Annotated in this window: 50 protein-coding genes (1 of these 50 running past the window's edge); 22 read left to right on the top strand and 28 right to left on the bottom strand. The window is 42.3% G+C overall.

Annotated elements, in window-relative coordinates:
• Nucleotides 1-4236, bottom strand: partial view of an ATP-binding sensor histidine kinase gene (locus V7K42_RS15595; protein WP_334917550.1) — the 5' portion only. 1446 nt of this gene lie to the left of the window's left edge; 4236 of the gene's 5682 nt are visible here — the first part of the coding sequence; the start codon lies at nucleotides 4234-4236; its stop codon lies beyond the left edge, outside the window.
• Nucleotides 4237-4837: 601 nt separating this feature from the next.
• Nucleotides 4838-5524 (bottom strand): response regulator, encoded by a 687-nt coding sequence (locus V7K42_RS15590; RefSeq protein ID WP_334917548.1) that lies wholly within the window; start codon nucleotides 5522-5524, stop codon nucleotides 4838-4840.
• 342 nt (nucleotides 5525-5866) lie between these two features.
• Here V7K42_RS15590 and lipA point away from each other — a divergent pair, with 342 nt between their 5' ends.
• The 3 genes from lipA to psaX all read left to right on the top strand — a co-directional run bounded on the left by lipA (nucleotide 5867) and on the right by psaX (nucleotide 7314).
• Nucleotides 5867-6787: a lipoyl synthase gene (lipA, locus tag V7K42_RS15585; RefSeq protein ID WP_334917546.1), complete on the top strand. Its 921-nt coding sequence runs from the start codon at nucleotides 5867-5869 to the stop codon at nucleotides 6785-6787.
• A gap of 229 nt (nucleotides 6788-7016) precedes the next feature.
• Nucleotides 7017-7166 carry a photosystem I protein PsaX gene (locus tag V7K42_RS15580; RefSeq protein WP_292704887.1) on the top strand — a complete coding sequence of 50 codons (150 nt, stop codon included), beginning with the start codon at nucleotides 7017-7019 and terminating at the stop codon, nucleotides 7164-7166.
• A 73-nt stretch (nucleotides 7167-7239) separates the two neighbouring features.
• The gene (gene psaX / locus V7K42_RS28955) at nucleotides 7240-7314 is read left to right on the top strand and encodes a photosystem I protein PsaX (RefSeq protein ID WP_442938579.1); all 75 of its coding nucleotides are present in this window, start codon (nucleotides 7240-7242) and stop codon (nucleotides 7312-7314) included.
• A 21-nt stretch (nucleotides 7315-7335) separates the two neighbouring features.
• Here psaX and V7K42_RS15575 read toward each other — a convergent pair whose 3' ends face one another.
• Entirely contained in the window at nucleotides 7336-8202 is an 867-nt protein-coding gene (locus tag V7K42_RS15575) for a branched-chain amino acid ABC transporter permease (protein ID WP_334917542.1), read from the bottom strand.
• Nucleotides 8203-8409: 207 nt separating this feature from the next.
• On the opposite strand from V7K42_RS15575, the gene hrmK reads away from it, so the two are divergent.
• Together hrmK and larE are read left to right on the top strand one after the other, a co-directional pair.
• A complete protein-coding gene (gene hrmK, locus V7K42_RS15570; RefSeq protein ID WP_334917540.1) occupies nucleotides 8410-10239 on the top strand; it encodes a hybrid histidine kinase/response regulator HrmK in 1830 nt (609 codons plus the stop codon).
• Between the two features lie 258 nt (nucleotides 10240-10497).
• Complete coding sequence (larE, locus tag V7K42_RS15565; RefSeq protein WP_334917538.1) at nucleotides 10498-11328, top strand: ATP-dependent sacrificial sulfur transferase LarE; 831 nt, start codon at nucleotides 10498-10500, stop codon at nucleotides 11326-11328.
• A 25-nt stretch (nucleotides 11329-11353) separates the two neighbouring features.
• Here the strand turns inward: larE and V7K42_RS15560 are convergent, their stop codons facing one another.
• Both V7K42_RS15560 and V7K42_RS15555 read right to left on the bottom strand, forming a co-directional pair.
• The gene (locus V7K42_RS15560) at nucleotides 11354-11716 is read right to left on the bottom strand and encodes a DUF4864 domain-containing protein (protein WP_334917536.1); all 363 of its coding nucleotides are present in this window, start codon (nucleotides 11714-11716) and stop codon (nucleotides 11354-11356) included.
• A gap of 62 nt (nucleotides 11717-11778) precedes the next feature.
• Complete coding sequence (locus V7K42_RS15555) at nucleotides 11779-12834, bottom strand: SGNH/GDSL hydrolase family protein (protein ID WP_334917534.1); 1056 nt, start codon at nucleotides 12832-12834, stop codon at nucleotides 11779-11781.
• Between the two features lie 386 nt (nucleotides 12835-13220).
• Here V7K42_RS15555 and V7K42_RS15550 point away from each other — a divergent pair, with 386 nt between their 5' ends.
• Nucleotides 13221-13514 carry a tetratricopeptide repeat protein gene (locus tag V7K42_RS15550; protein ID WP_334917564.1) on the top strand — a complete coding sequence of 98 codons (294 nt, stop codon included), beginning with the start codon at nucleotides 13221-13223 and terminating at the stop codon, nucleotides 13512-13514.
• A gap of 84 nt (nucleotides 13515-13598) precedes the next feature.
• On the opposite strand, the gene V7K42_RS15545 is transcribed toward V7K42_RS15550, so the two are convergent.
• The 3 genes from V7K42_RS15545 to psaA form a co-directional block, all read right to left on the bottom strand.
• Nucleotides 13599-14069, bottom strand: a complete 471-nt coding sequence (locus V7K42_RS15545; RefSeq protein ID WP_334917532.1) for an REP-associated tyrosine transposase — start codon at nucleotides 14067-14069, stop codon at nucleotides 13599-13601.
• A 156-nt stretch (nucleotides 14070-14225) separates the two neighbouring features.
• A complete protein-coding gene (gene psaB, locus V7K42_RS15540; protein ID WP_334917530.1) occupies nucleotides 14226-16451 on the bottom strand; it encodes a photosystem I core protein PsaB in 2226 nt (741 codons plus the stop codon).
• 120 nt (nucleotides 16452-16571) lie between these two features.
• Nucleotides 16572-18830, bottom strand: a complete 2259-nt coding sequence (psaA, locus tag V7K42_RS15535; RefSeq protein ID WP_334917528.1) for a photosystem I core protein PsaA — start codon at nucleotides 18828-18830, stop codon at nucleotides 16572-16574.
• Nucleotides 18831-19357: 527 nt separating this feature from the next.
• Between psaA and V7K42_RS15530 the strand changes: the two genes are divergently transcribed.
• On the top strand, nucleotides 19358-21010 hold the full coding sequence (locus V7K42_RS15530; RefSeq protein WP_334917526.1) for a hypothetical protein: 1653 nt from the start codon (nucleotides 19358-19360) through the stop codon (nucleotides 21008-21010).
• Here V7K42_RS15530 and glsA read toward each other — a convergent pair.
• Nucleotides 20975-21889 (bottom strand): glutaminase A, encoded by a 915-nt coding sequence (gene glsA / locus V7K42_RS15525; protein WP_334917524.1) that lies wholly within the window; start codon nucleotides 21887-21889, stop codon nucleotides 20975-20977. The genes V7K42_RS15530 and glsA overlap by 36 nt on opposite strands.
• Nucleotides 21890-21929: 40 nt before the next feature.
• Here glsA and V7K42_RS15520 point away from each other — a divergent pair, with 40 nt between their 5' ends.
• A complete protein-coding gene (locus tag V7K42_RS15520; protein ID WP_334917522.1) occupies nucleotides 21930-23471 on the top strand; it encodes a thioredoxin-like domain-containing protein in 1542 nt (513 codons plus the stop codon).
• A 208-nt stretch (nucleotides 23472-23679) separates the two neighbouring features.
• On the opposite strand, the gene V7K42_RS15515 is transcribed toward V7K42_RS15520, so the two are convergent.
• Nucleotides 23680-23973, bottom strand: a complete 294-nt coding sequence (locus tag V7K42_RS15515; RefSeq protein WP_334917520.1) for a hypothetical protein — start codon at nucleotides 23971-23973, stop codon at nucleotides 23680-23682.
• Between the two features lie 280 nt (nucleotides 23974-24253).
• Here V7K42_RS15515 and V7K42_RS15510 point away from each other — a divergent pair, with 280 nt between their 5' ends.
• Nucleotides 24254-24607, top strand: a complete 354-nt coding sequence (locus V7K42_RS15510) for a DUF952 domain-containing protein (RefSeq protein ID WP_334917562.1) — start codon at nucleotides 24254-24256, stop codon at nucleotides 24605-24607.
• Between the two features lie 383 nt (nucleotides 24608-24990).
• Entirely contained in the window at nucleotides 24991-25908 is a 918-nt protein-coding gene (locus V7K42_RS15505) for an RluA family pseudouridine synthase (RefSeq protein ID WP_334917560.1), read from the top strand.
• 213 nt (nucleotides 25909-26121) lie between these two features.
• Here V7K42_RS15505 and V7K42_RS15500 read toward each other — a convergent pair whose 3' ends face one another.
• The 3 genes from V7K42_RS15500 to V7K42_RS15490 form a co-directional block, all read right to left on the bottom strand.
• Nucleotides 26122-26889 (bottom strand): phycobilisome rod-core linker polypeptide, encoded by a 768-nt coding sequence (locus V7K42_RS15500; RefSeq protein WP_334917518.1) that lies wholly within the window; start codon nucleotides 26887-26889, stop codon nucleotides 26122-26124.
• A gap of 365 nt (nucleotides 26890-27254) precedes the next feature.
• Nucleotides 27255-27800 carry a hypothetical protein gene (locus V7K42_RS15495; RefSeq protein WP_334917516.1) on the bottom strand — a complete coding sequence of 182 codons (546 nt, stop codon included), beginning with the start codon at nucleotides 27798-27800 and terminating at the stop codon, nucleotides 27255-27257.
• Nucleotides 27797-28414 (bottom strand): phycobiliprotein lyase, encoded by a 618-nt coding sequence (locus V7K42_RS15490; RefSeq protein WP_334917558.1) that lies wholly within the window; start codon nucleotides 28412-28414, stop codon nucleotides 27797-27799. The genes V7K42_RS15495 and V7K42_RS15490 overlap by 4 nt, the downstream gene beginning before the upstream one ends.
• Before the next feature lie 299 nt (nucleotides 28415-28713).
• Between V7K42_RS15490 and V7K42_RS15485 the strand changes: the two genes are divergently transcribed.
• From V7K42_RS15485 to V7K42_RS15470, 4 genes are all read left to right on the top strand, one after another.
• Complete coding sequence (locus tag V7K42_RS15485) at nucleotides 28714-28884, top strand: NblA/ycf18 family protein (protein ID WP_223278088.1); 171 nt, start codon at nucleotides 28714-28716, stop codon at nucleotides 28882-28884.
• 371 nt (nucleotides 28885-29255) lie between these two features.
• Nucleotides 29256-29813 carry a bleomycin hydrolase gene (locus V7K42_RS15480; protein ID WP_334917514.1) on the top strand — a complete coding sequence of 186 codons (558 nt, stop codon included), beginning with the start codon at nucleotides 29256-29258 and terminating at the stop codon, nucleotides 29811-29813.
• A 78-nt stretch (nucleotides 29814-29891) separates the two neighbouring features.
• Nucleotides 29892-30386, top strand: coding sequence for a bleomycin hydrolase (locus tag V7K42_RS15475; RefSeq protein ID WP_094328270.1), 495 nt, complete (start codon nucleotides 29892-29894; stop codon nucleotides 30384-30386).
• 173 nt (nucleotides 30387-30559) lie between these two features.
• Nucleotides 30560-31165, top strand: a complete 606-nt coding sequence (locus V7K42_RS15470; RefSeq protein WP_334917512.1) for a HEAT repeat domain-containing protein — start codon at nucleotides 30560-30562, stop codon at nucleotides 31163-31165.
• A 57-nt stretch (nucleotides 31166-31222) separates the two neighbouring features.
• Here the strand turns inward: V7K42_RS15470 and V7K42_RS15465 are convergent, their stop codons facing one another.
• The 4 genes from V7K42_RS15465 to V7K42_RS15450 form a co-directional block, all read right to left on the bottom strand.
• The gene (locus tag V7K42_RS15465; protein ID WP_334917510.1) at nucleotides 31223-31345 is read right to left on the bottom strand and encodes a hypothetical protein; all 123 of its coding nucleotides are present in this window, start codon (nucleotides 31343-31345) and stop codon (nucleotides 31223-31225) included.
• Nucleotides 31339-32244, bottom strand: coding sequence for a HEAT repeat domain-containing protein (locus V7K42_RS15460; RefSeq protein WP_334917508.1), 906 nt, complete (start codon nucleotides 32242-32244; stop codon nucleotides 31339-31341). Before V7K42_RS15460 ends, V7K42_RS15465 begins: the two co-directional genes overlap by 7 nt.
• A gap of 31 nt (nucleotides 32245-32275) precedes the next feature.
• Nucleotides 32276-32515, bottom strand: a complete 240-nt coding sequence (locus V7K42_RS15455; protein WP_334917506.1) for a hypothetical protein — start codon at nucleotides 32513-32515, stop codon at nucleotides 32276-32278.
• Nucleotides 32516-33136: 621 nt separating this feature from the next.
• A complete protein-coding gene (locus V7K42_RS15450; protein WP_334917504.1) occupies nucleotides 33137-33937 on the bottom strand; it encodes a DUF1838 family protein in 801 nt (266 codons plus the stop codon).
• 209 nt (nucleotides 33938-34146) lie between these two features.
• Here V7K42_RS15450 and V7K42_RS15445 point away from each other — a divergent pair, with 209 nt between their 5' ends.
• On the top strand, nucleotides 34147-35418 hold the full coding sequence (locus V7K42_RS15445) for a HEAT repeat domain-containing protein (RefSeq protein WP_334917502.1): 1272 nt from the start codon (nucleotides 34147-34149) through the stop codon (nucleotides 35416-35418).
• Between the two features lie 72 nt (nucleotides 35419-35490).
• On the opposite strand, the gene V7K42_RS15440 is transcribed toward V7K42_RS15445, so the two are convergent.
• The 3 genes from V7K42_RS15440 to hemC form a co-directional block, all read right to left on the bottom strand.
• Complete coding sequence (locus V7K42_RS15440; RefSeq protein ID WP_334917500.1) at nucleotides 35491-36048, bottom strand: sugar O-acetyltransferase; 558 nt, start codon at nucleotides 36046-36048, stop codon at nucleotides 35491-35493.
• A gap of 167 nt (nucleotides 36049-36215) precedes the next feature.
• Nucleotides 36216-37658: a glycogen synthase GlgA gene (glgA, locus tag V7K42_RS15435; protein WP_334917498.1), complete on the bottom strand. Its 1443-nt coding sequence runs from the start codon at nucleotides 37656-37658 to the stop codon at nucleotides 36216-36218.
• 136 nt (nucleotides 37659-37794) lie between these two features.
• A complete protein-coding gene (hemC, locus tag V7K42_RS15430; protein WP_334917496.1) occupies nucleotides 37795-38766 on the bottom strand; it encodes a hydroxymethylbilane synthase in 972 nt (323 codons plus the stop codon).
• A 265-nt stretch (nucleotides 38767-39031) separates the two neighbouring features.
• On the opposite strand from hemC, the gene V7K42_RS15425 reads away from it, so the two are divergent.
• The 5 genes from V7K42_RS15425 (at nucleotide 39032) to mutS (ending at nucleotide 44123) form a co-directional block, all read left to right on the top strand.
• Nucleotides 39032-39259 carry a type II toxin-antitoxin system HicB family antitoxin gene (locus tag V7K42_RS15425; protein ID WP_334917494.1) on the top strand — a complete coding sequence of 76 codons (228 nt, stop codon included), beginning with the start codon at nucleotides 39032-39034 and terminating at the stop codon, nucleotides 39257-39259.
• A 75-nt stretch (nucleotides 39260-39334) separates the two neighbouring features.
• A complete protein-coding gene (locus tag V7K42_RS15420; protein WP_334917492.1) occupies nucleotides 39335-39487 on the top strand; it encodes a type II toxin-antitoxin system HicA family toxin in 153 nt (50 codons plus the stop codon).
• Between the two features lie 108 nt (nucleotides 39488-39595).
• On the top strand, nucleotides 39596-40870 hold the full coding sequence (locus V7K42_RS15415; RefSeq protein WP_334917490.1) for an AAA family ATPase: 1275 nt from the start codon (nucleotides 39596-39598) through the stop codon (nucleotides 40868-40870).
• Between the two features lie 8 nt (nucleotides 40871-40878).
• On the top strand, nucleotides 40879-41403 hold the full coding sequence (locus V7K42_RS15410; protein ID WP_334917489.1) for a hypothetical protein: 525 nt from the start codon (nucleotides 40879-40881) through the stop codon (nucleotides 41401-41403).
• A gap of 86 nt (nucleotides 41404-41489) precedes the next feature.
• A complete protein-coding gene (gene mutS, locus V7K42_RS15405; RefSeq protein ID WP_334917487.1) occupies nucleotides 41490-44123 on the top strand; it encodes a DNA mismatch repair protein MutS in 2634 nt (877 codons plus the stop codon).
• Nucleotides 44124-44353: 230 nt separating this feature from the next.
• Here the strand turns inward: mutS and V7K42_RS15400 are convergent, their stop codons facing one another.
• The 8 genes from V7K42_RS15400 to prfC all read right to left on the bottom strand — a co-directional run bounded on the left by V7K42_RS15400 (nucleotide 44354) and on the right by prfC (nucleotide 55498).
• A complete protein-coding gene (locus V7K42_RS15400; protein ID WP_334917485.1) occupies nucleotides 44354-45412 on the bottom strand; it encodes a WD40 repeat domain-containing protein in 1059 nt (352 codons plus the stop codon).
• A 92-nt stretch (nucleotides 45413-45504) separates the two neighbouring features.
• Nucleotides 45505-46476 (bottom strand): CobW family GTP-binding protein, encoded by a 972-nt coding sequence (locus tag V7K42_RS15395; RefSeq protein ID WP_334917483.1) that lies wholly within the window; start codon nucleotides 46474-46476, stop codon nucleotides 45505-45507.
• Nucleotides 46477-47050: 574 nt separating this feature from the next.
• Nucleotides 47051-47833, bottom strand: coding sequence for an FkbM family methyltransferase (locus V7K42_RS15390; RefSeq protein WP_334917556.1), 783 nt, complete (start codon nucleotides 47831-47833; stop codon nucleotides 47051-47053).
• 546 nt (nucleotides 47834-48379) lie between these two features.
• The gene (locus V7K42_RS15385) at nucleotides 48380-49285 is read right to left on the bottom strand and encodes an alpha/beta fold hydrolase (protein WP_334917554.1); all 906 of its coding nucleotides are present in this window, start codon (nucleotides 49283-49285) and stop codon (nucleotides 48380-48382) included.
• 101 nt (nucleotides 49286-49386) lie between these two features.
• Nucleotides 49387-49827 carry a SufE family protein gene (locus tag V7K42_RS15380; protein ID WP_334917481.1) on the bottom strand — a complete coding sequence of 147 codons (441 nt, stop codon included), beginning with the start codon at nucleotides 49825-49827 and terminating at the stop codon, nucleotides 49387-49389.
• 409 nt (nucleotides 49828-50236) lie between these two features.
• Entirely contained in the window at nucleotides 50237-50737 is a 501-nt protein-coding gene (locus V7K42_RS15375) for an RNA recognition motif domain-containing protein (protein WP_334917479.1), read from the bottom strand.
• A gap of 633 nt (nucleotides 50738-51370) precedes the next feature.
• Nucleotides 51371-53656 (bottom strand): M48 family metalloprotease, encoded by a 2286-nt coding sequence (locus tag V7K42_RS15370; protein WP_334917478.1) that lies wholly within the window; start codon nucleotides 53654-53656, stop codon nucleotides 51371-51373.
• Between the two features lie 213 nt (nucleotides 53657-53869).
• Nucleotides 53870-55498 (bottom strand): peptide chain release factor 3, encoded by a 1629-nt coding sequence (prfC, locus tag V7K42_RS15365; RefSeq protein WP_334917477.1) that lies wholly within the window; start codon nucleotides 55496-55498, stop codon nucleotides 53870-53872.
• A gap of 124 nt (nucleotides 55499-55622) precedes the next feature.
• Here prfC and V7K42_RS15360 point away from each other — a divergent pair, with 124 nt between their 5' ends.
• Nucleotides 55623-55982, top strand: a complete 360-nt coding sequence (locus tag V7K42_RS15360) for a DUF4870 domain-containing protein (protein WP_334917475.1) — start codon at nucleotides 55623-55625, stop codon at nucleotides 55980-55982.
• 326 nt (nucleotides 55983-56308) lie between these two features.
• Nucleotides 56309-57289: a porphobilinogen synthase gene (hemB, locus tag V7K42_RS15355; protein WP_334917473.1), complete on the top strand. Its 981-nt coding sequence runs from the start codon at nucleotides 56309-56311 to the stop codon at nucleotides 57287-57289.
• The last annotated feature ends 382 nt before the right edge of the window (nucleotides 57290-57671 follow it).

Raw genomic sequence — 57671 nt, 5'->3', positions numbered from 1 at the left:
AACAACTTCCATCAAAGTAGAAAGTAATCGCTCAAGCTCGATTTCCCCAGAGAGTGCTTGAGAAGCTTTAATGAATGCGGCTAAATCCAGAGAATCAGAAATACTTGTCTTCGATGAGCCAATAACAGTTTGGTGATTACTCAAAGTAGACAAAGATGATATAGATGTGTTGATTAAAGAAGTGCTTTCTTCCCTGGTAGGGATGCTAAGTTTTTCTTGCTGGAATATAGGAGTGAGTAATTGGGGATAACGTTTTACCAAATCGTCAACTTTGGCTTTTGCTCCCCAGTTAACGTATCCATAGTAGGCATCAATTAAGTAGGTTTGGGCAATTTTTTGCTTGCCCCATTTTAAATAAAATTTAGCTGCCAGTTCCTGAGCTAAAGCTACTTCATTTTTGTAGTCATGTTCTTGAGCTAGGGAGATAGCACGATCGTATGCTTCCATTGCTTCAAGATATTTCTCTCCAACCCGATGTCTTTCTGCCTCCACCAAATAAAATTTATGCCAATTGTTCATTGGGGCGTGATATGCCCAATATTGCATCTTTTCCTGATTAGCTTGCACCTTATCGAGAATGCACTTTTGTTCTGAATCAGATACGTCATTGTACACCGCCAGTTTAGCCAGAGAATCGTAAAAATAGAAAAAAGGAACAACCAGTTGTCCTGTACCACTATCTAAATACTTTTCTGCTAAAGTAGCATTTTCAGCTGCTTGAGGGAACTGCTGAAACAAGTAGCATAAATGTAGTTTATGAAAATATAAATATAAAAGTCCGATTCTATCCTTGGCTTCCAAGTGAAGTGGCAGCATTTTTTCCTCATCATAGGCTTCACCAATTAAACGACAAGGATCTTCTCCAACGCCTAGTAAATTTAAGACACTCTGTTGATAGATGCAATTCCAGTTAAATGCTCTTTCTTGCTTGATTTGATTTAGGACATTACTGTAGTTTGCCATCTCGCGTTCCAGCCCTGTTAGTTCTCTACCTATGGAATAAGAACTGAAGCAATAAGACTGAATATCTAAAGCTGCAAATTCTAAACATCCTGTTTCCATCGCCAGAGAGTAAGCCTCTAGCAAAGGATTTAATGTTTCCTTTGGATGCTCTTTCCAATGCCGGATACCTGCATGAAATACCTCCATAACTTTTGCTTCAACTTCCTTGGCATTGTACTTAGCCACCAAACTTAAAGCCAGTTTGCCATAATGATAACCAGACTGAATATCTCCCTTTTCGCTACAGAGGATCGTTCCGTAAAGAACGTATGCAAAGGCGGACAAGGGAGCATTGCCATATCTGAGTGATAAGTTGATTTGTTTAAGAACAATCAGTAGAAAAAGTTCAGGAGTGACTGCATAGGCGAAAAAAAGTGCATTGGATAGAATCTGCATAACTACCAATGTTTGTTCTGCCGCCATTTCTGGTAAATCAATTAAATCTTCAATACACTTTCCATTTAAATTTAATGTTAATTCAGTTAGCGATCCCTGAATATCTAACTGGCTAGGATTTTCAGGTAACTCAACTTCTAGCAACTTTAGAATACTTAGGGCAGTCCTGACAGATTCTAATGCTTGGTTCTGCGCTCCATAGGCTTTAATTTTGACTTCATAAACTTTTACTTTCTCCAGCAGTGTTTTTGCTCGTGCCAACACTACCTCTACTAATTGCTCCATTTGCCTAAAGTCGCCAGCTAAATACGCTGCCTCTGCTGCTGTCTCATACAAAGCTAGAATTAGCTTATATTTAGTCTCCCAGCCATCATCTGTCAGCAGTTGGATGCCGATAGTTAAATACTTCACAGCAGATGGATAAGCAGTTGATGCTAAAGCTTTACGTCCAGCAGTCAGATTCATCTGGGCTAGTTCATCTCGTTTAGCTTGAGGGGAGATGAATTCTACTGCGATATTAAACTGATTGACAAGCTCAAAAATCTTTTCTTCCTGTTCTGCAAGTGGAATATTGTTCAATAACAGTAGCCCAATTTTTAAGTGAATTGGCTTTTTTTGTTCTTCAGGAATCAAAGAATAAGCGGCTTGCTGAACTCGATCGTGTACGAATTTATATTTAGGTAGCTGTAAATTAGAACTTGAAAATTGTGTAGATTCTATTCCATGAATAATAAATTCTTGATTAGTATTTTCTTTTGCAAAAATATTGTAATTCTCAGCCTGTGGTAAAACTAATCCATCAAGTAATGCTTGCCATAAATCTGATGCTGTATCTACTACAGATTTTTCATTGACGATCGCTAGACTTTTTAAGTCAAATTGATTACCAATACAGGCAGCTAGTTTCAGAACCTTTTGGGTATATACTGGCAATTTCTCTATTTGGAGGGCAATAAATTCTACTACATCATCTGTGAGAGCTAACTCTTTGACTTTGGAAATATCATACTGCCAATGACCGGCATCAAAGTTTAATAAAATTAGCCCATCATCATGTAAAGACTTGAGGAATTGGACGGAAAAGAATGGGTTGCCTTTCGTTTTTGCAAACACCATTTGCGTAAGAGAAACTGCAACTACTTCAGGACAATGTAGAGTATCAGCAATGAGATGATTTAAATCACCCTGATTTAAGGGTGCTAGAGTGATTATATTAATAGTTACTCCTGATTTTTCAATTTCTTGTAATGTAAAATAAAGCGGATCTACCTTGAAAACTTCATTGTCTCGATAAGAACCAATTAACAATAAACCTCCCTGGTTTTCATGTGTCTGTTCTGCCTTTTCTGAAACAGAACGCAATAGGTTTTCACATATTAATAACTGAATTAACTTTAAAGAGGCTGTATCTGCCCATTGTAAGTCATCAAGAAAGATAACTAGGGGATGTTCTTTAGTTTTGAAAATTTGAATAAATTTTTTAAACAATAAATTGAAGCGATTTTTGGCAGCACTGCTAGAGAGTTCTGTAACCGCAGGTTGCTTACCAATAATTTGTTCAAGTTCAGGAATTACATCGATAATTACCTGAGCTTGTATACCTAATTCCAGCAGAATTTTGGCTTTACATTGTTGAATTTGGGCATCAGTTTCTGAGAGTAGTTGCCCGATTAAGTCTCGAAAAGCTTGCACCAATCCTGATAAGGGAATGTCACGTTTAAACTGGTCAAATTTTCCTTTGATGAAGTAACTACGCTGCCGGACAATAGGTTTATGGACTTCATTGACCACAGCAGTTTTACCAATACCAGAGAAACCCACAACTAATATCATTTCTGTTGCCCCTTCTGTCACACGCTTAAAAGCAGCGAGTAGGGTTTCAACTTCAGCTTGGCGACCATAGAGTTTTTCAGGGATTACAAAACGGTCTGAGATGTCCCTCATACCTAGTTTAAAAGGGGCAATATTTCCTGTATCTTGCCACTGGTTTTGGCACACCTCCAAGTCATGTTTTAACCCCAAAGCACTCTGATAGCGATCCTCGGCATTTTTTGCCATCAGTTTACTAATAATCTCAGACAAAATTGCCGGAATCTTAGAGTTAATCCGGCTGGCTTTTAGCGATTGTTTGGCGATATGAGAGTAAACCAACTCCATCGGATCTTTAGTGGTGAAGGGCAACTGTCCGGTGAGGAGTTGAAAGAAGGTAACACCAAGGGAATAAAAATCAGTCCGATAGTCGATACCTCGGTTCATCCTTCCAGTTTGTTCTGGAGAAATGTAAGCCAAAGTCCCCTCTAAGATGTTGGGATTAGTGAGAAATTGAATTTCTCTTGGGAGGAGGGTAGCAATACTAAAATCGATGATTTTTATTTCATCTGTGGTAGGGTTTATTAGAATATTGGCAGGCTTGATATCTTTGTGAATGATGCGATCGCTATGCAATCCTTCAAGGGTAGAAGTAATTTTAATAGCAATGGGGAAAAACTCATTGAGGGAAAGAAAATTTTCCTCCTTCTCCTTGTTCTCTAGTCGCCAATCTTGTAGAGAAATGCCACCAAAATCTTCCATCACTAGGGTGTAGGTGTTACGGTAGCTTTCTAAGCTATAGGTTTTGACTATCCCAGGAAGATCAAGATTTTTGGTAATGATATATTGATTGCGGAACTGGGTGATTTCCGCAAACGTAGGATATTCGTTCCGCATTAACTTGAGAATGACTGGTTTTTGGTCTTGTTCTCTAATGCCCCGAAAAACTAGGGTTTTACTGCCGGAGTAAATTTGCTCGGTGATGCGATAGCCAGGAAACGCATATAATGTATCTAATACTACTAACATCGTAGACTATGCTCATAATTCTTGTTTCTATGGCTTAGTATTCCCGTGTGAAGGCTATCATCATCATGAAATAAGAATTTCATTTGTTTGGTTTGGATTAAGAAAAATAATTTTTACCTAAATATCTGCTCTTGAGCTATGTAATTATGAACAGGATAATTTGGGTATAAAGACATAAGCTTACCAAGCACATTGTTACTAAAATTATCTGGTAAATATTTGCTCTTGCTACTTTTTTTTTGCGAACCAGCTATCAAGTTGTATTGTAGACTTTGGATATAGCAAATTAAACAAAAAAAAGCCTGCCGTTATTCTTAGGTTAAGAGCAAACTGCGACAGGTTTAGTGGGTTTAAGGCTACTTTGTTAGAGTGTAAACATCTTCTCCTACGAAGACGCTGCGCGAATAGAGAATTCAAAATTCAAACATTATAAAAGTGCAGATAATTGCTAGTTACTTTTTCCTGTTTTTGAATTTTGTTGTCAACGATGATTTGTCAACATAAGTATTTTTGAACTAACTATTTTTACCCGCTTTTAATCGGACACCCGTTATGAAAAATGGGGTGTTTTCGACTGCGATAATAATAATGAGCACAAATGCTACTTAATTTTTTGTTTAATAAAAGTCACAACCTGAGTTAGCTGCTTCTTCAAGCCATCGATTTCAGCTTGCATTTTGACAATTTTCTCGTTCAAGGCATTAATTTCTGCCTCAGAGACTCCTCCAGTAGTAGGGGTTGCGTTGATTGCCACCGTAGGCATCGCAGTATTTGCAGCAGTAGGAGTTGCTAACGTTGCAGTGTTTGCGACGCTAGGGGCTGCTACTGTAGCAGTTACAACACTAGAGGTTGTAACTGTGCTATTTTTAACAGCAACCCCCGCTCCGACTGCAACTAATTCTGGGCGTGGCTGTTTCGCCTTGGTCATCGCTAACTTAATTGCGTTAATTAGTTGCTTTTGATCGAAAGGCTTGCCCAGAAATTCAAAGTATTCAAAGGGTTCTGTGATTTTCTCAGTTACTTCTTCCTTGCGACCAGACATGATCACCAAAGGAATTTTCCTTAATTCCGGATCGGCTTGAACTTTCTGGAAAACCTCCCAGCCACTCATTTTAGGCAACAGGAAATCCAGCATAATCAGGCTGAGTTTTTCCTGAAGGATAAAATTTAGTCCTTCTAAACCGTCTTTTGCTTCCAGTACCTCAAAATTGCCCGGAGGCAACATTTCTCGTACTTTTACCCTGACAACTGTAGTGTCATCGATAACTAAAATCTTGTTGCTTGCCACGACTGTTTGCTCTAACAGAAACTTTAAGTGTAAATAGCGACTTTGCCGATTGTCCTTGAGAATCCTCCCACTATATACAAAATTTCTAGCAATTGGGGGATAGTATATTTCGGTATAAATCACATTATTATAGGTGTTTGATAAAACTCTTGCTTACTGTTTTTTCGATTTATGTCATGGTGATATTTAAGGCTTTAGCTTTGATTTGAGGCATAAAGGACACGGAGACATGGTGATTTCATTCAGGTGTTCCCGCATTTCCCGTTTGCTGCGTCTATTCTTATCTATCATTTGTTAATTGACACAACACTCCTCTAGTATCCGTATCTTGCTTGGATGTCTATGATTTCGTCACAACAAGCTGAACTAAAGTCTGAAATTGCAGCAATGCCTAGTTGGTTACGTCGCCCTATCGGTAAAGCCAGTGAAATCTCTACCGTACAACGCATTATTAAACAGCGCCAAATTCACACAATTTGTGAAGAAGGGCGCTGTCCCAACCGGGGAGAGTGCTATGCCCAAAAAACTGCAACTTTCTTGCTAATGGGGCCTACCTGCACACGCTCTTGTGCTTTTTGTCAAGTAGATAAAGGTCATGCACCGATGCCTCTTGATTTAGAAGAACCCCAAAAGGTAGCACAAGCAGTACAGCTTTTGGGATTGCGTTATGTGGTGCTGACTTCTGTTGCCCGTGACGACTTGCCCGATGGAGGTACAGGGCATTTTGTGGAGACGATCGCGACTATCCGCCAGTTGAACCCAGAAACTCAAATTGAAGTGCTGACCCCTGATTTGTGGGGTGGTGCTGGTGTTGGGGAATCAGGTCAACACCAACGGATAGCGATGATTGTAAGAGCTAAACCAGCGTGTTTCAATCACAATATCGAGACAGTGCGGCGGTTAACTGGGCCAGTACGCCGGGGAGCCAAATACGATCGCTCGCTTCTGGTACTGGCTATGGTTAAAGAAATCGATTCGACAATTCCCACCAAATCAGGTTTGATGCTGGGACACGGAGAAACACTTGATGAAGTCATTGAAGCAATGGCTGATTTAAGGGCTGTGGGGTGCGATCGCTTGACTCTTGGGCAGTATATGCGTCCAACTCTTGAACATCTCCCAGTCAAAAAATATTGGACTCCAGAGGAATTCGATCAACTCGGCAGATTAGCATGGGAAATGGGATTCAATCATGTCCGTTCTGGGCCTCTGGTTCGCAGTTCCTATCATGCTGGAGAGGAGGGAGTGGGGAGTGAGGAGTAGGGAGCAGGGGGCAGGGGGCAGGGGGCAGGGGGCAGGGGAGCAAGGGTAAATAACTAATTCCCAATTCCCAATTCCCAATTCCCAATGCCCAATTCCCAATTCCCAATGCCCAATTCCCAATTCCCAATTCCCAATTCCCAACTTCACACAAATATTCTTAAAGAATTTGGGTATTTGGTACGTCAGTTTGGTATTTCTTAGAAAGTCATGACATTAGGAGAATCGGATTATGACCGCTAAAACAACGAAGAATCTTGCAAATTCCCCAGTTGCCGACAGTGGAGCTAAACCTCCCTACCCCTATCGCACAGGCTGGGCAATATTCTTGTTAGCTATCAATTTACTGGTAGCAGCCTGGTATTTCCACATTATTGAATAGTTAGAAGTGGAATGGTGCTGCTCAAATGTTTCCTTTGAATAAACCTTTGGGACGAATGAGCAGCACCAAAATCATGATCGACAGTGCTACACCCTGTTTAGCTATCAATTTCCTGGTAGCAGCATGGTCTTTCCACATTATTGAATAGTTAGAAGTGGAGTGGTGCTGCTCAAATGGTTCCTTTGAATAAACCTTTGGGACGAATGAGCAGCACCAAAATCATGATAGACAGTGCTATACCCTGTTTATACTGTGAACCCAGCCAAGGCGTGCTGATTTCCTGGACAATGCCAATGATAAAAGCTGCTGCGATCGCACCGTAAGGGTTGCCAATCCCCCCAAGAATCACTGAGGCAAATAACGGTAAAATTAAGAACCACCCCATATTGGGACGCACGGCTGTAATTAAACCATACATACTTCCGCCTAATGACGTAAGAGTGCCAGCAATTAGCCAAGTCCAGAAAATTACTCGGTCAACATTGATACCTGAAACCCTAGCTAAGTCTAGATCGTCAGCAACTGCTCGCATCGCCTTACCAATTTTGGTATTTTGCAGCAAGTAATGCAGCGCCAAAATTGCTAGCACCGCTAACCCCAATACCAATAATTGATTTTGCGGCACCTTTAAGCCAAAGATGTCTAAAGCTGTGGTAACAGGCAAATTATAATTTTGGTTCTTGCCACCCCAGATCAAAATAATGCCATTGCGAAGAAATAAGGCAAGTCCGATAGAAATAATAATTAGCGTAGTGGAAGTAGCACGGATAGAGCGCATCCTAGACCACAATAACTTTTCCGATAAGAGCATTGCTGCTACTGTTCCTATCGCTGCCAGGATCATTGACAGCCAAATATTAACTCCAATACTATTGATCAGCCAAGTGAGATAGGCTCCTAAAGTCAGAAAGTCACCATGAGCAAAGTTCGATAACCGTAAAATTCCATAAGTAAGAGTGAGTCCGACTGCGGCTAAAGCAATAATGCTTCCTACCGCAATTCCATTGACGATTAGTTGGGCGAATTGTGTATCCATAATTCTTAAGTTGCGTTTTAAAAATTTTAGGTCAGTGGTTCATATAATAATTTTTTTGGACTAGCTGCTAAACTCGACATCATAAGTTATGGTTTATAACAACATAAGTTATGGTTTATAAATAAAAAAGAATTGTCCGCTAATATACATAAAAATCCTCTTTGGATTTTTATGTGAAGCTAAACTTGCTCAGCTGTCTAGTTGACCATGCAGCAGTACTCAAGCTTACCAGACCACAACTCACAGATAGATGCAACGCCAAAACTTTTGACAACCATTCAGCAACTTCGCGCCAAGTTGTGGCTGGAGAGCAGCTTGAACCAGTTGCAAAGTCGCCTTAATCATTACCTGCTTTCTGCTTGTAATACTGTCCTACAGGCAGGAGCCGCAGAAGCAGAAATTCTCCAAACTGTGGTTAACGAAATTGACACTGCTGTGAACAGCAGCAATCTGGTGCTTACAGTTTATGCCGTAGGCATTGCTCTGTTTCAACCACAAGAAACTGTTGCCACAGTTTGTTATGTTTCTCGTTCTCCATCCCCAAACTCACAACCTTTATTTTTGGAAGTGCTGACAGCAGAAAAAAAGCTGCTGTTAAGATTGCAAGAAATTATAGAAATCGAAGATTTGCAACAGCTTGAGAATCAACAGCCACCGAGTGCTTGGCGGTTAGCTGATGATTCTGGTAGCGTTATCGGTTGGCTAATTATCGCCGCAGCGCCCCTAAGCTCTAATTGCGATCCACTCATAGAATCACAAGCTCAACTCAGATCGGAATTAATGGCCAGGTCTGCCAACTACTGTACAACAGCCCTGTTACAACTTAGATATATCCAATCTTGGCAGCAACAATATCAACAGTTAAGTAACTCTAATCAAGAATTGGAGCGCACCAATCAACTCAAAAATCAGTTTCTGGCAAACACCAGCCACGAAATTCGCACACCACTTGGTTCCATTATTGGGTTTACCCATCTGCTTTTAGCTCCAGGGTATGAACCAACTAAAGAACGTCAGCAGGAGTATTTAAATATTATTCAGTCTAGCGGCAAGCACTTGCTAGCTCTGATTAATGATATTTTGGATCTCTCTAAAATTGAAGCAAATCAGCTAGAGGTACAATGCGAGATAGTGGATGTGCCATTGCTATGTAGCAATGTTTTGGCAATGGTGAAAGAGAAAGCCGCTAATAAGGGTTTAAAACTCCGTCTAGAAATTGACCCCGATATTACAACCCTAGTAGCTGACTCTTTGCGACTCAAGCAAATGCTGTTGAATTTACTTTTCAATGCCCTAAAGTTCACCAGTGAAGGAAGTGTTGGCTTACAGGTTGTTCCCGAAGGTGTATCTGTACATTTTACAGTTTGGGATACTGGCACTGGCATTTCTCAAGAAGACCAGACTCAACTATTTGAACCCTATTTCCAAATTGCCAAGGCTGTCGCTGGTGGTGCTGAAGGTACTGGTTTAGGTTTAGCAGTGACTAAGAAACTCGCCCAAATTCACGGTGGTTCTGTGGAAGTGAAATCTGAAGTAGGTGCCGGCTCCCGTTTTACCCTCATACTTCCCTTGAAACAAGAGGCGGGAGTGGTAAGAGATGAGGGAGAAAAGGTAGGTAAGGAGGCAAAATCTTCTTCATTCCCTCTGCCTTCGAGCCTTAGTTCCTCCATAGATATTTTACTGGTAGAAAATGACTTACCCAACGCTGATTTGATGCAAATTTATCTACAAAAATTGGGATATCGGGTCACTTGGGTCAAGAATGCTGCCGAAATGTGGGAAGCTCTAACACAGCTAGACCCAGCAATGATTTTAATGGATGTTTTTCTGGCAGATGAAAATGGTCTTAACTTGGTGCAACAACTGCGAGAAAATCAGCAATATCGCACGATTCCGGTAATTGTTCAAACAGCAATGGCGATGAAAGGCGATCGCGAAACCTGTCTAGCAGCTGGAGTAAATGACTATATTTCTAAACCGATTGATTTACCACTTTTAGCTAGTCTGGTCGCCAAGTACAGCAACCCGCCAATATAGGGGAAGTAGGGGGGCAGAGGGGCAGGGAGCAGGGGAGGCAGGGGGGCAGAGAGCAGGGGAGGCAGGGGAGGCAGGGGAGGCAGGGGAGGCAGGGGAGGCAGGGAAAAAGAACTATTAGATTATTACCCCATTCCCAATGACCAATGACCAATGACCAATGACCAATGACCAATGACCAATGACCAATGACCAATGACCAATGACCAATGACTACAATATAAATTGTTGGGTGCTATAGGGTTTAGGCAGGATTGGGAAATGATGCTGACAGAAAAATTTGAGCAATTAAAAGCCTTATTTCAAGAGATGGAGCAGGCGTTGATTGCCTACTCTGGAGGCGTTGATAGCACCTTGGTCGCCAAAATTGCTTATGATGCCTTGGGCGATCGCGCTCTGGCTGTTACGGCTGTTTCTCCTTCGCTGTTGCCAGAAGAGTTGGAAGATGCCAAAATTCAAGCTGCAACTATTGGGATTGCTCATAAAATTGTCCAGACTCACGAGATGGAAAATCCCAATTACACTTCTAACCCGGTTAATCGCTGTTATTTTTGCAAAAGTGAGTTACACGACACTCTCAAACCTTTAGCTTTGCAGTTGGGTTATCCCTACGTAGTAGATGGGGTAAATGCCGATGATTTGCATGATTATCGCCCAGGAATTCAAGCAGCAAAAGAAAGAGGGGCGCGATCGCCTTTAGCAGAAGTGGGTGTCACCAAAGTTGAAGTCCGCCAACTTTCGCAACAACTCAGTTTATCTTGGTGGGATAAACCCGCTCAACCTTGCCTAAGTTCTCGCTTTCCTTATGGTGAGGAGATTACTGTCGCTAAGTTACAACGAGTTGGTAGAGGAGAAATTTTATTAAGAAAGCTGGGTTGGCAGAATTTGCGCGTGCGATCGGAAGGGGATACAGCACGCATTGAATTATCACCAGAACAAATTAAAGAGTTTGTGTTAACGACAGATTTAGAGAAAGTAGTTTCTGCATTTCAGGATTTCGGATTTCTTTACGTAACCCTGGATTTAGAAGGTTATCGCAGTGGTAAGTTAAATCAGATTTTAAATCGAGAAGCTTTGGGGGTTAAAGCATAAAATTTTTCCTGTATGGAGATAGAATTTATATTTCTTTACCTTCTACAGAAACTAGAAAGCAGCCGTTAATCTTCCAGGCATTATCCGGCTGTTTTTCCATAAAATATAAAGCTCTAAAGGGAACTCCATCAGGAGAAAGTAGTAGCACTGGCTGAGTTATGTTTCCCTGGATGCTTGCTATCTTCTCAAAAAAGACAGAACGAGGGCGGTATACTGCTGGATAACTTATCTTCACCATCTGCATAAAATTTTCTGGTGTGCCAAATTGCGCCTGAATTCCTGGACTAGCGAAGGCAAAAGCGCCTTCGGCATCATCCTTTTGAAAGGCTGCCAATTGGTGTTCAATTAGCGAACGGATGACGATCGCATCATTGTCGGTAACTTCCATAAGTATAAAAAATTGCTTAGGCGCAGCCCGTCATAGACATTGCCCCAAAGTCGAGCGATCGCTCAATCTTCACGCTGAGTCAACTTGTATTCTATCTGTTGTAGTGCCGAGCGCCACACATCATAACCCTCTTGGGACAAATGTAAACCGTCTGTGGTCAACTCTGGGCGCATATTGCCTTCCATATCCGTAAACCAGCTATAAATATTTAAATAATTAGCGCCTTCTTGTTTAGCAATCTGGGCAAGTTGGGTGTTTATGTGACGAATGCGGCTATTGGAAAGTTTTGGTAGGCGAGTAGGCAAAATTGATTGGACAATAATTTGAGCCTTCGGGTGAGCCTCCCGTAAACGACGGACAATCCGGCGATAATTACGCAAAATTGTGTCATCACTAGCGCCTTTTCGTAAGTCGTTAATCCCAGCCATGACATAGATCACATCCGGCCGGGTTGCCGAAAATGCCCCCAATCTTTTTAAAACTCCACTAGAAGTATCTCCAGAAATGCCTTGATTGAGCCACAATTTCCCCGTGGGCAATTTTTCTCTAGGAAACCACATGCTCAAAGAATCACCAACTAAGATACTTAGATGATTTACACCTTGACCTTGAGCGATCGCTCTAGCTTCTAAAGCGAGTAAACTTTTCCAGTCATCATAAGTTAGTTGACGTTTCCTAATCGACTCCCACAAAGATTGCAAATTATCACTATTTGCGCGTGTATAAATCTGACCTGTTTTCAAAGCCGCCAATCTTTGGTAGTAAAGTTGATTACCAGATGTCAACGAAATACCCGTTGCTTGAGCGCTGGGGTTGGCTAATGATTCTGTTGAGGCTGGTAATCCTTCACTACTGAGTTCGGGTACGCTAGAGACATTTTTCTCGTCTACCGTCGGCTGTGAATTTTTTAGGGGTTGGAACGCTTGCCCACTGAGTTCTGGTAAGGAGAGACCAACGCTAGGGATGATTTGTCTACTTACTATTGTCTGCGAGCCTTGTTTTAAATCCCACAGGAATCTAGAACTTTCTGGCAGGACAATTGACAAATGTGGAAGAGCCGATGCTGGTATTGCTAATCCTGTTAACAAGCCTGCTGCCAACAGATAAGGGTCCCTCATCGCTTTCTCTCTCCTCTACTCACTCTTTTCCCTATCACAACATTAATTGCCTGCATTCAGGAAAATTTTACTTAGGTTAAGTTATTATTCTTATTTAAACTGTATAGTTCTGTAAAGTGTGTTGAGGAGATTATCTTAGACAATTTACGATCTCTTTAAAGTACAGTTTTTTTGCTGGTATACAAGTCTTATTTGCGAGAACACTGTTACTGAAATCACTATTTTCACAAACTGACCACTTTTTATAACTCAGTGGTCACAAATATTGTAAGTATATATAACCTTAGCTATTAGTTGATATAATACGACGATCTGCTCTTAATGAGCAAAAAAAAGGTTATTCTTACTGCTATTCGAGAACTTGCTTAAAAAAGGTTAGGCTCTGAATTTATTTTTGGAGAAATCTCGCACCTGAATTTGATACTGCTTATAACAATCGAGGTCTTGCTCGCTTCTATTTAGGTGATAAACAGGGAGCTTTACAAGACTATAATAAAGCGATTCAGTTAAACGCAAAAAAGGTTCCTGCTTACTTTAATCGAGCTTTTGTTCGTCGGTATGACTTAGGAGATAATCAAGGTGCAATTAAAGATTGGCAGCAAGCTGCTAACCTTTATTTAGAACAAGGGGATACAAAAAAATATTTAGAGGCAATAGAGGAAATTAAATTGATTCAATAATCAATTCTAGACTGGCATTTAAGGCTACAAAGGGGCGGGCAAGATGCCCACCCCACAAGAGAAGAGAGAATGTGATGAGTGAGATTATTCAGGGAGTTGCCAAAAGAAGGGGTAATTTTCTGGGCTTGATGATAGTCCTGCTTTTACAGGATTTTGTCTGATATATTCCCAATATTGTTGAAACTCTTGGTCATTCCTAACAATACGGTCATATCTTTCATCTTGCCAAACTGTTCCTAGATGTTTCATCACTTTGGGAATTTGTTTAGCACTATAACCTTTAATACTTTTCATAATGCTACTCAATGACCAAAACTCATTTTCCGATTTGAGTAATGGCTGAATGAGCATATGCACATGATTTGTCATCACCACAAGGACAAATATTCGATATCTATTTTTATCAAAAAACAAGCACGAATTAAAAACTATTTCTCTAGCTTGTAGGCTAAGTTCTAACTTTTCCCAAGTATTAAAGGTAATGAAATAAACCGCCCCATCTAACTCCCAATGAGGTAATCTTCTTTGAAAAATTTTTAACTTTGGCTCTTGCATTCAGAATACAAAACTACTTGTAATTTTTATTGTGGGGTGGGCATCTTGCCCGCCCCCTTCTCTATTTTTCCCATCCTCCCCACCTAAAATCCAAAAAAAATCCCCCACCTTGCGGCAGGGGATTTTTGTTACTTATCTACAAAACTAGCAGCCGAATTAACCGAACTTACCAGCAGTAGAAGCAATCAAGAATGCTGCGTAAGTCACGATGTAGCCAACAGTGAAGTGAGCTAGACCAACTACACGAGCTTGAACAATCGACAGAGCAACGGGCTTGTCCTTCCAGCGAACCAAGTTAGCTAGAGGAGTGCGTTCGTGTGCCCAAACAAGGGTTTCAATCAACTCTTGCCAGTAACCTCTCCAGGAGATTAAGAACATGAAGCCAGTAGCCCAAACTAGGTGTCCAAACAGGAACATCCAAGCCCAGACAGACAGGTTATTCACACCGTAAGGGTTGTAACCGTTAATCAACTGAGCGGAGTTAGCCCAGAGGTAATCGCGGAACCAGCCCATGAGATATGTAGAGTTCTCATTGAACTGAGCTACGTTGCCTTGCCAAATACCTAGATGTTTCCAATGCCAGTAGAACGTAACCCAACCAAGCGTGTTCAGCATCCAGAAGGTAGCGAGGTAGAAGGAATCCCATGCTGAGATGTCGCAAGTACCGCCACGACCGGGGCCGTCGCAAGGGAAGGCATAGCCGAAGTCCTTTTTATCGGGCATCAGCTTAGAACCACGGGCATCCAAAGCACCTTTGACCAAGATCAGGGTGGTGGTGTGCAGACCTAGAGCGATCGCATGGTGAACCAAGAAGTCGCCAGGGCCAATTGTCAAGAACAGGGAGTTAGTACCAGCATTGATGGCATCTAACCAACCTGGAAGCCAAACGTTAGCGTAGTTAGGCCATGCTGTGTAAGCAATACTATCGGGGTTAGATAGCAAAGCATCTAAACCGTAAAGTACCTTACCGTTAGCAGCTTGGACGAATTGAGCAAATACTGGCTCAATCAAGATTTGCTTTTCAGGAGTACCGAAAGCAACTACTACGTCGTTGTGTACGTACAAACCAAGGGTGTGGAAGCCCAAGAAAAGGGATACCCAGCTGAGGTGGGAAATGATCGCTTCTTTGTGCTTCAGCACGCGGTCAAGCACGTTACCTTTGTTTTGCTCTGGGTCGTAATCACGTACCCAGAAGATTGCACCGTGAGCAAAAGCACCAAGCATCAGGAATCCAGCAATATACTGGTGATGCGTGTACAACGCTGCCTGGGTTGTGTAGTCCTTCGCAATAAATGCGTAGGAAGGCATGGAGTACATGTGCTGCGCTACTAGGGAAGTAACAACACCTAACGCTGCTAAGTGCCATCCCAATTGGAAGTGCAGGGAATTGTTGTAGGTGTCGTAAATACCTTGGTGAGGTAAGTTGAACGGTCCTTCAACAGGAATACCAAAGAAATTCTTGGCATTCAATGCTTCTTTGAGACTGTGACCAATCCCAAAGTTTGTCCGGTACATGTGACCAGCAACAATAAATAAAACTGCGATCGCTAAGTGGTGGTGAGCGATGTCAGTCAACCACAAAGCTTCTGTCTGAGGATGGAAGCCACCCAAGAAACTCAGAATTGCAGTTCCTGCACCTTGAGATGTCCCAAAGATATGTCCAGGAGTGTCAGGGTTTTGAGAGTAAACACCCCAGTTGCCTGTAAAGAATGGTGTCAAACCGGCTGGGTGGGGTGGGGTATTGAGGAAGTTATCCCAACCTACGTGCTGACCGCGAGATTCGGGGACAGCAACGTGAATTAAGTGACCAGCCCAAGCCAATGAACTAACACCAAACAAACCTGCTAAGTGGTGGTTTAGGCGATGTTCAGCGCTCTTAAACCATGCCAAGCTAGGACGGTATTTGGGTTGCAAGTGCAGCCAACCAGCAAACAGTAATACAGCAGCGAATACCAGCAAGAACACTGAACCGTTGTACAGTTCGCCATTATTTCGCATACCGATGGTATACCACCAATGGTAGAGACCAGAGTAGGTAATGTTTACCGGATTGCTAGCGCCCGCTTGGGTAAAAGCTTCGATCGCTGGTTTACCAAAGTGGGGATCCCAAATCGCATGGGCGATGGGACGGATGTGAAGGGGATCTTTAATCCACTGTTCGAAGTTACCTTGCCAGGCCACGTGGAACAGGAGGCTGGATGCCCACAGGAAGATGATTGCCAAGTGACCGAAGTGAGTTGCGAAAATCTTTTGGTAAAGATTTTCTTCCGTCATGCCATCATGGGTTTCAAAATCGTTGCCTGTAGCGATCGCATACCATATCCGACGAGTCGTCGGGTCCTGTGCGAGATCCTGGCTAAATTTTGGAAATTTTGTCGCCATAGGTTTAATAAATCCTCTGACCTTTAGCCATCAAATATCAGCGTCTAGAGTCCTGAGTTCTGAGTCCTGAGTTCTGAGTTTTGACTCAGCACTCAGTCCTCAGCACTCAATAACTGATTGCTACCCTACTGAAAGGATGTGTGCATGGAAGAATGCCCAAGTTGTGGCAATTCCTCCTAAGAGGTAGTGAGCTACCCCTACAGCCCGACCCTGAATAATGCTCAGAGCGCGAGGCTGGATTGCTGGTGCTACCTTCAGTTTATTATGCGCCCAAACTATGGACTCAATTAGTTCTTGCCAGTAGCCGCGACCACTGAACAGGAACATCAAGCTGAATGCCCAGACAAAGTGAGCGCCTAAGAAGAGTAGACCATAGGCAGATAGCGCGCTGCCATAGGAATTGATGACTTGTGTAGCTTGTGCCCACAAGAAGTCCCGTAACCAACCGTTGATGGTAATAGCACTTTGGGCAAAGTTACCACCAGTGATGTGAGTCACAGTACCATCTGCATCTACGGTTCCCCAGACATCTGATTGCATCTTCCAGCTAAAGTGGAAAATTACAATTGATATGGAGTTGTACATCCAGAAGAGTCCGAGGAATACGTGATCCCAACCAGACACTTGACAAGTACCGCCACGACCAGGCCCGTCGCAGGGGAAGCGGAAGCCCAAGTTTGCTTTGTCTGGAATCAGACGAGAGCTACGGGCGTACAGCACACCTTTGAGCAGAATTAGGACGGTGACGTGAATGGTAAAGGCGTGAATATGGTGAATTAGGAAGTCGGCTGTGCCCAAAACAATGGGTGCAGCTGCCACTTTTCCGCCAACAGCCAAAATACCGCCGCCAAAGACATAGCTAACTGGTTCTAGGGCATTAGGTGCAGTTGTACCAGGAGCCAAGGCGTGGATATTTTGTATCCACTGGGCAAATACCGGCTGCAATTGAATCCCTGTATCAGAGAACAAGTCTTGAGGACGACCCAATGCGCGCATTGTGTCGTTGTGGATGTAAAGTCCAAAGCTATGGAAGCCAAGGAAAATACATACCCAGTTCAGGTGAGAAATAATCGCGTCGCGGTGACGAATCACCCGATCCAGTACGTTGTTTTGGTTCACAACAGGATCGTAATCCCGCACCATGAAGATAGCAGCGTGAGCCGCTCCACCAACGATCAAGAAGCCACCGATCCACATATGGTGAGTGAATATGCACAACTGTGTAGCGTAATCAGTTGCCAAGTATGGATAGGGGGGCATCGCGTACATGTGATGCGCGATGATGATGGTCAGTGAACCCAAGAAGGCTAGGTTAGTAGCCAACTGAGCGTGCCAAGATGTGGTCAGGTTTTCGTAGAGACCTTTGTGACCTTCACCGGTGAAAGGGCCTTTGTGGTTTTCGAGGATCTCTTTAATGCTGTGACCAATACCCCAGTTAGTACGGTACTGATGACCAGCAACGATAAAGAGAACTGCGATGGCTAAATGGTGATGAGCAATATCAGTCATCCACAAGCCGCCAGTTACTGGGTTCAGACCGCCCTTGAAGGTTAGGAAGTCAGCATACTGACCCCAGTTCAAGGTGAAGAAAGGTGCTAAACCAGCAGCAAAGCTGGGATACAACTCGGTCAACAAGTCTTTGTTCAAGATGAACTCGTGGGGCAAGGGGATGTCTTTGAGAGCAACGCCTGCATCCAAAAGCTTGTTGGTCGGATTGGACACGTGGATTAAGTGACCTGCCCATCCCAAGGAACCACAACCTAGCAATACTTGCAAGTGGTGATTCAGCATCGACTCCACATTCTGGAACCATTCCAGTTTAGGAGCGCGTTTGTGGTAGTGGAACCAGCCAGCAAATAGGAATAAGGCTGCTAGTACCAAGCCACCGATCGCAGTGCAGTAAAGCTGGAAGGAGTTTGTAATCCCCCAACCACGCCATACTTGGAACAAACCGGAGGTGATTTGAATGCCGTGGAAACCACCGCCAACATCACCGTTTAAAATGTCTTGTCCGACAATGGGCCAAACGACTTGAGCGCTAGGCTTAATGTTTAACGGGTCACTTAGCCAAGCTTCGTAGTTAGAAAACTTCGCACCGTGGAAAATCATCCCGCTCAACCAGATTGTCACTACGGCTAGGTGGCCGAAGTGGGCTGAGAATATCTTGCGGGATATATCTTCTAAATCGCTTGTATGTGTATCGAAATCATGGGCGAGTGCGTGCAGGTTCCAAATCCATGTGGTGGTTTTGGGACCTCTGGCTAAGGATCTGTCAAAGTGTCCAGGTTGCGCCCATCTCTCGAATGAGGTTGGAACCGGATCGTTATCGACGATTACTCTTGCCTTCTTTTCCTCTCGCTCCGGAGGACTTATTGTCATTTGACCTCCTCTCTTGATAAGGAATGAGGAATCATGAATACCACAAAGTGAACCATTACCGCATACTCAGAATTTCACTGATGCCGCGATGAAGACCCTATGTGGATAGTTGTTTCTCGTTGAATTATAGAGTCTTCAACTACACTTTGTTGGAGATATTTTAACAATAATTCAAACTTCGGGGAATATTGCTGAAATTACCGCCCGATCTGCCTTTTAACTTCAAAGTGTTTGTCTAAAAGTCAATAGATTAACCATTTTAATTTACAAAGAATAACAATTGGTAAGTTTTATGATTTTGCTGTATACACTTGGCTTACAGCTTTTATTGCTATTACTTATGAACATTTGTGTCATATTTCCATTGTTGTAAGTAAAAAGCTGTACAAGGTATGACTTGTTTTAAAATTTACTGGAATAAGTAGGGGATCTGAGGGAGATTTCACCTTTTGGGCTATAGTGCCAGATGGACAGTTTGAGCGAAAATAATCTGTGCAATTGTCGAAGACTATCGCTGGGTGCAACGCATGAACTCGTGGCAGAAAAGGGTGTTAGAGAAGCTCTTCCCTGAGAGGTTCCCGATTCTTAGGTGGATTATGACATTGGCGCTGGTATTAAGCTTGACCAGTTGCGGCGAGAAAGCCGATAGCCAGGAAGTTTCAACTGGTTATAGAGAAAACCCTCCACAGATTTCTCAAATTTCAAAGCAATTTTCGGAAGTATCCCCACCATCTGTTATCCAAGCACTGCGTCCAAGTTTGGAAGTTTATCAGCCACAAGTGACAATTGTGACTCCTAGACCTGATGAAGTTTTCCAAGATAATAAAGTTACAGCCAGTTTTCAGGTTAAGGATCTACCAATATTTAAAGATCCACAATTACAACTGGGGCCGCATCTCCATGTAATTCTGGATAATCAACCTTATATTCCTGTTTACGATCTGAACCAACCCTTGGTTTTGCCAGAGTTGTCTCCAGGGACTCATACTCTGCGTGTCTTTGCTTCTCGTCCTTGGCATGAAAGCTTTAAAAATGAAGGCGCTTATGCCCAGACAACATTTCACGTCTTTACTAAAACCGACGACAATAACCCAGATCCCCAATTACCCCTGCTAACTTACAGCCGTCCTCAAAGTAGCTACGGGGCAGAGCCAATCTTATTGGACTTTTATCTAACTAATGCTCCCCTGCACCTCGTTGACAAGGAAAACACTAACGAGGGATTTAGTGATTGGCGTATCCGCGTCACAATTAATGGTGAAAGCTTTGTTTTCGATCGCTGGCAAGCAGTTTATCTGAAAGGCTTCCAAGCTGGTAAAAACTGGATAAAGCTAGAATTTCTCGATAATCAGGGAAATCCTCTCAAAAATACTTTTAATACCACAGTCAGAGTGATTGACTACAAGCCAAACGGTAAAGATACTTTGTCGAAAATTGTGAGAGGAGAACTCACACCAGATGAAGTGCGCCCCGTTGTAGACCAGAATTATAAACTTACACCTACGCCTTCTGTTGAAAAAACACCCCAAATACAACCGAAGGTAGAAAAACAGCCAATTCCCGAAACTGAAGTTCCTAAAGAATCCAAAACACAACCAGAAAAATCAAAATTAGAAGTTCCAACGGCTGTACCATCTCCTACCTTATCCCCGACACCATCAGAAATAATTACGCCAACGGTAACGCCGACTCCTGAATCAACGCCGCTACCTGAAAAAGTTGCGCCTCAGCCAACTAAACCTAAAGTTGACGGATTTTTTAACCGTCGCGCTAGTAAGACACCTACTCCACGAGTAACAGTTGAGCCATCTCCGATGCCACCCACGCTACCAGAGATTATTGAGCCTTCAGTACCAGAAATAATTACGCCAACACCAGAACTACAGCCAGAGGTAACGCCAACTCCTGAACCAACGTCGTTACCTGAAAAAGTTACGCCTGAACCAAAAAAACCTAGATTTGGCGGATTTTTTCAGCGTCGAACGAGCAAGACACCTACTCCACAAGTAACAGTTGCGCCATCTCCGAGTTTGCCACCCACGCTGCCGGAGATTATCGAGTCTCCAACACCAGAAACAGTTACGCCAACGCCTGAATCAACGCCGTTACCTAAAATAAGCGCTCCCGAAACAGAGAAACCAGAATCAACTAAAGACACTCAACTGCAACTCTTGCGCTAAAGCCTCAACAAATGCGATCGCACCTACAGGATTTCCGATATTATCCAACCCAGGACTGTAGCAAGCGATCGCTCCCTCACTTGGTACTATTGCTATAAGTCCACCACCAATCCCTGATTTCATTGGTAAACCAATCCTGACTGCAAACTCCGCAGAAGCTTCATAAAGTCCACAAGTTGACATCACAGCGTTGACAATTCGGCGATTTTGTGATTTCGTCAAGCTATTTTCAAAAGCTAAGATTTTTCCTAACAGGGCTAAATCTTCAACTCGCCCAGAAATGCAGCATATTTGATTGTAAGTGTCAAGTGCTGTTTCAAGATTTTCTATGTTACCTGTTTCGGCAAGATAGTTTGCGATCGCTTCATTGGCTGTTGAGCGGGTTAATCGCACTGAGTCCAGCATCACTTCATCTAAGGTTAGTTGGCAACCTGCTAATTGGTTCAGCCATTGACAAAGTAAAAGAGTGCGTTGGCTAGCGTCCTTTCCTGGTAACTTATCAGCTAGGGTAATTGCTCCACTATTAATCATCGGGTTACGGGGGTGGCCGCGATCGCTAACTAATTGTTCTAAAGAATTGAAGGGTGCATCCGATGGTTCCACTCCAACCCAGCCAAAAACCTTTTCTGCACCAAAATTTTCTAGCAGATAAAGTAGAGAAAATGTCTTAATAACGCTCATTAGCGGGAAAATACAAGCCGTATCGCCAAAGCTGATACTTTTCCCCGATTTACAGCAGATTTGAACTGCAAACCAACCAGGATTAACTTTTGCTAATTGGGGAATGCGATCGATAACTCGTCCCTGTTTAGCCTGGATTTTAGCTTCTTGTACCCAAGCTGATAACTCCGTAGTAGTTAATTTTTCAAGTACTTTCACAACAGATACACCCAGATTCAATTATTAATTACGAACTATTATGCTTCCCCGTGTTAGAGCGCCAGAACTACCACAAAATTACTCTTGGTTCAATACCGATAAACCTTTGTGTCTTAAACAACTCAAGGGTAGAGTCATAATTTTAGATTTTTGGACATACTGCTGTATCAACTGTTTGCATATCCTGCCAAACCTGAAATATTTAGAACAAAAATATAAAGATAGCCTTACCGTTATTGGTGTCCATTCTGCCAAATTTGACAATGAAAAAGAAACAGAAAATATTCGCCAAGCTATCCTGCGCTACGACGTTGAACACCCGGTTATAGTTGACAGTAATTTTCGACTTTGGGAAGAATATGCTGTACGTGCTTGGCCTACTTTAATAATTATCGATCCAGAAGGTTATGTAATTGGTCAAATAGCTGGAGAAGGAAACCGTGACGCTTTAGAAGAGTTGATTCAAAAGTTAATTCAGCAACACCAGGATAAAGGGACGATTAATTTTCAAGAACTTAGCTTGACTTTAGAAAAACAGCGTCAACCATTAATTACACCTCTAGCTTTTCCTGGTAAAGTCTTAGCTACCCAAGCGGGTTTGTTCATTGCTGATTCTGGACATCATCGTCTGATTATGAGTAGCTTCGATGGTGAAATTCTGCATTTGATTGGTACTGGAAAATCTGGCTTAACCAATGGTGCTTTTAACGAAGCGCAGTTTTTTGCACCACAGGGAATGGCTTATGATGCAGAAAATCAAATTCTTTATGTTGCTGATACAGAAAATCATACCCTGCGGTGCGTTGATTTGAAGCGTCAAGTTGTAGAAGCGATCGCAGGAACTGGTAAACAAAGCCGCAATATTCATCCTCATGGCGGTGCTGCTTTAGAAACCGCGCTAAATTCCCCTTGGGATTTAGTAAAAGTAGGAAATACCCTGTTTATTGCAATGGCTGGGTCGCATCAAATTTGGGAAATGGATTTAGAAAGTAACATCATTAAAACTTATGCTGGTACTGGTGCAGAAGCTTGTGTTGATGGTTCACTTTCTGAATCTGCCTTTGCTCAACCTAGCGGGATTAGCACTAATGGACAAGAATTATATGTTGCTGACAGTGAAGTTAGTTCAATTCGCGGTGTTGAAATTGTAGAACCGTATCAAGTGCGAACCGTTTGTGATAGTGGGGGTTTATTTGGCTTTGGTGACGTTGATGGACAGGGTGAAGATGTCCGTTTACAACACTGTTTAGGAGTGGAATTTGCTCAAAATTCTCTGTGGGTAGCAGATACCTATAATCACAAAATTAAATTAGTTAGTCCCAGTGGGAATTGTCAAACCGTTTTAGGAGATGGTACTGCTGGATTACAAAATGGCCAAGGTAAGAATAGCCGATTTTTTGAACCTTCGGGATTGAGTGCGATCTGCGCTTCGCAGCAGCGCTTCGCTATCGCTTCTTTTTTATATATTGCTGATACTAATAATCATGCCATCCGCCGCGTAGATTTGAATACTCTTGAGGTGACAACGGTAGAGTTTCTTGGATTATGTGCGCCAGATGTTTGTATTCCGTCTAGTTTCTAGAATGATTACTTCACCAAAGGAAAACTCTCTACATAAAAACTACGGGATATGTAATTTGAAAGAATAATATTGTAGAGCGATCGCCTGTATGCAATTAGTAATTTTTGATATTGATGGTACACTAACAAATACCTGCAAAATTGATTGATGAAGATTGTTTTGTACGTGCTTTTGCATTGGAATTTGGTATATTTAGTATAAATAGAAACTAGGCTGAATACGCATACACTACGGATTCTGGAATTACCCAGCAAATTTTCAAAGAAAAATTAGAACGTCTTCCTTCGGATGAAGAGTTAGTCAGAATCAAAGCACGTTTTGTTAGTCTGCTCCAGGAAGCATTTATTAACAACCAAGATTTAGTTAACGAAATTCCTGGTGCTGCAAATGTTTTAGCGAAATTAAAGTTAGATCCTAATTGGTAAGTTGCGATCGCAACTGGTGGTTGGGGTGAGTCTGCTAAACTAAAACTTAAAAAAGCTAACTTACAAATAGAAAGCATTCCATTCGCTTCAGCTAATGATGCACTTGCGCGAGAAGATATTATTAAGACAGCTATTATCAAAGCAAAGAATGTTTATCAAATTGAAAATTTTCAGAAATTTGTTTTTGTAGGCGATGGTGTCTGGGATGTAAAAGCAGCCTATAGGTTGTGTATTTCTTTTGTTGAAATAGGTAATAATAAATTAATAAATGTAGGCGCTACAAAAGTAGTTAAAGACTTTACAAATTTAGAAGAGTTTCTAAAAATATTACAAGCCGCAGTAATTCCTATATTTTTTATGAACACCATCCTGCATATTACCAAACGCCAACAATGGGAAAACTCGAAAGTACTCGGTAGCTATCGCGCTGATTCCCTAGAGAGTGAAGGCTTTATCCACTGTTCAAAGTCAACGCAAATACTCAAAGTTGCACAGAGATTTTTTGAGAATCAAAAAGAATTGGTATTACTGTTTATTGATTTTGAGAAAGTCGAAGCTGAAATTCGTTATGAAGAGGCGGAAATTGGCGAATTATTTCCTCATATTTATGGTGAGTTAAATGTTGATGCTGTGTATCAAGTTATTGACTTTGAAGCTGGAGAAGATGGTTTATTTGAGTTACCGCAAGAAGTTATAAATTTAGAAGAATAACGAACCGCGAAGGGCGCAAAGGGCGCGAAGAAGGAAGCTCAAAAGTCAAGGGTTTAGGGTAGTTTGTATAAATGGCACGAACCACACACAGTAATGAGTTCAGCACTTAAAAGGTTTCGACAATGGGTAAGAGAACAGATACAAAACGGCCAGGGTGAATAAAATTCGCGGCTATACAAACAAAGTCTACAGTTTCTAACCAACCAACTAAAAGAATTCCGCGCTTTACTTAAAGAACGGGGAATTAATAATCTAGAGCAATTGTGACCGAATTTAATTTACAAATCCAAGAAAATAGCGATGGCTGCGCCAACGCCAAGGGCGATCGCTTCTCTTCTCATATAGAAAATGCAGCACTTAGCTTACTTCCCTCCAGTAATACGATACACTGCACCAACACCAAAGGCGATCGCCTCGACCGTTTCCTTTCCCAAGAATTACCAGACTTATCCCGTTCGCGCATTCAACAGTTAATCGAACAAGGTAACGTCCAACTTAATGATAAAGTTTGCACTTCTAAGAAGATCAATGTCAAGCTAGGCGATCGCATCACTCTGGAAATACCAGAAGCGCAACCCCTAGAACTGTTAGCAGAAGATATCCCTTTAGATATCCTCTATGAAGACGACCAATTACTCATTCTTAACAAACCCGCAGGCTTAGTTGTCCATCCCGCACCTGGTCATCCAGATGGCACTTTGGTAAATGCTTTGTTGGCACATTGTCCCAATTTACCAGGAATTGGCGGAGTCCAACGTCCGGGAATTGTCCATCGATTGGATAAGGATACTACGGGGGCGATCGCGATCGCAAAAACAGAAGTTGCTCATCATCACCTACAAGCCCAACTCAAAGCTAAAACTGCACGCAGAGAATACTTAGGTGTGGTTTACGGTGCGCCAAAAGTTGAAAGTGGCAAAATTGACTTACCCATTGGTCGCCATCCCCAAGACCGCAAGAAAATGGCTATTATGCCTATTGAACAAGGCGGACGATCTGCCGTCACGCATTGGCAAGTACTAGAACGCCTCGGTAATTTCACCTTAATCCGCTTCCAACTAGAAACTGGACGCACCCATCAAATCCGCGTCCACAGCGCTAAAATGGGTCATCCCATTGTCGGCGACCCAGTTTATAGTTCTGGTCATTCAGTGGGGGTAAATTTGACTGGTCAAGCACTCCACGCTTGGCGACTGAAATTACAGCATCCTCTATCTGGGGAAATGATTGAGGTGACAGCTACCCCTCCCACTCAATTTACAAAACTTTTGGAAATGCTAAAAAGACGAACTGTACTTTAAGCTCATATACATCTGAAAGCAGCACTATTTTACAAACATTGGGTATTGAGAAAAAACCATGTCCCATACCCATTAACAACTAGCGTGCATTAGAAATGGGATAGAGTCTGTTTCACTAGTTATACCTAAATGAAACTCCTACATAACCCCAGACTTATGCACGCTATAAAAATTATCAAAATGATGTACTAGACAGCCACCGAACAAAAATCGTTATTTAATTCCAGCTAGCTGGCGATAAGGTACAGACTTTTCGATATCGATGTTGTATGGCGAGATCCTTTGTGGCGCATTGCCAGTTGCGTTGACACTTTGTGCCATAGACAAGAATAGAGCTGGATCGCCAGCCTTGGGCTTTTGCTCTTGTGGGGTGTATCTGCGGACTTCGACCTGCCAAATGATTTGGGGGAAGCCAAGTTTAGCACGGTGGTAATCTTCGTATCGCGGAGATTTGATGTTAAATGGCAACTCACCCGCAGATTGAGATGGTAGTATCCGACGGCGTTGATAGGGCACTGTGGAGTATCCAAAATTGCTCAGGTACTCTTCAGTGTTGAGAACTTCATCAACAAAGCCTCTAATACCTTTGGTAGCGACCACAATTGACCAAGCAATTTTTTCGCGCTCGTTGTATGGGTCGCGTCCTAGAACGCGCTGAATTACCTGCTCAACAAAGCGATAATTATTGTTGAGGTCGTAGAAGCTTTTCTTAAAAGTATTGGAAAGCACCAAACCACGAACAAAGTCCCGTACTGTAATTTGTCCATTACGGAGTTGAGATTCTAAATATGTTTCGCGATCGGCAGCAAAAGCATAAAAGAAAAGTTGACGATATGCTGCTTCGATCAGATCGCCTAAATCTGATGGAGACAGGATATTGTCTGTAGTAAAAATCCTGGGCTGTTCATCACCCGGTATTTCGTATGCAGCTACACGCTGGTTTTGACTTGAAGGGTCATATTCTAGCAGAGGAATTGCCACTCTAAAGCCTCCATGTTCTTAATTAAAGTTAACAACTTTTAATCACATATTAAGGGAGTAGTTGTATCAGAACCTCAGATTCTGATAAAATTTCACGAAACTTAACTAAGAGTGATTTTTAAGTATTGGTAGTAAAAATCATTATTCTGCTGGACTCAACCTATAGTTAATCAATTCAAGGTAGTAGACCTTCCAGCCAAATCAACTTACTGTCAAAAACTAAAAAACTTTTGTCCACATATTTTAGATTAGAAGATTGAGTTTCACTTTTTTTAATTGAAGTAATAATTTTTAACACTTAGCAAAAGAAATTAATGGGAATGGGGAATTGGAAAATCTCCTTATCTCCTTCGCCCCCTGCCCCTTCAATAACCTATCCAAAATTCCAGAGGATCTATGGTTGATTTACAGTAAGGCCAGCTACGCAAAGTTGCCTCCATCCCTGCCTCCCAGTAGGGTGGTTCTAATCCCAGTCCTAAACATAGATGAGACAGGATGCTAGCAAACTGGTGGTTGTGACCAAAGTCTCCTAGATGGGCATGGGCATATTCATGGACGACTACACCAAACCAGTCTTTAGGTGCAACTCGACCGACATCTACCAGAATAGTAATTGGATTTGTGAGAATATTGCACAATCCATCTATACCGAAGGATTGAGCTATGGGGACTGCAAAAATTTGGATGTGGCGACGCTCTTGGGGATGAAAGCACTCATGACAAACTTCAAGATATACGTTGATCTGAGCGTTAACGGTGTTAATATTTTCGCCAATCCAAGTACAAATGGGGATGCGATCGCGCAGGTTATCGAACACATTCACCATCCCCGGCTCTAAAGCAAGTCCCTGCACCCGATGCAGGTAATTTTGCCCACGAATAAAAGCATTGCTCTGCTTAAGATCATTCACCAGCCCAAAACTGAATAAAACTGTCTTTTTTCCAGAACATCCTGCCCAACTCTTTCTGTTATCTGTTCTGTGTTGGAAACCTCAACAGAATTCTCAATGCGGCTCTCAGTACAAAATGATGCTGTACTGAAACCACCAAACCGTTTTACCGTACTGGTTCGCATTCGCATATTTGGGCTGGCGAACCAGAATCTCTCAATGGAACTCATTGTTTCGTATTCGGTTGTCAACACTAGTCCATCTTCATCATCCATGTGAAAAAGACCGACTACAGGCACAATCTCGGCATAGCCTCTTTCGCGCAGTAATTTGCCGGCCCTTGGGTTATCGCCATCAGGCACGATCGCAAATATGGTTTTTCCCTGATGGTTATCTTCACCCTCTCTATCCCAAGCCATTGTACCTAGCCAACGCACACGCGACCCTCCTACTGAAAGGCTGGGGTCAATTTCATGGTACTGGCACAGTTCAATGATTTCTGGATGATTGGCTTCCAGAGTTTCTACCTGTATATCCGATTCTCCCGTTTCTGAGCGCTTGAATGCCAAATGATGAGTTGCCCGTTGCGATCGCCACTTACCAGCACTTAGCTGGAAAAATTCCATTGCGTCTATCAATCTTCTGACTCCTACTTATGACTCCTGCGGATGATGTTTAGCTTGTTTTTTCTTTTTACAGTTATTGGTATACAAACATTCTAAACATTACAGCGATTAGCGATCGGCTTCAACAAACTCCTTACAAAGGGTGACATAGAGATGTTATTCTGTAATTGTAAACTTTTATAAGCTTAATTCCTTATAGCTTGACAATGTAGACAATTTAATATCTCAGTGCTAAACTAGTAGAAAGCGATCGTCTTCACATTAGCAGCAAGAACAAATACCTTCGATTCAGTCAATCAGAGGAGTGAATGATGGATTTTCCAGTCGAACTAACCTTAGAACAACAGTTTCGCTTAAAGAACTTGAAAGACCAGGTAAAGAACTTGAGTCAACAAGAAGCTCAGGAATTTTTATTAGAAGTTTTACGGCAGATGATGGTAAAAGATAATTTGGTCAAACATCTCCTAAAACAGGCTTGATCGAGTAAAAAAAAAGAATATCTTTTCCTTAAGACTTACGCAGTGAGAGAATTTCATTGAAGTGCGTAGGTCTTAGTTTTTTAAGTACTTATACTGAGCTTTACTATTGATACAGTATTTTGTGGAGAAGTATTAGACACAATAGCTAGAGGTTCAGGGAAGGCAGAGGAGATGAGGAAGAATAACTAATGCAATGCCCCATGCCCAATCCCCAATACCCAAATTAAATATTACAGATTATTACTTTGTCTCTCATAGTAAAGACTAGGGTACTACTGATCCCCTATGTTTTTGTTTGGCTACTCACAGTTAATCTGATCGAGAACACGCCAAAAATAATATCCGCCATTTGTGAATATTAAGGAGAACTCATGGTTCTTGATGCTTTTTCTAGAGCTGTAATTGCGGCTGATGCCAAAACCGCTCCTATCGGTGGTAGTGACTTGGCAGCCCTTAAGTCTTTCATTTCTGAGGGCAACAAGCGCCTTGATGCAGTGAATGCGATCGCCAGCAACGCTAGCTGTGCGGTTTCTGATGCCATTGCTGGGATTGCTTGTGAAAACACAGGTTTGCTTCAAGCTGGTGGTAACTTGTACCCCACTCGCCGGATGGCTGCTTGCCTACGTGATGCTGAAATCGTTCTGCGCTACGTAACTTATGCACTATTGGCTGGTGATTCTTCCGTATTAGACGATCGCGCTTTGAACGGTCTGAAAGAAACCTACACAGCTTTGGGCGTACCAACCGGATCGTCTGTACGCGCTTTCCAAATCCTGAAGGCTATCAGCGTCGCTCACATCACAAACACCAACACTGAAGCTAACGCTGGCAAGAGATTCCGTAAATTGGAAACTCCTCAAGGCGACTGCTCTGCTCTAGCTGCTGAAGCTGCTAGCTACTTCGATCGCGTTATTTCTGCTCTGAGCTAACAGCTCATGGCTAAAGGCTATTAGCCAAGCAAACTGAAATTAGAACTCGATCAAATCTAATCTGGAGTATAAAAAGCAATGAAATCAGTTATCACTACGGTTATTGGCTCTGCTGATGCAGCAGGTCGTTTTCCAACCACCTCCGATCTAGAATCCGTTCAAGGTAGCATTCAACGCGCTACTGCTCGTCTAGAAGCTGCTGAAAAGCTAGCTACTGGTATCGATAACGTAGCTAAGGAAGCTTATGATGCTGCCTTCAAGAAATATCCTTACTTGACCCAAGAAGGTGAAGCTGGCGCTACCCAAGTCAAGAAAGACAAGTGCCTCCGCGACATCAAGCACTACTTACGCTTGATCAACTACAGCTTAGTTGTGGGCGGTACTGGCCCTCTAGATGAGTGGGGTATTGCAGGTGCTCGTGAAGTTTATCGCTCTTTGGGTCTGCCCACAGCTCCTTACGTTACCGCGTTGACTTACACTCGCGATCGCGCTTGCTCTCCTCGTGACTTGTCTCCTCAAGCGTTGGTTGAGTTCCGCGCTCTTCTCGACTACGTAATCAACTCCCTTTCATAGTAATAGGAATTGACTAGACGTAGACGAGCGATCGTCATACTCTAAAACTCAGGGACTCTCAGTCTGTTGCTTTGCCTGTATCTGGTTGAGTAATTGACCAAGAGTCCCTCAGTTGTAACTAATTCGTAATTCATGATTTCACTTGGGGGATTTCAACCAGAAAATTTTCTTTTATGACAATAGATTCTCTATTTGAACAGTTGAAACACCCCAACCCCAATCTGCGGGAACGAGCTATCTGGGAACTAGCTGATGTTCGGGATGAAAATACTATTTCTCGCCTGATGGGTATTTTGGATGAAGAAGATGTGACTTACCGTCGAGCCGCGGTAAAGGCACTGGGTGCTATTGGTACAGATGCTGTCCCATCGCTGGTAGAGTCACTAATAAATAGCGAGAATGCGACTATTCGGGGTAGTTGTGCTAAAGCTCTGGCACAGATTGCTGCCAACCATCCAAATGTTCCTTTCCCGGCTGAGGGATTACAGGGATTGAAAACAGCGCTCAACGATCAAAATGCCGTTGTCTATATTGCATCAGTAATGGCGCTGGGTGAAATTGGTTCTCCTGCTTTTGAGATTTTGGTTGAGGCTTTGAAAACAATAGATAATGTTGCGCTGGCTGTGGCAATTGTTAATGCACTTGGTTCGATGGGTGATATGCGGGGAGTAGAAGTGTTGACAGCACTAACTAATGATGAATCTGTTGATCCTTATGTTCGTGAGTCAGCAGTGAGTGCTTTGCCCCGATTAGATCAAGTGATTAAATATAAAAGATAAGAGAGCGATCGCTCTTAAATGCAACTACCTTCATTAATCCCAGTAGGGCGAATATGTTTAGATAAACTTTGCCACAGCTAAGGCGCGATCGTATTCTTCTTCCGTCTCAATTACCTTGGGAGCAACTTCAGATAGCAGACTACTATAAGCAACTTGGTCAAAAGTAAGGGTTATTACCAAGTATCTTCCTCCAACTGCTTCTCAATTTGAGAAATCGCTAACTCAATCACTGCCTTAACTCCTGTTTCCTCTTCTTGGGTTAATGCGGCTTGCAGAGGTTCTAAGGAAGTGCGATCGCCAATTTTCATTAATGCCAAAGCCGCCGCTTTTCGAGTTTCCCAATCGGCATGTTGCAGTAACTCCACCAGATTCGGAATCGCTGGTTGATAAGCTAGACTACCCAAAGCAGATGCCGCTTCCCACCGCACCATTGGGGATGAATCAGTGAGGGCGTTTACCAGGATGTGAAATGCTCCCTCTTCAGTGCCTTCTTCAGCAATTTTAGCGATCGCACCCACCACCGCAGCCCGAACCTCAGCTGAGTCTGAGTTAATCTCTCGATATAAATGCTCTTTCGCCTCTGCCCCAATAAATCCCAGCGCCCATACCGCATGTCCTTTGGCACTTTCTGGATACTCGGTTGACGCTAATATTTTCAGCAATACTGGCACCGCTGCCTCACCGATTTTGGCCAGCCCTCCCACCGCCGAAGTTTTAACAACCGTATCTTCGTCATTTAAGAGGGCATTGACCAAAGTCGGAATTGCGATCGGGTCGGCAATGAGTGTCAGCGTTTTGGCACTGGCTCTCCGCACAACTGGGTTGGGGTGATTTGCCACAGCTTCCATTAATAAAGGGGTCGCTGGTTTACCGATTTTACCTAACGCCTCTGCAAAACTCAACCTAACCATCCCCCGTGAGTCTCCCATACTCTCAATCATCTGCTTGAGTAGCTGTTGATCGTCAGGGTTGAAAGAGTTTAAGCCTAATTGCTCATTGACTGCTGCTAGTATTGCATCAGTTTCTGCCTGGGACAGATTTAACGAATCCTCCCCAGATTGAGTTTTGGAGTTGAGCATGTGACTTTTAGCTAAATTATCAAGATGATTACTAGTTATTGGCGCTCAGAGCAGCTTGCTGATTACGGAGTTCTTGGAGGGCAGAATCAATCTTGGCAAGCTCAGGTTCTAGTTGTGCCATAACATTTACTCTCATCAACTTAGCGCGTTTTGCTGTTTCTGTAGTTTCTTGAACTAAACGTTCCCGATATAGCTCAAGTTCTGCAATCACTTCGGCAACATCTTCAGGGGTTATGCGATCGGTTGTTGTGAATTCTGAGGTTTCATCCATAACTTTTGTTTCCTAAATGCGTGTTTATATAAATGATGTGTAGTCGTCAGTTTCGACTATCGTTTGTATTTGCTTACTCGCTAAAAAGCAGCATTTAGCTGTTACACAAGAGTAAACAATTAGCAAGAGACAACTAACTAATAGCTGATAAATGCATACATTCCGATCTTCTCAGATCGCGTTACCACTGGTAAAGCTTTTTGATAGAAATCTTCAAAAGTCGAACTCAACTAGAGCCTCTAATCTAAGTTCTGCAAGTTTTATAGGCTTTTTATGTTGAAGTGTGTAGGCGTACCCCGTCGTAGACATCGCGTTACCATAGTTTAGCAAAGTGCAATCCGAAAATCGATGTGATGATTACAAATCCTTGTCTCCAAGCTGTGGTAGAAGCTCCGTGGTATGAGGGTAAGCCATTATGTCCGTGGTCTGTTGCAGACTAAGCTGTTGTGTTTTTAATTTGCACATTGAGACAGCAGAGGAGCAGAGGGGCAGAGGAGAGGGTTTACAGGTTTTACCTAAAAGATTATGAGGCAGCTTGTAGGCGCGACAGCTTACCAACTGCTTAATTAATTTGTAATTAAGAATTCAATTACGAATTACGAATTACGAATTACGAATTATTTAAGATGTTTCCTCTAGTGGGAAAATATCTCCTCGCAAGTAAGATTCAAAGTTTTTCTTAAAGTATTGAATGCTAGTGACATTCGGTTCATCACTTTCTGTTGGCGTGAACTCATAAATTGGTACTTTTTCCCTTACCAGCTTGACCAAGCTGGGATGAAGCTGTTCAAAAGAATCTACTCTAAATATTGTTGTTTCAAATCTTAATTTAGCTGGATGAGCATATCCTAACTTCATCCAGGGCATCCAAGGGCAGTCTCTCGCCCACTTTGCAGGAGGGACTTCAGTTGCATCAGGGCGGCAAGTATTTGATATAAAGTACTCAACTCCCTTGAATTTTTCTCCAGGGCAATAATCTGAATATTTACTATCTCCTGCTAAGGGATGTGGATATTCTAAAGGAATTTCCATAACCGAGGTAATATATCCCTTGCCTTTGGGTATAAGAAATTTCTTTGGTTTGACTGACCCTTGGACAATGCGGTTAGCAATGTGAACTACTGGTACTGATTGACTTGCTGTTGGTGATTTCCAAAAGTGCAGAATTTCTTGTGTGTCCGGGTTACAAAATAAACCCAACTCTCTATTGATGCGATATCCGACTTCACCGTGTTCAGGATCGGGTTTGAGAAATACTTTAGTAGCATTCATCCCAATAATAGAAAACAATTTTTCTTTTTCCTTGTCTGGTGTTTCTTGCCACCAAATTTCTCCAGACCAATTGTAATAAAGCTGTAGCCCATGATTTTTTCTGTAAAAATCGAGGTTATTAAATTCATAGTCGTCTAAATAATCATTCATATCTGTTTTTCTTATCCTCAAATGGCTGCGTAGATGCAAAGTAGCTTGTTGTTAGACATTGCAACTTTTACTCAGTAGACAGTAAGCGGATTTTATTTTGGCGTAAACTCCGACTTAACTATTTTGGTCATCCAATGCCCGATGCCCAATCCCTAGTACGATAGTAAACGTGACCTCTAAGCAATTATCCAAGAGCCATTTACAGATCAATGGATAAACGTTTTTTTAAAATGTTTGGGCTAACAGAAGATCAAGCGATCGCAATTATCGATACACCATTAGAACAACTCGAAGACGCTTCTGATAAGTATATTGCTGTTTCCCATCTAATTAACTTCCCCACTGAGCAATCGATCGCAGCTTTGGTGCGGGCGATTGAAACCAGTAACCCTGATGAGTTAGATCATCGCATTGTCCGCCGCAAAGCTGTGGAAAGTCTGGGGCGATTGCAGGCACAATCAGCTTTACCTGTAATTCGGCAATGCCTCAAAGATGATGATATTTATACTGTTGAAAATACCGTGTGGGCGATCGGGGAAATCGGAACTAGAGATCCAGAAATTCTTGAAGAAGTGGCGCAATTGCTCGATAAACCAGGTCAAATATATCGAGTTATTATTCATACTTTAGCGAATGCTGATTATCAGCCGTCTTTAGAACGTGTAAATAAATTTACTCAGGCGGAAGATGAACCTACCCGTAGTGCGGCGATCGCTACGGTTTGTCGGTTCACCGGTGACTACTCCCAAATCGCTGAGGTGATGGTGCTACTGCAAAGTATCAACGTCAATGCACGACGCGGTTGTATTCAAGACTTGATTGATGCACGCTACTACAAAGCCATCCCAGAAATTGCTCGTTGTCCTGTATCTCTGGTGTTTAGGTTGCGAGGTTTGCGGATGCTTTTAGATGCAGGTGTTCCCAGTGCTGAAATTACCTTTGCAGAAATTCAACCTTATTTAGAACAAGTAATTTACGATCATCCCAACGACCTTGATTTAGTACATGAGTATGACGCGACTCCTGTATTAGATTTTGTGATTAACGAACTTTACGAAACCGATTTTGGCCGCTGCTATTTAGCGACAAAAACTTTATTAGATATCTATCCACAAGAAGCACCCCAAGCGCTCTTAACAACTTATGGGGACAAAGCATATAACGATTATGGCGCTCATTATCATGTGATGAAACTTTTTGGCTGGCTAAAATATGCTCCCGCCTACGATTTGTTAATAGAAAACCTGCACAACCGCGAACCTCAGTTTCAGAAATCTCGTGCGGCTTGTGCGATCGCTCTTGGTGAATTGGGTGATTCACGAGCAATTCATGAACTCAAAATTTGCCTAAATACGCCGATTTGGGATTTGAAATACGCTTGTTTATTAGCGCTAGATCGCTTAGGAGACTCATCTGGTCGGGAAATTTGCGATCGCGATCGTGACTGGTTAATTAAGGCGAAAGCAAGAAGTACTCAATAGACATCGCCAAAATAGTATATTCTGTAGTGAAACAACATCAGAAGGAGTTTTTTGACACAAAAACTGTTACACCTACTCTGTTATTTCCCGGATGACACGGCAGGGGTTGCCGACGGCTAACACCCCGGTCGGAATGTCCCGGGTGACTACGCTGCCTGCGCCGATGACGCACCCAGAGCCAATCCTCACGCCCGGACATATAATAGCCCCACCGCCAACCCACACGTCAGATCCGATCTCAACCGATTTGCCAAACTCCTGCTGACGGCGCAGCTCCATGTTGAGCGGGTGGATGGCAGTATATATCTGCACCCCTGGGCCAAACAATGTGTAATCTCCGATTTTGACCTGGCAGACATCAAGCACGACGCAGTTAAAGTTGAAGAAGCACTTTTTCCCGATCAGTATGTTGAACCCGTAGTCGCAGAAGAATGGCGGCTGTATCCATACGTCCTCACCTCCCGTGCCCAACAGCTCTTGGAGGATGCGCTGACGCTCCTCCTGTTGGGAAAAGCGGATGGCATTGAGGTCTTGACACAAGTCTCGCGCCCGATCGCGGGCGTGGACTAGTTCAGGGTCAAGTTTGTCGTACAGCTCCCCCGCCAACATCTTCTCGCGTTCACTAACCATAAAGAGGCCTCCTTACAGCAGATTGCAGGTTCATGAAGTACAATAGCAAACCAGATTTCAATTTCAGTAGACCGAAAAGTTTTGCATCGCCTGAATACATAAACTAGCTACTTGGCTTATTAGGAGTTAGGAATAGAAGCGTACATCTGTACGCCTCTAGTGGCGGTTCATGACTTACTACTGGTGACTGCTTCGTTTAAAACTAACTCTGGTTCTGCTGTCTTCTCTTCTTCTTCTGGCAAACCGAAAATAGACCTGTACAACTTCACATACTCTTTGGCAGATTGATACCAACTAAAGTCTTCACTCATGCCCCGTTTTTGTAGTTCTTGCCATTGCGGTTTGAAACGGAAACCTTCCCAAGCTCGGATCATACAAGTGAAAAGGTCTAGCGGTTCATAGCGATCGAAGCAATAACCGGTACCTGCGGCATTTTCCGGGTCGTAATGGCTTACGGTGTCAACTAATCCACCTGTGCGGCGCACAATAGGGACAGAACCGTAGCGTAAAGACATCATTTGACTAATACCACATGGTTCAAAACGACTAGGCATTAAGAAAGCATCAGTACCAGCGTAAATGCGGCGAGACAGGGCATCGTTATACAGTAGATAAGTTGCCATGCGTCCGGGAAAGCGGGATGCTAATTCCCACATCTGAGTTTCATAGTAGCGATCGCCTGTCCCCAGCAAAACCAACTGTGCATCTGTATAAGAAAGGAAGCGATCGAGGATTTGTAATATCAAATCAATACCTTTTTGTTCCACTAATCGGGTTACAATCCCAATAAAAAAGGCTTTGGAATTAACTTCTAATCCTAATTCTTGTTGCAAAGCAATTTTATTGGCTTTGCGTTTTTCTAAAGTATCAGCAGTAAAGGTTTGCTCAATATATTTGTCATTTTCTGGGTTATATACCTCAGTATCAATACCATTGATAATCCCAGATAATTTACCGCTAATAAAAGACAGCAAACCTTCTAATGTTTCACCGTAAGTAGGTGTCTTGATTTGCTCGGCATAAGTGGGTGAAACTGTATTTACCTTGTTGGCAAATTGTACAGCCGCCGCCATGACGTTGTGTCCTTGCATATACCAGGGACACCAAGTAATTTTCTCTAAATACCAACGCCACGGCCCTTGATAAGCTAGGTTATGGATGGTAAACACTGTGGTGATATCAGGATCTTGATGCATCCACACCGGAATCATCCCTGTATGCCAATCGTGACAATGGATAATATCTGGCTTCCAGTAATTCCAGGCAAACTCGGCTGCACCATTAGAAAACAATGTGAACCGCCAATCTTCATCATCTCCAGAATAGATGCGGCGCGGCATGAAGGCCGGATGTCCAAATAAGTACAAGGGAACATCAGTACCAGGCAGAACACTTTCATATACTGCAAAGTGCTGGAACATGGCATCTCCCCACCAGATGGGTTCTTGGGGAATTTCCATTTTGTCTGGCAGGAAGCCGTAGTAAGGCAAGAATATCCGCACATCATGCCCCATTTCTCTCAGAAATTTGGGTAATGCCCCGACAACATCACCCATTCCTCCTACTTTGGCAATGGGTGCTGCTTCTGCTGCAACAAATAGAATCCGCATGGTAATTTTTGCTTCCCTGAGTCTATATTGTCAAATTAACTCTACGATCAATTCCGACCAACGCAACAAGTCGCGTCTGGCACATCAGTGCAACGGCGATCAATTCTTATCTAATCACATCGGCTTGCCTAATTGTTTAAGAACCGCGTTGAATCACCGCAAAAATTTCTGATAAAATTTCTTGCGCTCCCTGTTGTCGCAACAGTTCTGCTAGTTCTGTGCCTAGTGCTTCGGCGTTATTGGCAAGTCCGGTGACAGTATCTTTGACGAACTTTTGACCATCTACACTGGCGACTATCCCGGTTAAGGTCAAATTCTCACCAGATATATCTGTATTTACACCGATAGGTACTTGACATCCGCCCTCTAGAGACCGTAAAAAAGAGCGTTCGGCGAGACAGCGATCGCGTGTTTCGGGATGTTCAATTGCTTTGAGTAGAGATAGCACTTCACTATCATCAGCACGACATTCTATCCCTAAAGCACCTTGTCCAACGGCGTGGAGGGAGATTTCTTTGGGTAAGATTTGATGAACGCGATCGCCCATTCCCAATCTCTCTAATCCTGCGGCTGCCAAAATTAAGGCATCGTATTCGCCTGCATCCAGTTTTGCCAACCGTGTAATCAAGTTTCCCCGCACATCCTTAAATGCAAAATGCGGGAAGTGATGGCGTAACTGTGCTAAACGTCTTAGAGAAGATGTACCAATCACCGCACCTTCTGGTAACGTATCGATTTGTTTATCTTTATGCTTTTCATGTACCACTAATGCATCGGCTGGGTTTTCCCGTTCAGTGATTGCTGCTAACGTTAACCCTTCTGGTAAGTGAGTCGGCAGATCCTTGAGAGAATGAACCGCGAAGTCAATCTCTTTATTGAGCATTCCAACTTCAAGTTCTTTAGTAAAAAGTCCTTTATCGCCAATCTTAGCTAATGCTACATCCAAGATTTTATCGCCTTGGGTAGACATGGTGTGGACTTCAAAAGTGATGTCAGGAAAGCTTTTCTTGAGTTGCTCTTGTACCCAGTAGGTTTGAACCAGAGCAAGTTGGCTTTTGCGCGAGCCGATCCGAATAGTGCGTGGGGGACTAGAAACTACTGAAGTCATAAAACAATATATCAAAAGAGGCGATAATTCACTCTCATCTAGACTACCGTAGTCAGGGACTCATGCGAATTTTGGGGTTTGGATTTTGGATTTTGGATTACAATTCTTTACTAAAAAGGGAGTGGAGACTGGGGAGTGGGTGAAAAAACAATCACTAGTCCCCAATCCCCATTCCCAAATCCTATTTAGATTTATCTTTTAATAGGAGAGCGATCGCCACTTATAGAAGCTAAATTTAAGTAGATACTGAATATTTTTAATTGCTATGCTGGCGAGCTACATTGACCAAGCAATGGAACTAGCGGTTTATGAGATCGTTGAAGAGGATCAAACTTATTGGGGTAAAATTCCAAGCTTACAAGGAGTCTGGGCAAATTATCAAACTTTAGAAGGATATAGGCGGGAATTGCGAGAAGCTTTAAGTGAGCTGGCTAGCGCTACGGTTACATTTGGGGTTAACGATTCCTGTAATCGTTGGTATCAACCTCAATGAACTGACAAAACCTGTATAAAAATGTCGAGATTAACCCCTATTTATTGGCGTGATTTAGTAAAACATCTGCAATAGTTGGGTTTTGAAGGGCCCTATGCAGGAGGTAAGCATCCAGAAATGCGGCAAGGTGATGTTACTGTAACTATTACCAATCCTCATGAAGGTGATATTAGTGTGGATCTCTTATCGCGGGTATTGCGAGAAGCTGGAGTTTCTCGTGAAGAATGATTGGGTAAGTAAAATTTTAAAGGTGTATTCAAATTTGCGAGTTACACCCTAAGTTGCTATCGAGAGTATATAGTAAAAATTAAGATTTTAGCATTTTTGGAGTTGATCGTGCTTAAGCAACTCATTCTTGAAAATTGGAAAAGTTTCCGTTATGCCGAGCTTCCACTTGATTCGTTGACTGTTCTCATTGGTACAAATGCAAGTGGTAAATCTAATGTGGTTGAAGCTTTAGAATTCTTGCAAAGAATAGCACGAGGTGAGAATATTGAAGCGGCTTTAGCCGGAGATAAAATACTTTCATCTATTCGTGGTGGTGTAGAATGGGCTGCACTTAAGCCAGAAAAAGAATTTACATTAAAAGCGTTAGTTGCGGCCGAAGATGAAAAAACTGATTACTTATATGTTATAAAAATTCAAACAATTCCTGAAATTCTAGTTATAGAAGAATATATCGAGCCTCAAATATTAAGTGGAGATTCCCCCCCTAATTATTTAAATAAAGTCAATACTAGAAGTTGGCATTTTCCAACTAGAAGCGGATTGAAAGAAGTAAATTCTCCTATAAATATAAATGAAATAATGAAATTTAAAAAGAATTTAAATAATAACAGTCCTATAGAAATAGACACCCAAACCGAAGAATTTAAAAATATATATAATGAATATGCAACTTTTAAACAAAAAATTAAAGATTGTGTAATTTCAAAGCTAGAAAATATATTAATTCTCAATCCTGTACCTTCAAAAATGCGTGATTACTCACGGTTATCTGACACTTTTGAAAGTGATGCATCTAATATTGCAGGTGTGCTAGCAACATTATCTGATGAACGGAAAACAGAAGTAGAATCAACCCTATCTACCTACGTCAAAGATTTACCAGAAGGTAATAGTCAAAAGGTATGGGCAGAAAAAGTGGGCAGATTTAGAACTGAGGCAATGCTCTATTGTCAAGAACAATGGAAACTTGGTCAACATCCAACGGCCATTGATGCCAAAACTATGTCAGATGGGACTCTGCGTTTTATAGGAATTCTCACAGCATTACTTACTCGACCAGAAGGTAGTCAAATAGTAATTGAAGAAATAGATAATGGTCTTCATCCTTCACGTGCAGAATTGCTGGTAAAAATACTACGGGAAATTGGCAGTAAACGAAAAATTGATATTTTCCTAACTACGCATAACCCAGCTTTACTCGATGCTTTAGGCCCAGAAATAGTTCCTTTTGTGGTTGTTGCACACCGTGATTCTGAAACTGGAGAAAGCAAACTTACTCTTTTAGAAGATATTGATAATTTTTCTAAATTGTTCGCATCATATTCTTTAGGTGATATGACAACGAAGGGTGCAATTGAAAGAAGCCTTTCTCATAATGAATAGTCACTAACATGAGAAAGGTGTTACTCATCGATACATCGCTTTTATGCGTTTGGTTAAAAGTTCCAGGTAGAGAAACTGCTGGTAGTGATGAATGGAATTTTGAGCGTGTAAATCAGACAATTGAAGCCGAAATTGCCGAATCAACAACATTGGTACTTCCTTTAGCTGCTGTTATAGAAACAGGTAATCACATTGCACAGGCTAAAACAGCAAATTCAGAGAATAAACTTATAGCAGCTAAAAAATTTGCCGAAATCATAGCTTATGCTGCTGACGAAACGACTCCTTGGGCGGCTTTTAGCGAACAGATTGTGCTTTGGGAGGCAGTAGCACTCAAAAATTTAGCGGCTAAATTCCCCAATCAAGCTGTAGAAAAGACTTCTATGGGTGATGCCAGTATTGTAATCTTGGGTTGGCACTATCACCAAAAGGGTTTCCATGTAGAGTTTCTGACTGATGATGATAAGCTAAAATCACAAGAACCACCTGCACCACAAACACCTACACGGCGAAGCAGCCGAACAAAAAGGTAAAATCTCCTTGAGCGATCGCAATTCATCTCGAACATCAAGCTATCATCGGATATTGGGGAATTTCCGCGCGTAACTCAATAGCATCTATGACCGCTTCTCACTCTGAAACTCCATCTACCAAACCCGACGCAAGTACTTTTATTTCTGACCATCACCAGGTGGATCGCAGTAAGCTAAGTCAAATGTACCTGCACTATGTCGAGACGAAGGATAAATATCCTCACGCGGTGTTGCTGTATCGGGTGGGAGATTTCTTTGAATGTTATTTTCAAGATGCTGTTAAGCTAGCGCAAGAATTAGAATTAGTCCTCACTAGCAAGCAAGCTGGGGAACAGGGAAGAGTAGCGATGTCTGGTGTTCCGCATCACGCTTGGGAACGCTATACCACAATGTTGGTAGAAAAAGGCTATGCAGTGGTAATTTGCGACCAAGTGGAAGATGCTTCAGAAGCTGCTGGGAGATTGGTGCGGCGGGAAGTAACGCGCATTCTAACTCCTGGCACGTTGCTAGAAGAAGGAATGCTCAAATCAAGTCGCAATAATTACCTAGCAGCAGTAGTAATTGCCGCAAATCATTGGGGTTTAGCTTATGCAGACATCTCCACAGGGGAATTCCTCACGACTCAAGGCAGTGATTTAGAACATTTGACACAGGAATTAATGCGCTTGCAACCTTCAGAGGTGTTAGTTCCCACAAATGCGCCTGATTTGGGTAGTTTGCTGCGTCCAGGAGAAACCTCGCCCCACCTGCCGGAGTGTTTGCCACCATCATTTTGCTATAGTTTGCGATCGCAAGTTCCATTTTCCCAAGGCGAAGCTAGACCTAGATTATTGCAGAAATTTAAGGTGCGATCGCTCGAAGGACTCGGTTGCGATCGTTTCCCTCTCGCCGTTCGTGCGGCTGGCGGTCTTCTAGAATACCTAGAAGATACCCAAAAAGAAAACACAGTTCCCCTCCAAAGACTCCGCAGCTACACTGTCACCGACTACTTGATTGTTGACAATCAAACCCGCCGTAATCTGGAAATTACCCAAACTGTCCGAGATGGAACTTTTCACGGTTCCCTACTCTGGTCATTAGATAGAACTAGTACAGCGATGGGTGGGCGAGCTTTGCGGCGGTGGTTATTGCAACCACTACTCGATATTAAAGGGATTCGGGCACGTCTTGATACTATCCAAGAATTGATGGAAAATACGCCACTGCGTCAAGATTTACGACAGTTGTTGCGGCAAATTTATGATCTAGAACGCCTCACAGGAAGGGCAGGTTCTGGTACAGCTAATGCTAGAGATTTAGTAGCTTTGGCAGATTCTCTCTCACGTTTACCAGAATTATCCCACTTAGTAACTGAAGCGCGTTCTCCCTTTCTCAAAGCTTTGCAGAAAGTCCCAAGTGTGTTGGAAGAATTGGCACAAAAGTTACACACGCACCTTGTGGAGTCGCCACCCATACTAATCAAAGAAGGCGGATTAATTCGTCCTAGTGTAAATCCCCTGTTGGATGAGAGGAAGGCAACTGTAGAAGCAGACCAGCAATGGATTGCCAACTTAGAAGTTGATGAGAGAGCTAAGACAGGAATTTCGACACTGAAGGTAGGATTTAACAAAACTTTTGGTTATTATATCAGTATTTCCCGCAACAAAGCTGACCAAGTACCTGCTAATTACATCCGCAAGCAAACTCTAACCAATGAGGAACGTTACATCACCCCAGATTTGAAGGAACGAGAAGCCAGGATTCTCACGGCGCGGGATGATTTAAATCAGTTGGAATATGAAATTTTTACAGCGTTGCGGGAAGAGGTAGCACAAGAGGCGGAAGTAATTCGTAATCTATCTCGTGCAGTAGCGGCGGCTGATGTGCTGTGTGGTTTAGCTGAGTTAGCCGTGCATCAAGGTTATTGTCGTCCAGAAATGTTACCAGGAAGGGAGATAAATATTGTTGATGGCCGTCATCCGGTGGTGGAACAGTCTTTACCTGCGGGTTTGTTTGTGCCGAATTCAACGCAATTGGGTGAAGAGTCATTAGTCATTAGTCATTTATCATTAGCAGATGACCAAGAACAAATGAGAAATGACCAAGGACAAATAACAAATGACAATCCCGATTTAATTATCCTTACTGGGCCAAACGCCAGTGGCAAAAGTTGTTATTTGCGTCAGGTGGGATTGATTCAGTTAATGGCGCAGATTGGTAGTTTTGTACCAGCTAACTTTGCTAGATTGGGAATATGCGATCGCATTTTTACCCGTGTAGGTGCAGTAGACGATCTTGCAACTGGTCAATCTACATTCATGGTGGAAATGAATGAAACGGCGAATATTCTCAACCATGCCACATCTAGGTCACTGGTGTTATTAGACGAAATTGGTCGGGGAACGGCAACATTTGATGGTCTTTCCATAGCTTGGGCGGTGGCGGAATATATCGCAGTGGATATTCGGGCGCGAACAATTTTTGCTACTCATTACCATGAATTGAATGAATTAGCTAGTATTTTGCCGAATGTGGCTAATTATCAAGTGACGGTGAAAGAATTACCCGACCAAATTATTTTTTTGCACCAAGTCCAACCGGGAGGCGCTGATAAGTCTTACGGAATTGAGGCGGGAAGATTGGCGGGTTTACCAGCAGTGGTTATTCAACGAGCTAAACAAGTAATGAGGCAAATTGAGAAACATAGTAAAATTGCGATGGGGCTGCAAAATCTAGACTGAACACAGTTTGCACAATTGCAACCAACTCGATCGCTAATCGGATGAGATGCTTGAATCAAGTTGGGTGCTGCCAGATTAGGAATTTGTGTGTAAAATTTGAATCTAATCGTTTTGGTCAAACTTTCGTTACATAGTTATAAATTTTCCCGCCCACTTACTTTGACTTGGACTTAGCCTCTCCTTTTGGGACAAGGGTAATTAAACCCAAAAATTACGAATTACCAATTATTTTAGCTGCGCCCAAATCCTTGACCCCGCAAAACCTTTGACCAAATAACCAATTCGCCTTGCTCACCGCCTGCGGCTAGTAACTTACCTTGGGGATGCCAAGCTAAGGCTGAAAAACCTCCTGAAACACCTGTGATAATTTGGGATACTTCCTTAGCTTGGTTCCACAAACACAACCAGCCGTCAGCAGCAGCAGAAGCGAGAAGGAAGCTTTTTGGTGCAAAAGCGATCGCATTGATTACACCAACATGATTTGTTAATACTCGTGCTTCCCAACCTAAAGTATCATCCTCTAGCTTCTCCCACACCACAATCCCTTCAACGCTAGAAGATGCGAGTATTGGCGCACCAACTTTAGTGATAGCTTCTGACCATGCCAATTGGCGAATTTTACCAGGGAAGCCACGCATTACCCAAGGGTCGGGATTATTCCATTCCAAAACGGTGACACTACGATCCATGTTGCCAGAAGCCAGGTATTTGCCATCGGGCGACCAAGCCATTGCTAAACTGACAGTGGTCATATCTAGGTTGTATGGTTCTTCATCCCAGTTTTGACTATGCCAAATTTTGATTCCCTTATAACCACTAATCGCTAAGTATTCTCCGTCAATGCGCCAATCTATACCCAACACTGAAGAGTTGTCGAAATTTAGCGTCACGACAATTTCATGAGTATCTGCATCCCAGACTTGGACGTAACGCCCCAAACTAAAAGCCAGTTGGTTACTGGTGTAATTCCAAGCTAGCTTGTCAACCCATGCGGGGGCATTTTCCAGTGTGGCGATTAATTCCGTATTCTGCCAAATTTTCACCTGTCCATCTTGTCCGCCAACGGCTAAAAATTTTCCATCGGGCGAAAATGCAAGACAGTCTACTGATTTACCGTTACCAGTTTGTAAGGTTGTAAGTTCGCCATCATTCCACAAAACAACTTCCCCGGCGGCGGAAGTTGCTGCTAAAGTTTGACCTTGTGGCAACCAAGCGATCGCAGTTACATAATCTGAAAGTGTCCCCGAATAGTGTTGTTCAAATTCCTTAGATTTAGTTGTAGAGTTCATATTTCTTGGGTACTGGGTACTCGTGACTGGGTACTCGTGACTGGGGACTAGGAATTATTATCAATCCCCAATTCCCAGTCCGCAATCCTCTTTTAAATTAGACAGGCGAGAAAATCTTGCTTGAGTTGGGCTGCATCAAGGTTGCGACCGATGAAAACTAGTTCGTTTTTGGGAGTTTCGCTGGGTTTCCAGGGGCGATCGGGTTTGCCATCGAATATCATGTGTACTCCTTGGAATACAAATCGATTATCTTCTCCAGCAATATTTAAAATGCCTTTCATCCGAAAAATATCTGGGCCTTGGGTACGCAGTAACTCCGAAAGCCAAGCGTTTAATTTTTCTCCATCGACTGCACCCGCTTCTACTAAAGCTACAGAAAAGACTGTTTCATCGTGTACGTGGGCATCTTCGCCTAAAAAATCTGGATCGATCTCTAATGCACGATCTAAATCAAAGGCTTTTACACCTAATAAAGCATCCATTCCTAGTTCAGAATTTTGAGTCCGGTAGATTTTTGCGATCGCATTCATCGCCCGAATCCGTTTTTCTAATTCATCTAACTCTTCTGGCGCTACCAAGTCTGTTTTATTAAGTAAAATTACATCGGCAAAAGCAATCTGTTCTTGGGCTTCGTCTGCATCCCAATGCTGCCAAATATGCTTGGCATCTACGACTGTCACCACCGCATCTAGAGACAGTTGGCTTTGCAAATCTTCATCTACAAAAAATGTCTGAATCACTGGTGCAGGATCGGCTAATCCAGTTGTTTCAATTACTAAATGGTCAAATTTATCGCGCCGCTTCATCAAATTGCCAATGATGCGAATTAAATCACCGCGGACTGTGCAACAGATACAGCCATTATTCATTTCAAAAATTTCTTCATCTGCATCGATAATCAATTGATTATCAATACCCACTTCCCCAAATTCATTGACAATCACAGCAACTTTTTTGCCGTGTTCGTAGGTGAGGATGTGATTGAGTAAAGTCGTTTTACCTGCTCCCAAATAGCCTGTAAGAACAGTAACGGGAACTGAATTGTTGATTACGTCAGCCACCATACTCTAAATTCCCCTTGTCTTACCTTATGGATAATCATTATCGCCTATGATAAATCTTTTTATATTTTTGTGCGAATTTGCGATTCTTTTGGCTTTCAGCAAAATCATCACATACTTTAATAGAGAAGTATTTTATTTTCAGTAGACCGAAAAGTTCTGGATTAGCGTCTCCGACAGGAGAAGAAAAGCTCACCCTTGGCGTAGCTTCTCGTACAGAAGGTATTGCAACGAGTTAGATACCTGTCATAGTTAATTTTTGTGTGAAAAACTATATTACTTAACATATTATTTATTTTTTCCAAAACTGGCTTGAGCTAACTATCTGATTTTAGTTGAGCCTTTAGATCGAATTTGATAAACTCAGTTTATCAATCACCTATATAAATAAGTTTTTGTGCTTTCACGGATGGCGATCGCCTGTTTCTCAATTCCTGACTTCAATCACTGAAACTACTGCTATCTCTAGTTCACAAAATTTTACTTTTTTGTTAAGAAAAAAGATGTGAATAATGCCTAGGTGTCATCGAAGATAACTAGGCGATTAGCAAAGGATTTTCTCCTTGTCCTATAAAGGTCAAAGACTAGCATGAGTATCGTACCAAGCAAGTTTCAATTGGAGTTTATCTAAAAGCATCTTTCCTAAAGAAAATTGGTTGAAAAACCCGTTTGATTCAAATAATCTATATTGTAAAAAAACATATTTATAGACTTTTAATACTTCAGTTTCAGATAGCCAATTACCTGGTGTTTCTTCTCCAAAAACTCCATTAGCACTGTCTTCAAACTGATGTTTTATATATTTACCTTCTTTGGCTGGAAATGGACAGACTTGCTTATGTACGTCTTTTTGGTTGATAGCTTTGAATTTTTTATAACCAAGTTCTTTTAAGATAGTTAATTCCGTTAACAGTTCATTCCATGATGTCTTTGTAGATTCTATAGATAGAAACTGAGGTTTAGTGTCAAACTTGTGTAAAGCCTGTAAGCATAATATATCAGCACCTTCAATATCAACTTTGAGATAATAGGGGATGCCAAACTCCTGTAAAATATTTTCAAATGTACGTCCTTCTACAGTTATGGCAGTAGAACTTGTACCAAAAAATTCATTTCGACGCACAAAATCTAATGAAGTTGTACTCCAGAAACTTTTGTCCAAGTTGACGTAAAAAGTAACTGATTGATTTTGAGATGATACAGCAACATTCAGTAGAACAAGCTGACCAGTTTCTATGTATGCACGTAATTTTTTCTTAGTATTCTCATAAATATCAGGGTTAGCTTCGATACCAATAACTCGAAATCCTTTTTTGAGATAAAACTCGGTATCCTCACCTGTGTGAACACCAACATCTATACAGCACTTCCGGCGGCTATGAGGTACATCTTCAAAGCTGAAAACTATGATCTGAGAGGGGCAAGAGGAAAACTGTATTGCATAATAGCCGGAAGTGCTGTAATTAAGTTTTTATCCATATTTATTATTTAATAAATTATTCAGTAAGTATTATGCTCATCAGACTAATGCAATATGTTTATTGAAACTGAAATCGTTATTCCTATGAATATATTTGCTAAATATACATGATAATCATCATTCCAAATAAAAATTGTACTTATATGAAAAAGCGTGGTGGTTTCAAGAAACACTACCCGATCAAAAAAGCGAGTAACTCAAACAGGGTAAGCATCTGCGTCTATTGCAGTCAAATTTTTGGTTTATTACACCACTGGGTTTCTCTACGACTTTAGTATGAGTATTAGAGAATGATACTCATAATCATTCTAACTCAAGAAGGTGAGAGGGAGCAGACGGAGAAAGAGTTAATGCCTGACTTATCGGTTGCAATGTTTTTATCCCACCTAGAGGCGTTCCAAATGGAGAAAAAAAGGTGAGGTAATTTTATGGAGAGAACAAAAAATCTTGAACTGCTTCTAAAACAACTGCTGGGTATTCTTCATGCAGTCCCAGAGAACCAGGTATGACAACGCTTCTCACACCTGGTAAGGCTACCAAAGCGTTCATTTCTTCTCGTGATTTGGGGGGGCTAGATTCCCCAATTACTACCATGAGCGGTATGGTTAAAGACTGCACAAGTTCCAAAAAATCTGACTGTTCGCGTACAGCATCAAGATTACCAGTTACAAAGGCAGCAGATGCAAATCGCGCTCCTGGTTGTTGAGTCGTGTGCCATTTATTCTCGATGAAACTGGGTGTAATGTTAGCCGCATCAGTAAAAACATGACGACGGTAGATGAAACCTAAGAAAGATTGGGTAGTGTTGAGTTTGTAGAGAGCTTGACCAAGTATAGGCGATCGCACCAATCCTCTGACAATGCCGGCTATTTGCTGACTTGCTCCCATTGTCGGTAAAGGGCCACGCCAAGTAGGAGCTAATAATACAATCTTTGAGAAAGCAGCCTGCTTCACAGCTAATTGCAAAACGTAACTAGCAGCATGGCCAGCCGCCACCACAGTAATAGGAGTATTAAAAACAGCTTTGACAAAATCTTCCAGAAAGTGCTGATATATTTCCGGTCGGTAATTCAAGCTAGGGCGAGAAGATTCACCAAAACCAGGCCAGTCTACGGCTACAACTTGAAAATTGGGAGCTAGTAATTTGGCAAGTTCGCCTACTTCCGAACGTGTCGAGACACTGCTGAAAGATGGTAATAGCAATAGCGGTGAACCTTTACCGAGAGTTTCATAAACAACGCGCAATTGCTGATTTTCCCAATTCCAGAGATATTCTTGAACTATTCCACCAAAACCAGTAGTAGTAGAGGTAGATAATAAATTTGTTGGCATAAGACTAAATTTTGGTAATTTTACGTTATTAGTCATTTGTCAGTTGTCCTTTGTCCTTTGCAAATGAGCAATGACCAATGACCAATGACTAATAACCAAGTTTAGCTAGGTAAATCTAACTTACATTCCAACGCTTTTTTTTGCATGGTTTTAAAAATGTTGTAAAATCCATTAGCGCGGGAAGGTGTCAGGCTAACATTTAAACCTGTTTCTTGAATAAAATCTGGGGTAAGTTGGACAATCTCAGTTGGCGTTAGTCCCTGCAATCCTTCAACTAGCAGCCCTACTAAACCTTTAGTTAACTGAGAATCAGACTCGCCCTGAAACACAACTTTACCGTCATCCAAGGTTGCTGTGATATAAACTTGCGACACGCAACCAGGAACTTTATTGTCAGGTAACTTATCAGCTTCTGGGAACTCATTGAGCTTCTGAGCATACCAGATTAGCTGTTCGTAGCGCCGCTTCGGTTCGGAAGCGCGTTGAAAGCGCTGGACAATTTTAGCCAGCGCAGGTGGCAAAGAATCTAGAGTTGAGGACATAACAGAAGCTGCAAACGATCGGTCTTACCTTGAGTGTAAATTAAAATTATCTTGAGAGCGATGCCTACAGTGGGCTGCGCCTATGCGCCTCTGGTTCTCTTATCAGTATGAAAACTAGCCATTACTGAATATAACTCGTCAAATCCAGATAATTCCTGCGTGGGCGCAGCCCGTCATAGGCATCGCATTCATATTCAGTTAGGTTTTTAATCCGTCCAATTACAAAAACTTAATTTTTTTATAAACAGTCTTTAACACTAACTCTATACATTTTATGTTGTATCAGTATACACTTACAAAAATAGCTGCAAGTAGCTTTTAACTAAGCAGCTAGGCGATTGTCAACAATTAAAAATTAAAAATCAAAAAAAATTCTGACTTTTAATTTTTAATTTCTCTGCCTTAAGGATTAATTCGTAGTTTGTGCAGCTAGCATCTGCTTCAGCTTTTCTAATTCCGAAGCCCAACGAGGATCTGGACGAATAGCGTCTGAATCGGTTGTTGTTGTTGTGCTGTTTTCGCGAGAACCGCCGCCCCGACGAGGCTTCTTAGAGCTTTTCTCACGACGGCTACCTTCTCTATTAGGAGTAGGTGTAGGTGTACTACTAGCATTAAGACTAACTGGTTTTGGAGCTTGCTCGTCGCCCTCTTCACCCTTTGTGCGAGGTAATGCCTTTTCTAGTTTAATAGCAGTGTCTTTAAACATTTGACCATTATACTTTTCAATGATTTCGTCAGCTTGTTCGTCATTGTTGACGGTAAGAAAACCAAAACCACGGCATTTGCCAGTTTTGCGGTCTTTAATTAATTTAGTAGTTACAGCTTCACCTTCTGCTGCAAAAACTGCTTGCAGATCCTGACGGTCGATTTCTTCTTTAGGCAAATTACCTATATATAGGCGAACGGACATGAACTATACCTCCAGAGTTAAATGAACATGGCAAGGCGAGAAAACAATTACTTGGCTTTGGCTTTTAAATAGATGCTATTGGCCAAGACTGCCATCAACCAATTTTTTTGCTCGAAACTGTCAACTTATACAATACAGTTTTTCGTCGGGATCAAGCTTGTTTAATCCAAAGGCCCACACTATGGTGAGCTAATAACACCTTAATTCTAAGAATTGTAAATTTAATAGCCTATTGCCTGCTAAAGTACACGCTTTCTTCCATGCCTTTTTCGCAGAATCAAATACCATTCCTTACATTACCACGGTATTTTCTACGTAGCTAGTTTAGCGCATACATTTCCGACGTTAGTATTACTGCATCGTAACATAAAACACATTTTTTGATTCAAGGGAGCATGTTTTGAAACAAAAACCAGCCGGTGGCTGGTTGATTTCCTGCTGTGTTGGGAGGATAAAAAGGTATGGGGGGGTGGAAAGCATCCGAGTCTTTAACTAAGCTGTAGTGCTGAATTATGTTGGCTGCTATTGTATGTGTAAATAAATGTAACACTTTGAAAGAAAACCTGCAACTTTTGTTTACATTTTGGTTTTTCATTTGTCAGTTGTTTTTTGTCTTTTGCAAATAACCAATGACTAACCAGTGAGAAAAACGTATGCGCCCCAAGCCTGTGCTGCAACTGCTAAAAAAATAGACCAGATGGGATGAGGGCTATAAATGGTTTTACCACTTTGGGTTTCCAGAGTTTGGATATCGATCCAAGGCGTTGCTCCTCGGCGGAACCAACCTGTGACGATAATTTGGCGACCAATGAGATCCTGGTGATTAATTGACTGTCCTAACCAAGAAATGTGGTGCAATTTCACCAAACCCGCGCTGGATTGAAAGATTAAATCTTGCGCTAGGGAGTTGCTAGTGCCTTGACGGCCTAATAGTTTGCCCACCAGACGCACGCTGACGCTATCAATAGGTAAGGCAGAAGGGTCAGCTAAGAGGTTGGGCAGGTAGTCGTCAGTTTGCACAGTAGTGGGTTTAATATCGGGGAAAAAAGAATTAATCCGCATTACTGTACCGATGCTAAAGCCAATTAGAAGGCAGCCTGTAATGAAAGACCAATCTTCATATATCCACTTTAGATTTAAAAACTTGAGTGTGAATGCTAGTTGCCACGTTAGCCAGACCAAAGCTGCAAACAGAACCCCTAAAGGAATTCCCAACCAGGGAGCAATTTGTAATAAGAAAGACTGACGCTTCACCTTTGATGGTTCGCTTGCAAAATGTAGTTCAGTGTCTAGATGCCAGTGACGGGCGATTTGGCAGAGGCGTTCGATGCGATCGCCCATCAAAGGATGACTATTATTAATCGTAAACCATCGTCGATAGGGATTGGCAGTATCCCACTTCAAAAATGATTCAAAAGATAAATTGCTAGCAATAGTGCCCAACGCAAGGCTTTGTTGGTGGCTGACTGGTATCAGGAGATTTAAGCTTTCTAGTTGCCAACTTGTCTCTTCCTGTTTTTGGATATCAGCTGCAATGCCAATAGCAATTTTGAGTAAAGCCCGAATTAGGGCGTTGGGATTACCAGTAATTTCAGCTGCGACGCGATCGCTATAATAAAGTCGCAACCGCGACAACCACAATCCAGTCCCAGTCAGCAAACACCAAATTCCATAAACTATACTAGCTAGAATCGTCACCGGCCAGCGCCAAATTTTGCCTGATATCTTGTCTCCCAACTGTGACACTTGCTGATATAGCTTATGGATTGGTAGTGTTACCAGCAGCAACAAAGACATCACAGCAAAATCCCAGTGAGCAATATGCCCTAGCTGCGTGGCGTAGATAGTGGCGATTTCATCATCTGCTAGTTGCTCTAATAGCCCTTGACTCACAACAATCCTGGCATTACGTGGTAAAATACCGTAGGTCAGGATGATTGGTGCAGCCATTGGTAAAATTCGTAATTTGGGTAACGGCCAGTGGCGCTGTTGACTGCAACGTTGAAGTACCCTGACGGCTTCACGGCTATGTGCATTCAATACATCTTTAGGAAATTCTCGCTGACCATACAACTTTGCCAGTAGCATATCTAGCAACCAAGGTGATGCTGCCATTAAGATCGCCAATACTATCAGCAACAACTTAGTAGGGTCGCGGTATAAAAGCTGTAATGGCTCTAAATAAGGTAGTTTGACTAAAGTTTGGTTGATTAATCCCATTCCGAACTTAAGGATTTCTCGCATCACCCAAAACAGGGCGATAAATGTTCCTGCTGACAGTAGTCGCAAGGGAATTAATTTTGGTTTGCGTAGTGGTTGCCATGCTCTGGCACGTTGTGCTTGCCGCCAATAAATAACGCCGAATAATTTAGCTTGGGTGCGGGTAACAGAACCCATGAAGCCGCTTAGGGGTGTAGCAGGTTGTGGTAATGGTGTCGCTACTGTAGCTTTGAGTCTAGTTAGTGGCACCATCGCTGGGGTGTCCGGGGTGTCGTCGCTTTTGGTTTCTATGACTCGATCTTCTGGCTTTTCCTCTAATGTAGGAGTTATTGGGATTGAATTTGGGGTTGAATTTGGGGTTGAATTTGGGGTTGAATTCTCAAAAGCAACAAATCCAGTTTCGACATTTTTTGATTGTCGCTCGGGTTTTTTACGTTTTGTTAGGTGTTCGAGAGCGCGTGTTGCCCACTCTTGAACTTGTGGATTGTTACTCTCAATGAGATTTTGGGAAATAGCGATCGCTTTGGGAACTTCGCCAGTGCGAGCATAAGCCATCACTAAACCAACTTGGGCTTGTAAGCTAGCAGTACCATTATGGCTGCTAGCAATAGGTTCTAGTTGGGCGATCGCTGTTTGGTAATTTCCCTGTTTAAGGGCAACTAAACCAGCCTCCAAAGACGGTTTGGCATGTGAAGGCATACAAATTCTGGCACTCCAATCTCTTCTAAATGATCCACGTTTGTGCAAAAGCGCGAACCTCGGATGCCGTGGAAATCAACCGCGCTCAAGTTTTGCTTGTCTAAGTGAATTAATCGAGAAAGAATTCCGGAGCAGAGCCGGAGACGCTCCGCCTCCGTCAAAATTCAGATGAAGACTCAACTGAATTCTAGATTCTGTATTCTGGATTCTTCTTCATTCTTCCACTGGTTGTTGACTAGAAAATACTGGAGCGATCGCGCTTAATTTTAACTCTGGATGGTCGCCCAGCAACTGTTGACAATTCCATTCATTACGGAATAGCAACACTGGTCGTCCCATACTGTCTTTAACTGTAGTGGTATTGAATATCCGTCCCACTTTTTCTAATGCTTCCCAACCACCCTCAACCCAACGGGCGACACTGTAGGGTAATAAATCTAATATGGTTTCTACACCATACTCATTTTGTAAGCGAAACTGTACTACCTCGAATTGCAACTGACCCACCGCCGCCAAAATTGGATCGCGCTTGGCTTCATCAGTTGAATACATAATTTGCACAGCACCTTCTTCTCGCAATTCCGCAACGCCTTTTTGGAATTGTTTAGATTTCGAGGGGTTGGGATTCCTCAAAGATGCAAACAGTTCTGGCGAGAAATACGGAATCCCTTCATATTCGAGCTTTTGTCCCGTGTAAATTGTATCCCCGATCGCAAAAACACCGGGATTGTTCAAACCAATCACATCGCCAGGATAAGCCACATCAATCGATTCCCGCTCTTGAGCAAAGAGTTTTTGCGGGCGAGACAGACGGATAAGTTTACCAATGCGGGCGTGATTCACCATCATATCTTTTTCAAACTTACCAGTACAGACCCGGATAAATGCAACGCGATCGCGATGTTTCGGATCCATGTTCGCTTGCAGTTTAAAGACAAACCCTGAAAATTCCGGGTAGGTAGGAGCGACTTCGCCCACACTACTGTGATGAGAACCGGGTTTGAGGGCATAGTCGAGAAAGTACTTGAGGAATAACTCTACCCCAAAGTTAGTCATGGCGCTACCAAAGAACACAGGTGTCATTTTCCCTTCGTGTACCAATTGCAAATCTAACTCCGGGCCAACTCCTTCTAAGAGTTCTAAATCATTTTTCAGTTGGTAGTAGAGATCTTGTTGTAGCTGTTCTTCTATTCTTGGATCGCCTAATTCCACTATCGTATCACGGGCTTCTCGGCTGCCGTGGGCACTGCGTTCAAACAGGTGAATTTGTTGTTTGTGTCGATCAAAAACACCTTTAAAGCGATCGCCCATGCCAATGGGCCAGTTGACCGCATAAGTTTGCAATCCCAATTCTTGCTCAATTTCATCCAACAGTTCCAGAGGTTCCCTTCCTGGGCGATCGAGCTTGTTGATAAATGTAAAAATCGGGATACCCCGCAACTTACACACTTCAAATAATTTGCGGGTTTGGGGTTCCAAACCTTTTGCCGCATCAATTAACATCACTGCATTATCGGCGGCGGCGAGAGTGCGATAAGTATCTTCACTGAAATCTTGGTGTCCGGGAGTGTCTAATAAATTTATTTGACAGTTCTTGTATTCAAATTGCAACACTGTGGAGGTAATGGAAATGCCCCGTTGTTGTTCCATTGCCATCCAGTCAGAGGTAGCTTTACGCTGTGCCCGTCGCGCTTTGACGGCCCCAGCTTCGTGAATTGCACCTCCGTACAGCAGTAGCTTTTCTGTTAGTGTAGTTTTACCCGCATCAGGGTGAGATATAATCGCAAAGTTGCGGCGAAGTTCAACCGCTTGAATAAGTTCAGACTGAAGTTCAGTAGACATAAATGTATTTGTTTGTGAGCTAGCTTAATTTTTTTTGACTCTGGCAAGTCTTTTAATCTTAAGACAACGATGCTCGTGATAGGGTCGTAGTATAACCAACAATCTGATTAAATAGGAGAAAGCAATGTACGACACAGACAAGCGAAAGCTTCTATCTGCCTTGTCTCATGGAGCCATTTTTTTCAGCACAACAGTGGTATCTGTAGGTATACCTATTGCCATACTGCTCGTATCTGACGATCTTGTTGTTAAAGAAAACGCCAAAGAATCCATCAATTTCCACTTTAATGTCTGGCTTTATGGCGCAATTTTAGGGGCGCTGTTTTTTTTATTTGGTTGGTTAGTCTTACCTCTATTATTACTAGGCCCAATAGCCGGTCTGGGATATCTATTACACTGGGGGTTAACAATTTGGGCGCTCATCGGAGTTTTCAGCAATCCTGATATACCTTTTCGTTATCCCTACATTTTTCGAGTTTTTTAGAAGAAATTATCATTGGGCATTGGGAATTGTCAGTTATTTTTATTAAGCTGTTGTGCCTTGAGTTTGCACACAACCAATCGCCAGGATTTTACCAACATAGGGTCTTACGATTTTGAATTTTGAATTGCTTATGTTGTTTTTTTTCCAGTCCGTCGGATAGGTGCAACCAAGCTGTAGAATACAAAATTGCCCTACAACTTGATTAAGAGTAGGGCAAAGGACAGTTAAGCACTGTTTGTAGTCTGTCTGACGGCAGGAAAATTTTAGCCTGCTTTTGTGACGCTTTATTTTGTGTCCATTTGCGTTGTTTTTCTTCATAAAATTTTATGTTTCCTATACATCGCCCCCGTCGTCTGCGTACTCATCCCCAACTGCGCCGGATGGTTCGTGAAACTGTTTTGACAACAAGCGATTTTATCTACCCATTATTTGCTGTACCGGGTGAAGGAATTGCTAATGAGGTAAAATCGATGCCCGGAGTCTACCAACTTTCGGTAGATAAAATAGTTGAAGAGGCAAAAGAAGTTTATGACTTAGGAATTCCTTCTATTATTTTATTTGGTATTCCGGCTGATAAAGATGTAGATGCCACTGGCGCTTGGCATGATTGCGGTATCGTTCAAAAAGCAGCAACGGCGGTAAAAGCAGCAGTGCCAGATTTGATTGTAATTGCTGATACTTGTTTATGTGAGTACACTAGCCACGGTCATTGTGGTTATCTGCAAGTTGGTGATTTAACAGGACGAGTTTTAAATGACCCAACTTTAGAATTGTTGAAGAAAACAGCCGTTTCTCAAGCCAAAGCCGGTGCCGATATCATCGCGCCTTCCGGGATGATGGATGGGTTTGTGCAGGCAATTCGTGTAGGTTTGGATGAAGCAGGATTTCAAGATACGCCGATTTTGTCTTATGCTGCTAAATATGCTTCGGGTTACTATGGCCCGTTTCGAGATGCGGCAGACTCGACACCGCAATTTGGGGATAGAAGAACTTACCAAATGGATCCAGGTAATGCCCGCGAAGCAATTAAAGAGATTGAATTGGATATCGCTGAAGGTGCTGATATGCTCATGGTTAAGCCAGCTTTGGCATACATGGACATTATCTGGCGCGTGAAGGAAGCGAGTAACTTACCCGTTGCGGCTTACAATGTTTCTGGTGAGTATGCGATGGTGAAAGCTGCGGCTCTCAACGGTTGGATTGATGAAGAGCGAGTAGTCATGGAAACTTTAACTGGATTTAAACGCGCTGGCGCAGACTTAATTTTGACTTATCATGCCAAAGATGCGGCCCGATGGTTAAAGTAAGGTGGGCGATTGAGTAATAATTTAAAAATCTCACGCTGAGGCTCGAAGGTGCAAAGTTTTTCTTTGTGTTTTGGTGTCTGGGCGTGAGATTGTTGATTATAATTTTTTAAAGGACACCACTAGCTAAAATTCCTAAAATTTTATTGACATCTTTAAGATAATATTCACTTAAGTCAATCTGGATAGATTGCCCTTATAATTTTAAAAATTGCCAAATACTTCCAGTTGTGACAGTTCCATAAATTATCAAATTTTCATTACCTGCTCGTTTGTTATAACCTCTTTGTTGTAAGTAGGTGGGCGGGAAAAAACCTAACTATGTTAAGATAAGTGAATACGGAAAATGTGCCTACCGAGGTGATGAATGATATGGGCGCTCGTT

It is taken from the genome of Nostoc sp. (genome assembly GCF_036917455.1).
Taxonomy (GTDB): Bacteria; Cyanobacteriota; Cyanobacteriia; order Cyanobacteriales; family Nostocaceae; genus Nostoc.
This window is presented reverse-complemented; position numbering and strand designations above follow the sequence as displayed.

Coding starts and splice junctions, on each gene's coding strand:
- lipA (WP_334917546.1), top strand. CDS start 5,867: ATGATTTCGTCACAACAAGCTGAACTAAAGTCTGAAATTGCAGCAATG.
- V7K42_RS15580 (WP_292704887.1), top strand. CDS start 7,017: ATGACCGCTAAAACAACGAAGAATCTTGCAAATTCCCCAGTTGCCGAC.
- V7K42_RS15575 (WP_334917542.1), bottom strand. CDS start 8,202: ATGGATACACAATTCGCCCAACTAATCGTCAATGGAATTGCGGTAGGA.
- hrmK (WP_334917540.1), top strand. CDS start 8,410: ATGCAGCAGTACTCAAGCTTACCAGACCACAACTCACAGATAGATGCA.
- larE (WP_334917538.1), top strand. CDS start 10,498: ATGATGCTGACAGAAAAATTTGAGCAATTAAAAGCCTTATTTCAAGAG.
- V7K42_RS15560 (WP_334917536.1), bottom strand. CDS start 11,716: ATGGAAGTTACCGACAATGATGCGATCGTCATCCGTTCGCTAATTGAA.
- V7K42_RS15555 (WP_334917534.1), bottom strand. CDS start 12,834: ATGAGGGACCCTTATCTGTTGGCAGCAGGCTTGTTAACAGGATTAGCA.
- V7K42_RS15545 (WP_334917532.1), bottom strand. CDS start 14,069: ATGCAAGAGCCAAAGTTAAAAATTTTTCAAAGAAGATTACCTCATTGG.
- psaB (WP_334917530.1), bottom strand. CDS start 16,451: ATGGCGACAAAATTTCCAAAATTTAGCCAGGATCTCGCACAGGACCCG.
- psaA (WP_334917528.1), bottom strand. CDS start 18,830: ATGACAATAAGTCCTCCGGAGCGAGAGGAAAAGAAGGCAAGAGTAATC.
- V7K42_RS15530 (WP_334917526.1), top strand. CDS start 19,358: ATGAACTCGTGGCAGAAAAGGGTGTTAGAGAAGCTCTTCCCTGAGAGG.
- V7K42_RS15520 (WP_334917522.1), top strand. CDS start 21,930: ATGCTTCCCCGTGTTAGAGCGCCAGAACTACCACAAAATTACTCTTGG.
- V7K42_RS15515 (WP_334917520.1), bottom strand. CDS start 23,973: ATGCTTTCTATTTGTAAGTTAGCTTTTTTAAGTTTTAGTTTAGCAGAC.
- V7K42_RS15510 (WP_334917562.1), top strand. CDS start 24,254: ATGAACACCATCCTGCATATTACCAAACGCCAACAATGGGAAAACTCG.
- V7K42_RS15485 (WP_223278088.1), top strand. CDS start 28,714: ATGATGGATTTTCCAGTCGAACTAACCTTAGAACAACAGTTTCGCTTA.
- V7K42_RS15480 (WP_334917514.1), top strand. CDS start 29,256: ATGGTTCTTGATGCTTTTTCTAGAGCTGTAATTGCGGCTGATGCCAAA.
- V7K42_RS15475 (WP_094328270.1), top strand. CDS start 29,892: ATGAAATCAGTTATCACTACGGTTATTGGCTCTGCTGATGCAGCAGGT.
- V7K42_RS15470 (WP_334917512.1), top strand. CDS start 30,560: ATGACAATAGATTCTCTATTTGAACAGTTGAAACACCCCAACCCCAAT.
- V7K42_RS15460 (WP_334917508.1), bottom strand. CDS start 32,244: ATGCTCAACTCCAAAACTCAATCTGGGGAGGATTCGTTAAATCTGTCC.
- V7K42_RS15455 (WP_334917506.1), bottom strand. CDS start 32,515: ATGGATGAAACCTCAGAATTCACAACAACCGATCGCATAACCCCTGAA.
- V7K42_RS15450 (WP_334917504.1), bottom strand. CDS start 33,937: ATGAATGATTATTTAGACGACTATGAATTTAATAACCTCGATTTTTAC.
- V7K42_RS15445 (WP_334917502.1), top strand. CDS start 34,147: ATGGATAAACGTTTTTTTAAAATGTTTGGGCTAACAGAAGATCAAGCG.
- V7K42_RS15440 (WP_334917500.1), bottom strand. CDS start 36,048: ATGGTTAGTGAACGCGAGAAGATGTTGGCGGGGGAGCTGTACGACAAA.
- glgA (WP_334917498.1), bottom strand. CDS start 37,658: ATGCGGATTCTATTTGTTGCAGCAGAAGCAGCACCCATTGCCAAAGTA.
- hemC (WP_334917496.1), bottom strand. CDS start 38,766: ATGACTTCAGTAGTTTCTAGTCCCCCACGCACTATTCGGATCGGCTCG.
- V7K42_RS15425 (WP_334917494.1), top strand. CDS start 39,032: ATGCTGGCGAGCTACATTGACCAAGCAATGGAACTAGCGGTTTATGAG.
- V7K42_RS15410 (WP_334917489.1), top strand. CDS start 40,879: ATGAGAAAGGTGTTACTCATCGATACATCGCTTTTATGCGTTTGGTTA.
- mutS (WP_334917487.1), top strand. CDS start 41,490: ATGACCGCTTCTCACTCTGAAACTCCATCTACCAAACCCGACGCAAGT.
- V7K42_RS15400 (WP_334917485.1), bottom strand. CDS start 45,412: ATGAACTCTACAACTAAATCTAAGGAATTTGAACAACACTATTCGGGG.
- V7K42_RS15395 (WP_334917483.1), bottom strand. CDS start 46,476: ATGGTGGCTGACGTAATCAACAATTCAGTTCCCGTTACTGTTCTTACA.
- V7K42_RS15385 (WP_334917554.1), bottom strand. CDS start 49,285: ATGCCAACAAATTTATTATCTACCTCTACTACTACTGGTTTTGGTGGA.
- V7K42_RS15380 (WP_334917481.1), bottom strand. CDS start 49,827: ATGTCCTCAACTCTAGATTCTTTGCCACCTGCGCTGGCTAAAATTGTC.
- V7K42_RS15375 (WP_334917479.1), bottom strand. CDS start 50,737: ATGTCCGTTCGCCTATATATAGGTAATTTGCCTAAAGAAGAAATCGAC.
- V7K42_RS15370 (WP_334917478.1), bottom strand. CDS start 53,656: ATGCCTTCACATGCCAAACCGTCTTTGGAGGCTGGTTTAGTTGCCCTT.
- prfC (WP_334917477.1), bottom strand. CDS start 55,498: ATGTCTACTGAACTTCAGTCTGAACTTATTCAAGCGGTTGAACTTCGC.
- V7K42_RS15360 (WP_334917475.1), top strand. CDS start 55,623: ATGTACGACACAGACAAGCGAAAGCTTCTATCTGCCTTGTCTCATGGA.
- hemB (WP_334917473.1), top strand. CDS start 56,309: ATGTTTCCTATACATCGCCCCCGTCGTCTGCGTACTCATCCCCAACTG.